At 71.6% G+C, this 45,827-nt stretch carries 26 protein-coding genes and 2 pseudogenes (1 of these 28 only partly in view); 11 read left to right on the forward strand and 17 right to left on the reverse strand.

Features of this window, described 5'->3' with window-relative positions; all coding sequences use genetic code 11:
- Positions 1-168, reverse strand: partial view of an ROK family transcriptional regulator gene (locus tag C503_RS0118915; protein ID WP_018683793.1) — the 5' portion only. 1,056 nt of this gene lie to the left of the window's left edge; the window shows 168 of its 1,224 coding nt (coding positions 1-168); the start codon lies at positions 166-168; the stop codon falls past the left edge of the window.
- A gap of 417 nt (positions 169-585) precedes the next feature.
- Between C503_RS0118915 and C503_RS0118920 the strand changes: the two genes are divergently transcribed.
- Positions 586-1,515 carry a TauD/TfdA dioxygenase family protein gene (locus C503_RS0118920; protein ID WP_018683794.1) on the forward strand — a complete coding sequence of 310 codons (930 nt, stop codon included), beginning with the start codon at positions 586-588 and terminating at the stop codon, positions 1,513-1,515.
- Positions 1,516-1,564: 49 nt separating this feature from the next.
- Here the strand turns inward: C503_RS0118920 and C503_RS0118925 are convergent, their stop codons facing one another.
- Positions 1,565-2,404, reverse strand: coding sequence for a class I SAM-dependent methyltransferase (locus C503_RS0118925; protein WP_211222421.1), 840 nt, complete (start codon positions 2,402-2,404; stop codon positions 1,565-1,567).
- Positions 2,405-2,516: 112 nt separating this feature from the next.
- Here C503_RS0118925 and C503_RS46055 point away from each other — a divergent pair, with 112 nt between their 5' ends.
- Positions 2,517-2,966, forward strand: a complete 450-nt coding sequence (locus tag C503_RS46055) for a hypothetical protein (protein ID WP_156893323.1) — start codon at positions 2,517-2,519, stop codon at positions 2,964-2,966.
- Here C503_RS46055 and C503_RS0118935 read toward each other — a convergent pair.
- The 9 genes from C503_RS0118935 to C503_RS0118975 all read right to left on the reverse strand — a co-directional run bounded on the left by C503_RS0118935 (position 2,882) and on the right by C503_RS0118975 (position 10,858).
- Positions 2,882-3,385 (reverse strand): RICIN domain-containing protein, encoded by a 504-nt coding sequence (locus C503_RS0118935; RefSeq protein WP_018683797.1) that lies wholly within the window; start codon positions 3,383-3,385, stop codon positions 2,882-2,884. The genes C503_RS46055 and C503_RS0118935 overlap by 85 nt on opposite strands.
- 229 nt (positions 3,386-3,614) lie before the next feature.
- Positions 3,615-4,478, reverse strand: coding sequence for a GbsR/MarR family transcriptional regulator (locus C503_RS39940; RefSeq protein WP_018683798.1), 864 nt, complete (start codon positions 4,476-4,478; stop codon positions 3,615-3,617).
- Positions 4,475-4,693 (reverse strand): phosphopantetheine-binding protein, encoded by a 219-nt coding sequence (locus tag C503_RS47330; protein ID WP_018683799.1) that lies wholly within the window; start codon positions 4,691-4,693, stop codon positions 4,475-4,477. Before C503_RS47330 ends, C503_RS39940 begins: the two co-directional genes overlap by 4 nt.
- The gene (locus C503_RS0118950) at positions 4,690-5,337 is read right to left on the reverse strand and encodes an isochorismatase family protein (protein ID WP_033400798.1); all 648 of its coding nucleotides are present in this window, start codon (positions 5,335-5,337) and stop codon (positions 4,690-4,692) included. The genes C503_RS47330 and C503_RS0118950 overlap by 4 nt, the downstream gene beginning before the upstream one ends.
- Before the next feature lie 5 nt (positions 5,338-5,342).
- Positions 5,343-6,965, reverse strand: coding sequence for a (2,3-dihydroxybenzoyl)adenylate synthase (locus tag C503_RS0118955; protein ID WP_018683801.1), 1,623 nt, complete (start codon positions 6,963-6,965; stop codon positions 5,343-5,345).
- Positions 6,962-8,086, reverse strand: coding sequence for an isochorismate synthase (locus C503_RS0118960; protein WP_018683802.1), 1,125 nt, complete (start codon positions 8,084-8,086; stop codon positions 6,962-6,964). Before C503_RS0118960 ends, C503_RS0118955 begins: the two co-directional genes overlap by 4 nt.
- Before the next feature lie 196 nt (positions 8,087-8,282).
- Positions 8,283-9,065, reverse strand: coding sequence for a 2,3-dihydro-2,3-dihydroxybenzoate dehydrogenase (locus C503_RS0118965; protein WP_026316462.1), 783 nt, complete (start codon positions 9,063-9,065; stop codon positions 8,283-8,285).
- A 156-nt stretch (positions 9,066-9,221) separates the two neighbouring features.
- On the reverse strand, positions 9,222-10,064 hold the full coding sequence (locus tag C503_RS0118970; protein ID WP_018683804.1) for an ABC transporter ATP-binding protein: 843 nt from the start codon (positions 10,062-10,064) through the stop codon (positions 9,222-9,224).
- Complete coding sequence (locus C503_RS0118975; RefSeq protein WP_018683805.1) at positions 10,061-10,858, reverse strand: siderophore-interacting protein; 798 nt, start codon at positions 10,856-10,858, stop codon at positions 10,061-10,063. The genes C503_RS0118970 and C503_RS0118975 overlap by 4 nt, the downstream gene beginning before the upstream one ends.
- A 108-nt stretch (positions 10,859-10,966) precedes the next feature.
- On the opposite strand from C503_RS0118975, the gene C503_RS0118980 reads away from it, so the two are divergent.
- From C503_RS0118980 to C503_RS0118990, 3 genes are all read left to right on the forward strand, one after another.
- Positions 10,967-11,923 carry an ABC transporter substrate-binding protein gene (locus tag C503_RS0118980; protein ID WP_018683806.1) on the forward strand — a complete coding sequence of 319 codons (957 nt, stop codon included), beginning with the start codon at positions 10,967-10,969 and terminating at the stop codon, positions 11,921-11,923.
- 101 nt (positions 11,924-12,024) lie between these two features.
- The gene (locus C503_RS0118985) at positions 12,025-12,495 is read left to right on the forward strand and encodes a MarR family winged helix-turn-helix transcriptional regulator (RefSeq protein ID WP_018683807.1); all 471 of its coding nucleotides are present in this window, start codon (positions 12,025-12,027) and stop codon (positions 12,493-12,495) included.
- Positions 12,492-12,890: a DUF5313 family protein gene (locus C503_RS0118990; protein WP_018683808.1), complete on the forward strand. Its 399-nt coding sequence runs from the start codon at positions 12,492-12,494 to the stop codon at positions 12,888-12,890. The genes C503_RS0118985 and C503_RS0118990 overlap by 4 nt, the downstream gene beginning before the upstream one ends.
- 351 nt (positions 12,891-13,241) lie before the next feature.
- On the opposite strand, the gene C503_RS0118995 is transcribed toward C503_RS0118990, so the two are convergent.
- Positions 13,242-14,612: a DEAD/DEAH box helicase gene (locus C503_RS0118995; RefSeq protein ID WP_018683809.1), complete on the reverse strand. Its 1,371-nt coding sequence runs from the start codon at positions 14,610-14,612 to the stop codon at positions 13,242-13,244.
- A gap of 714 nt (positions 14,613-15,326) precedes the next feature.
- On the opposite strand from C503_RS0118995, the gene C503_RS0119000 reads away from it, so the two are divergent.
- The 6 genes from C503_RS0119000 (at position 15,327) to C503_RS47335 (ending at position 18,522) form a co-directional block, all read left to right on the forward strand.
- Positions 15,327-15,530: a cold-shock protein gene (locus tag C503_RS0119000; protein WP_018683810.1), complete on the forward strand. Its 204-nt coding sequence runs from the start codon at positions 15,327-15,329 to the stop codon at positions 15,528-15,530.
- A gap of 87 nt (positions 15,531-15,617) precedes the next feature.
- Complete coding sequence (locus C503_RS39945) at positions 15,618-16,073, forward strand: LapA family protein (protein ID WP_084477206.1); 456 nt, start codon at positions 15,618-15,620, stop codon at positions 16,071-16,073.
- 128 nt (positions 16,074-16,201) lie between these two features.
- Positions 16,202-16,552: a hypothetical protein gene (locus C503_RS0119010; RefSeq protein WP_018683812.1), complete on the forward strand. Its 351-nt coding sequence runs from the start codon at positions 16,202-16,204 to the stop codon at positions 16,550-16,552.
- Between the two features lie 70 nt (positions 16,553-16,622).
- On the forward strand, positions 16,623-16,778 hold the full coding sequence (locus tag C503_RS46825) for a DUF6307 family protein (RefSeq protein ID WP_018683813.1): 156 nt from the start codon (positions 16,623-16,625) through the stop codon (positions 16,776-16,778).
- A 43-nt stretch (positions 16,779-16,821) separates the two neighbouring features.
- Entirely contained in the window at positions 16,822-17,847 is a 1,026-nt protein-coding gene (locus C503_RS0119020) for a fatty acid desaturase family protein (protein ID WP_026316464.1), read from the forward strand.
- Between the two features lie 33 nt (positions 17,848-17,880).
- A complete protein-coding gene (locus C503_RS47335) occupies positions 17,881-18,522 on the forward strand; it encodes a DUF5994 family protein (protein WP_018683815.1) in 642 nt (213 codons plus the stop codon).
- A gap of 637 nt (positions 18,523-19,159) precedes the next feature.
- Here C503_RS47335 and C503_RS48555 read toward each other — a convergent pair.
- The 5 genes and pseudogenes from C503_RS48555 to C503_RS47340 all read right to left on the reverse strand — a co-directional run.
- Positions 19,160-28,657, reverse strand: a complete 9,498-nt coding sequence (locus C503_RS48555) for a non-ribosomal peptide synthetase (protein ID WP_018683817.1) — start codon at positions 28,655-28,657, stop codon at positions 19,160-19,162.
- The gene (locus C503_RS48560; protein ID WP_033400775.1) at positions 28,543-33,834 is read right to left on the reverse strand and encodes a condensation domain-containing protein; all 5,292 of its coding nucleotides are present in this window, start codon (positions 33,832-33,834) and stop codon (positions 28,543-28,545) included. Before C503_RS48560 ends, C503_RS48555 begins: the two co-directional genes overlap by 115 nt.
- The gene (locus tag C503_RS39970) at positions 33,831-42,797 is read right to left on the reverse strand and encodes a non-ribosomal peptide synthetase (RefSeq protein WP_051114871.1); all 8,967 of its coding nucleotides are present in this window, start codon (positions 42,795-42,797) and stop codon (positions 33,831-33,833) included. The genes C503_RS48560 and C503_RS39970 overlap by 4 nt, the downstream gene beginning before the upstream one ends.
- Positions 42,794-45,415: pseudogene (locus C503_RS0119045) on the reverse strand (amino acid adenylation domain-containing protein); the annotation flags it as partial. The gene C503_RS39970 and the pseudogene C503_RS0119045, both read right to left, overlap by 4 nt.
- Before the next feature lie 168 nt (positions 45,416-45,583).
- Positions 45,584-45,827: pseudogene (locus C503_RS47340) on the reverse strand (ISAs1 family transposase); the annotation flags it as partial.

Below are 45,827 nucleotides of genomic sequence, written 5' to 3' on the forward strand. Positions count from 1 at the left end.
CAGCTCGATCAGCCGCGCGACCTGCCTGCTCACCGTGGGCATGCTCAGCCCGGTGTGCTCGCCGATGGCCGCGCGCGAGAGCGGGCCCTCGCGGCGGATCACGGCCAGCACGGCGGCGGCGTTGGCGGCCCGCACGCCGGGGCGGCTGGGACGCGGGATGTCGGGCACGGCGGGCCTTTCCGGGCAGGGGTGCGTGATCGGAGTCGCCGGGACACGGCTGTTCGGGGCATGGCTGTTCGGGGCATGGCTGTTCGGGGCACGGCGGTATCGGGCGGGTGGTGTCCAGGGCATGGCTGTGGAACCCGCTTTTGTTCGGGCGGGCAAGGAAGTGGGTGGCGGAGCCCCGACGGCGGCGGGCTCGGGCGGAGGCGAAGTGGATCAACGACAGCGGCGCACAGGGGAAGAGTCGTTGTGTCCACACGGGATGTCAACGGCGTCCGGGATATGGAATGTCGAGGGTCACTTAATTTCAGTGCTTGACGGAAGCTTGTTGGTCGCGCGGCGGCGTTCGTAGGTTCACGGAGCGGGCCGGTGCCCGCCCTCTCGCCGCGGTCGCGGCACCCGCCCCAGGAAAGGAACGCTTCCGTGAGCTCGTCCGTGCAGAGCCCTTCCCAGACCGAGGTGTCGGTCGTCCAGCTCGGTTCCCACGTCGGCGCCCGGGTCGACGGCGTCCGGCTCGGCGGCGACCTGTCGCCGGAGGCCGTGGCCGCCGTCCGCGCGGCCCTGTTGAAGCACAAGGTGATCTTCTTCCGCGACCAGGGACACCTGGACGACGCGGGGCAGCTGGCGTTCGGCTCGCTGCTGGGCGAGGTGACCCTGGCGCACCCGACTGTGCGCGGGGTGGCGAACGCGAACATCCTGCCGATCGACTCCGAGTACGGCAAGGCCAACAGCTGGCACACCGATGTCACGTTCGTGGACCGGGTCCCGGCGGTGAGCATCCTGCGCGCGGTGCACCTGCCCCCGTACGGCGGGAACACGGTGTGGGCCAACACGGTGGCGGCGTACGAGGCGCTGCCGCTGTCGCTGAGGGCGCTCGTGGACGGGTTGTGGGCGGTGCACACCAACGCCTACGACTACGCGGCGAACATCGACGAGCTGCGTATCGGCGGCGTGGACGTCAAGACCGAGCAGTACCGCAAGGAGTTCCAGTCCGACCTGTACGAGACCGAGCACCCGGTGGTGCGCGTGCACCCGGAGACAGGCGAGCGTTCGCTGCTGCTGGGCCACTTCGTGAAGCGGCTGGTGGGGGTGTCCTCGACCGAGTCGCAGGCGCTGTTCCAGCTGCTGCAGAACCGGGTCACGCGGCTGGAGAACACCGTGCGCTGGCAGTGGCGGGACGGGGACGTGGCGATCTGGGACAACCGGGCGACGCAGCACTACGCGGTCGCCGACTACGACGACCTGCCGCGCAGGCTGCACCGGATCACGCTGGCGGGCGACGTGCCGGTGAGCATCGACGGCACGCGCAGCGTGGTACGCCAGGGTGACGCCTCGCACTTCTCCGCGGTCTGACCGGGCACCGCCCCGAGTCCGATGTGGACTCGGGGCGGGCTCGGCGGGATCAGCGGGGTCGGCGGGCGTGGGCCAGGGCGAGCAGGGCCATGGGTCGGAGGCTGTCGGTCCGCGGCCAGTACCCGGGGGCCGCGTCGGCGAGGCCGAGGTCACGGATGTCGGCGAATCCGTGTCGGCTCAGGGTTTCCCGGAGCTCGCCGGGGGTGTATTGGCTCAGCCATGGTTCGCCCTGCTCCCCGGCGGCCTGCGCGACGGCTCGGGCGTACATCTCGCCCTGGGCGTCACGCAGGTGAGCGGGAAGGATGTAGTCGAGGATCAGCTCCACGCGACCGAGCGCGGCGATCCGGCGCAGTGTCCGGGAAACGGCGTCACGGGTGAGGTACATGGTCACGCCGAGCCAGCTCATGACGGTGGGCAGGTTCGGGTCGTGTCCGGCGTCGCGCAGGTTCGCGGCGAGGTCGTCGGCGGTCAGGTCCATGGGGACGAACCGGGCGCGCGACTCCAGTCCGGCGTCGGCGATGGCCTTGCGCTTCCACAGCTGGGTGTCGGGCAGGTCGACCTCGAACACGGGGATGTCGTCGTGGCGCAGTGCGAAGGTGTCCAGGCCCGCGCCGAGGATCACGTACTGGACCGCGCCCGCGTGCTCCGTGTCGGCCAGGTCCCGCACGCGGTTCTCGGCGTACCGGGCGCGGACGACGGTCTGCGCGCGGGCCGCGGCGAGGATGGGGTGGTCGCCGTGTGCGCGGTGGTAGGCGATCAGTTCGTGGGCCCGGTCGCCGAGCAGCCGCGCAGCGAGATCGTCGTGGAGAATATGGGGTTCGTGGTCGACCTCTAGGTGCGCGGCCCGCGCGGCGGCGGCCAGCAATGCGGTCTGACTGGGATTCGGCACGGTTTCGACGATAACCCGACTTCCGTACATTATATCATAATAGGAAATCTTTCATAAGGGACGCGGAACAACGATTCGCTTTCGTCGGTCCTGGGCGGTGAGCGGTGTGGCGATGTCCTCCAGGTTCGCCTGTTCCGTCGCCGGTCTCCACCAGGCCGCCGGACAGCAGTGGGCCGAGCGCGCCGCCCACGAACGGCCACACCAGGGGCCGGCGCTGTTCGTCGGACAGGCGTTTCTCTACAACGGCGTGACGTTCAACCTGGGCACGTTCTTCAGCACCTTCTACGGCATCTCCTCCACGACCGCGCCCACCACGGTGACCTCCAGCCCGTCCGGCAGCCGGACGGTGCCCGGCCCGGCGATCACCCGCCAGTGGAACCGCGACCACGGCAGCCGGTCCAGCCGGGCGGGCACCTTCGTCTCGATCGTCCCCACGCCCGCCACGGAGGAGGTGGTCCCCGTCCGCGGCCCGGTCGATCAGGCCGGGGCGGCCTCGTCCGGCCACGGCACGCTCCAGCGCTGGCCGTCGATGGTCGGGTCGCAGGGCTGGAGGCCGACGTAGGCGCCCGCGGCCCACACGCACCAGTCGCGGTCGTCGGGTCCCTGGGCGGCGCGGAGCACGTAGACGTTGTCGCCCTGCATGTCGGGCCACCAGACCTGGGTGCGGTCCACCTCGTCGCACCGGGCCACGAGGACGTCGGCGTCGTCGTGGGTCAGGCACCAGTCCCGGTCGGCGGTCGAGATCCAGGCCTGGCCGTTGGTGAGCCTGCCGATGCGCCAGATCTGCCTGGCGTGGTCGGCGCGGCAGGCGTCGTTGGTGACCTGTGCCGGTTGGGCGGGGCGGGTCAGGCAGGTGGCGCCGGAGGTCGAGCGGATGAGGATGTCGTCGCCCGGCGGGAGGGCCTGGGCGGTGGTGGTGAGCAGGGCGGTGCCGAGCAGTGCCGTGCCGAGCAGGGCGGGGGTGGTGTGGCGAGGTCGCATGAGGGGTCCTCTCGCGTGCGTCCCGTCGGTCGGGGCGTCCACGTCGGACATTGCCGCCAGCGGTCGGCATCCCGTACCCACCCCACCCGGCCGGTGGGACATCTCACCCGATCGAGCGACCGCGTCGGCGCGAGTCCCCGTCACCGCATCGGGCTTCCGAAGCGGGCGATCCCGTTCCGGCCGGGACTCGGACCGCAGGCCGATGAAGTGTGCGGACGATCCGGGCGGGCTAGCCGCGCAGGGCGTCGCGCTGGGCCTGGGTGAGGCGGGCGGTGTGGGCGGTGACCGTGCAGGTGTCGCCGTCCTGTTCCAGGACCAGCGGATCCGTGAGTCCGGGGTTGTCGATCGCGACGTCGATGGCCGCGCGGACCCGGGAACCTGGCCACCCCAGTGCCTCGGCGAGCTTGCCCGCGCTCAGCCCCGAGCCCACGTGGAGCAACGCGGCCAGCACCGTCCGGGTATCGCCGCGCACCATCCCGGTGGGTTTCCCGATCATCCCGCGGGTCAGCCGGTCCAGGATCCGGGCGAGATCGTCCAGCCGCGCCCCGGCGGGGGTGTCGAGCCCGAACAGCCGTGCTCCCTGGTGGTCCGCCTCCGCCCAGGCCACATCGGTCCGGGCGGAGGCGGACCAGGCGCGGGTCCACATGTCCGCGCCGACCGCGTAGCGCTCCCGCCGTCCACTCCGATCCCGGTCGACGAGATCCATACTCTCCAAATAGGACATTGCTTTCGACACAGAGGCCGGACTGGTCCGCAGCAGGCCGGTCAGCTCGGCCGCGGTCAGGCCGTTGTCGCTGACGAACAACGCGACCAGGACCCGGGAAGCGGCGCGTGGCAGGCCGATGTCCTCGGTCAGCCGGGTGAACCGATCCGTGAACTCGCGGACGGCCGCGCCCATGTCGGGTTCGGGCGCGGGAGGCGGGTGCGGGCACCGTCGGGCGCGGCACTGGGTCGCGGCGGTGGCGTGGTCGGCGCGGTAGCCGGTCGCGTGGCCATTTCGGGCCACTTCCCGGCTGACCGTGGAGGTCGACCCGGGCGAGGTGCCGATGCGCCGGGAGTCGCTCATCCACGGCGTCACGGCGCTGCCCGTCACCTGGTGACGAGCCTCGACCAGGCGCCGACGGTGGGGTTCTCGGCCAGGTCTGCGAAGCTGACCTGGACGCCGCGTTCCCGCCAGGCCTCGATGAGGGTCATCACCCGGATGGAGTCCAGGCCGTGGTCGAGGAGGTTGTCGTCGTCGGCGATGTCGGCGGGCGGGATCTCCAGGAGCTCGGCGACGCGCGCGCGGACCTCGTCTGCGGTGGTCACGAGATGCCTCCGGTGAGCTGGTCGATCAGTCGGGACGTGGTGAGCGTGGTGGCGCAGCGGGTCGCCGCGTAGCGCAGGGCCATGGCGTGGTCCTCGGCGGAGAAGTCGGCCACCGCGTCGGCCACCAGGAACGGCTCGATGTCGCGCATGAACGCGTCGGCTGCGGTCATCAGGCAGCCGATGTGGGCGTAGATGCCGCACACGATCAGCTGGTCGCGGCCGTGGTCGTGGAGCAGGTCGACCAGCCCGGTGCGGTGGAAGGCGTTGTAGCGCCACTTGGTCAGCGTGATGTCGGTGCCGCCGGGAGCCAGCTCGGCCAGGATGGCGGCGTCGGCCGGGTCCGGGCCGACGCCGTCGCCCCACATGTCCTGCTGCAGGCCGCGCTGGTCGCGGGTCTGGCCGCCGGGCTGGGCGGAGATCACCACCGGCACGCCGAGGCGGCGGCAGGTCTCGCGCAGGGCTCGGATGTTGGCGACCAGGTCGGTGACCGGGGCGGCGGTGCGGTCGAACGCGCGCAGGAAGTGGTTCTGCATGTCGTGCACGAGCAGCACGGCGCGGTCCGGGTGCGGGGTCCACTCGACCCGGTTCTTGGGCAGCTCGGCCGCGGTGGGCATCGGGTAGGGGGCGATCGTGGGCAGGCCCATGGCCGTCATGCCTTCCGCTCGTCGGTGAGCCGCGCGGCGAACGCGGCACGCAGGTCGCGCCGGCTGGTCTTGCCGACGCCGGTGTGCGGGAACCCGGGCACGAACTCGACCCGGTCCGGGATCTTGTACGCGGCGAGGCCGCGGCCGCGCAGGAAGGCGCGCAGCTGCGGCGCGGTCGGCGGTGTCTCGCCCGCGGTCACGACGAACGCGCAGGTGCGCTCGCCCAGGAACGCGTCGGGGACCGCCACCACGGCCGCGTCGTGCACGCCCGGGTGCGCCAGCAGGTGGTTCTCCACCTCCTCGGCGGCCACCTTCTCGCCGCCGCGGTTGATCTGGTCCTTGGCGCGGCCTTCCACGACGACGTGCCCGGTGGGCAGGAGGCGGACGAGGTCGCCGGTGCGGTAGAAACCGTCGGCGGTGAACGCGTCCCGGTTGTGCTCGTCGGCGCGGTAGTAGCCGCGGATGGTGTAGGGGCCGCGAGTGAGCAGGTGCCCGATCCCGCCCTCGGGCACGGGGGCGTCGTCGGCGTCGACCACGCGCAGCTCGTCGTCCGGGGAGATCGGCCTGCCCTGGGAGACGGCGACCGTGTCCTCGTCGTCGGTGTCGCGGGTGTAGTTGACCAGGCCCTCGGCCATGCCGAACACCTGCTGCAACGCGCATCCCAGCTCGGGGGTGACGCGCCGGGCCGCCTCCTCGGCGAACTTGGCACCGCCGACCTGCAGGACCCGCAGGCTGGACAGGTCGTCGGCGCGGTTGGGCGCGGAATTCAGCCACACCAACGCGATCGGCGGCACCACACCGGTGATCGTCACGCGTTCGCGCGCGATCAGCGGGAACGCGATGTCGGGGCTGGGCGCCGACGCCAGCACGATCCGCGAGCCCGCGTGCAGGGCGCCGAGGATGCCGGGCGAGCTCATCGGGAAGTTGTGCGCGACCGGCAGCGCCACCAGGTAGACGGAGTCGGTGTCGAGGCCGCAGATGTCGGCGCTCTCGCGGACGCTGTAGAGGTAATCGTCGTGGGTGCGCGGGATCAGCTTGGGCGCACCCGTGCTACCGCCGGACAGTTGCAGGAACGCCACCACGCCCGGGTCGATCTCGGGCAACTCCCCGACCGGGTCGGTGGGCACGTCCGCAAGTGAGGTGTGTGTACCGGGATCGCCCAGGACGAACACCTCCCGCACGGTCGGCGCCGCCGCGCGCACGTCGTCGGCGAGTGTCCGGTAGTCGAAGCCCGCGACCTTGTCCGCGATGACGTACGCGACGGCCTCCGTGTGCGCGCAGAAGTAGGAGATCTCCGCGAACCGGTGCGGTGGCAACGCGAACACCGGTAGCGCGCCCGCGCGGAACAGTCCGAACACGACGGACACGAACTCGGCCACGTTCGGCAGCTGCACCACGACCCGGTCGCCGGGCCGGATGCCGCGCGCGCGGAACCCGTGGGCCATGCGTGTCGCGCGCTCGTCGAGTTCCCGATAGGTCCACCGGTGTCGGTCGTCGATCACCGCGACCCGGTCCGCGTACCTGGCCGCGCGGTCGGCGAGGAACGCGCCGAAGGTCTCGCCCGTCCAGTACCCGAGTTCGCGGTAGCGGCGGGCGAACTCGGCCGGGTAGGGCACCCAGTCGTTCACGCCGACTCCTCCACGCCCAGCGCGTCGAGGAACGTGCGCAGCTTGGCGCCGGTCTCGGTGAGCTCGTCCTCGGGATCGGAGCCGGGCACCAGTCCCGCGCCCGCGAACAACCGCAGAGTCGCGCCGCGCACCTCGCCGCAGCGGATGGTGACGACCCACTCGCCGTCGCCGCGCGAGTCGGCCCAGCCGACGACGCCGGTGTAGTACTCGCGGTCGAACGGTTCCAGCTCGCCGATCACCTGGCGTGCGACGGCAGTGGGCGTGCCGCATACCGCCGGAGTGGGGTGCAACGCGGCGGTCAGCTGCCACACCGGGGTGTCGGGGTCGGCGAGGACGCCGTGCACGCGTGTGGACAGGTGCCACATCGTGCGGGAGGGCAACAGTTCCGGCTCGGTGGGGACTGTCAGTTCCCGGCAGAACGGGGCCAGCGCGTCGGCCACGGCGGTGACGACGACATCGTGCTCCCGCCGGTCCTTCGGCGAGCCCAACAGTTCCGTGGCGTTGCGGCCGTCGTGGACGGGATCGGCGGACCGCGGCCGGGAACCGGCCAGCGGGTTGGAGAGCACGTGCCGCCCCTTGCGTTCGATGAGCAGCTCGGGGCTGGTGCCCAGCAGCGTGCGGTCGCCCAGGTCGGCCGCGAAGGTGTGCCAGCGCGGGTCGCGCGCGGCCAGCACCTGGACCAGCTCCCGCACGTCGATCGGCTCCGCGGCGACCAGGTCGAGCCTGCGGGCCAGCACGACCTTGCGCAACGCGCCGTCGGCGAACAGCTCCAGCGCCCGCCGTACCCCCGCCCGGTAGGCGTCGGCGTCGGTGTGCTGGGCCAGCCACCGCGCGGCCAACGGCGGGCGCGCCTGGGACGCGGACGGCAGCGGTCCGGCGCGGTGCACCGTCTCGGGCACCACGAGCCTGCTCGGCGCGGTCGGGTCGAACGGGATGACACCGACCGCGATCCCGCCTTCCGCCACCGCGTCGGGCACCTTGTCCGGGGAGTCGAGCACCTCGCGGGCGCCCTCGGCGAGCAGCACGCCGGTGGGCGAGGTGAACAGGAACGCGCCCTCGCGGTAGGCGGCGGTCAGGTCGGCCGGGGACGCCTTGGCGGGGAGTGTTTCCAGGACAGGCACGGGTTGCTCCGTTCGGGGTTCCGGTCGGGTCCGGGGGCAGGCGGGTCGGCGGAGCGGGACCGGATCGGGTCCCGCGGGTCCGTTGGTGGCGGTCGCGGCGAACGGCGTCCTGCGACGCTCCCAGGGGTGTCGGCGGCGGTGTGGTCGTCGGATCGGGGGCGGTGTCGGGGCCGGGCGGACGGCGGGTGGACCCGGCCTAGCCGACCAGGGTGGCCCCGCCGTCGACGTACAGGTTCTGCATGGTGATGTGCCTGGCCTGCTCGGAGGCGAGGAACAGCACCGCGTCGGCGATGTCGGCGGCCTCGGCGATGCGGCCCAGCGGGATGCCGACCCGGTAGGTCTCCGGCGAGCCGTCGATCACCCGGCGGGCGCCCTCGTCGGTCCACAGCCCGCGCTGCATGGCGGTGTCGGTGGAGCCGGGCGACACGACGTTGCAGCGGATGCCGTGCTCGGCCAGCTCCAGGCCGAGACAGCGGGTGAACATGGTGGCGGCGGCCTTGGCGGCGGCGTAGGCGGCCATCTCCATGCGCGGCACGCCGACCGCGTTGGAGCCGACGGTGACGATCACGCCCGCGCCGCGCGGCACCATCCGGCGGGCGACCGCGCGGGAGGTGAAGAACACGCCGTCGGAGTTGACCGCGAAGGTGGCCAGCCAGTCCTCGTCGGTGGACTTGACGATCGGGCCGGGGCGCAGGATCCCGGCCACGTTCACCAGCGCGTCGACCGGCCCCAGGTCGGTCTCGACCCGGTCGACGACGCGGTCCACGGCGGCGGAGTACGAGACGTCGACGGGAAAGGCGGTGACCGCGCGGCCCTGCGCGCGGTGCTCGGCGGCGACCGCCGCGACGCGCACCCGGTCGAGGTCGAGCGCGGCGACGGCGGCCCCAGCGCGGGCGAACGCGTCGACCACGGCGGCGCCGATGCCCTGGCCCGCGCCGGTCACCAGCACGACCTTGCCTGCGAACCCGGTGCCGGGCATCAGATTCCCCATCCCTGCGGTGCGGACGACCACGACGGACTCCCCACGACGGCGATTTCACGAGTGTCGACTTAGGGTAGCCTAACTCACTCATATCGGGCAGCGGTTCCGGCCGGGATGTTGTCCTCGTCCTATTCCCATTCCCGCCCGGATCCGTTATCGGTCCAAGGTGGACACCACTTGATCCGCGGCCGCCGGATTGCCGACCGTGCGGCGCGTTCTGGCCAAGGGGACCACCATGGGTGTCCCGGTTTCCGGATCATCCACGACGCGGCAGCGTAACCCGAACACGTCCTCGACCAGTTCGGCGGTGACGATGTCACTCGGATGGCCCTCGGCGGCAATCACGCCACCCGGTCGCAGCGCAACCATGTGCGTGGCGTAGCGGCAGGCCTGGTTGAGATCGTGCAGTACCGCCACGAGGGTGTAGCCGTCACGCTCGTGCAGTTCCGCGCACAGGTCCAGCACCTCGATCTGGTGCGCGATGTCCAGGAACGTGGTCGGTTCGTCCAACAGCAACAGTTTCGCGCGCTGCGCCAACACCATGGCCAGCCAGACACGTTGCCGCTGACCACCGGAGAGTTCGTCCACGAGCCTGCCCGCGAGGTCGTGCACACCGGTGCGCCGCAACACCTCGGCGACCACGGCCTCGTCCTCGGTGGACCACTGACGCAGCAGCCCTTGGTGCGGATAGCGACCGCGCGCGACCAGATCACCGACGGTGATCCCGCCCGGCGCGATGGAAGTCTGTGGCAACAGACCGAGTCGGCGCGCGACTTCCTTGGCGCGGTAGCCCGCGATGACCTGTCCGTCCAGGTAAACCGCACCGCTCGTGGGCCGCAGCACGCGCGCGAACGCCTTGAGGAGTGTGGATTTCCCACACGCGTTGGGACCGACTATCACAGTGAAAGAACCGTCCGGCACGGATACACCGAGATCCTCGGCCACCACCCGGTTGTCGTACGCGAGCGTGAGCCCCTCGGCGCGCAGGCGGCTCACAGACCCACCTCCGCGTAGATGTCGTCCACGGCGTCGAAGTACTGCTCGTCGTCGGTGATCGCGTCGGCGGCGGCGATCCTGGGGTCGACGACCGCGGCGACCTCGCGGTAGCGGCGTTCCCAGCGCTCGGCGTCCACGCGCCAGTAGCCGACGGTGTCGTAGCGGCTCGCGGGCAGGCCGAGGGTGTGCCGGAGGTGCCTGCGGATGTCACGGGTGGCGGACGCCTCGCCCGCGACCCAGGTGTAGCCGGGCCCGTCCGGGAGGGTCAGGGTGGCCTGGCGCAGGGCGTCGCCCGCCTCGCGCGCGGACGCGTACACCCAGTCGACGGTGACATTCCCTTGAGAGTCGAAGGTCTGCCGCTCGTCGGGATTGTCCACAACGCACACCGCGTGCGCCGACGCGCCCGCGGGCAGTTCCTCGATGGCGCGGCCGATCGCGGGCAGCGCGGTGGCGTCGCCGACCAACAGTCGCCAGGGGACGTCGGGGGCCGGGGCGTATTTGCCCGCCGGGGCCCCGCTGAGGGTGATCCCGTCACCCGTCCGGGCGGCCCGCGCCCAGGCCGCGGCCACGCCGCCGTCGTGCAGTACGAAGTCGATGTCGATCTCCGCGGCGACCGGGTCGCGACGGCGAATCGTGTAGTTTCGGGTGGTATCCGGGCCGAACACGAGCCGACAGGACTCGTCGGGCAGACCGCTGCCCCGGTAGTCGCGCAGCTCCTCGCCGCCGAGGGTCACCCGCAGCATGAGCGGGGTGACCGCGGTGGTGCGCAGCACGGTCGCACGGTAGGCGGTCATGGGTCTCCTTGTGATGGCAGACGCGTTGTCAAAATAGGATAGCCTCACCTAACCTTCGCGTCATGCTCACCCGAGTGGGGGAGCGGAGAATTCACCTGGAGTAGCCACATGACAGCGAGAGCCCGCCTCGCGGCGCTGGGCGCCGCGGCACTGCTGACCCTGGGCGTGGCCGCCTGCGGGACATCGGACACCGGGTCCGGCACGCCGTCCGCCCCGGCCGCCGCCGCGCCCGCGAAGCGCACCGTGCAGACGCCCAAGGGCCCGGTCGAGGTGCCCGGCGAGCCGAAGAAGATCGTGGCGATCGACTTCCAGATCCCCTACATCCTGCTCGACCTGAAGGCGAACCTGGCGGGCGCGATCGACCTGACCGCGGCCAAGGACGGCGAGCCGTTCACCAAGCTGACGATCATCGGCACCGACGCGGGCGAGCTGAACTACGACAAGATCGCCGAGCTTGACCCGGACCTGATCCTGGCCGGGGACTACCAGGAGGCGGAGTACGCCAAGCTCAAGGACCGCTACCCGACCGTGCTGATCCCGGCCACCGGCGACCAGCCGGGCTGGAAGCCCCAGGTCAAGGCGGTCGCGGAGGCCATCGGCAAGGCAGGCGAGGTGGACGCGCTGGAGAAGAAGTACACCGAGCGGGTCGCGGCGCTGAAGGACAGGTACAAGGACAAGATCCCCGCGCGGAAGTGGGCCACGCTGGGCACCTACGACGGGTCCGGCTGGTACCTCTACGACAAGATCGGCGGCCCGTCCACCGCCCTGACCGACCTGGGCATCGGGTTCGACGAGGCCACCACCAAGGTCGCCGACGGCAACGTGGCGCAGTACTCGGTCGAGCAGCTCAACCAGCTCAACGGCGCCGACGTGCTGCTCTTCGACGACCTCGGCCCGCCGGTCACCGCCCCCGACGCGGGCGCCAAGCTGAAGGCCGACCCGCTGTTCACCTCGTTGACCGCGGTGAAGGCGGGCAAGGTGTTCGACGGCGAGTACAACATCATCGACTACGGCGACGCGATGCGCGTCCTGGACGAGATCGACGGGGTGCTCGGCAAGCTCTGAGCCTTCTCCCTGTCCAAGGGGGGCGGTCCGCTCGGCGGGCCGCCCCCTTTGTCGTCGTCCTCACAGCCGCGCCGGGCCGCCGTGAGCTATATTTGACACCAATGATTGGTGCACAAAGTTTTCCGGAGGACGAGGACCCGCTGGCCCTGGAGCGGCAGGTCTGCTTCGCCCTGGCCATCGCCGCCCGCGGTGTCATCGGCGTCTACCGCCCGCTGCTGGAGCCGATGGGCCTGACCCACCCGCAGTACCTGGTGATGCTGGCGCTGTGGGGGCGGACACCGCTGTCGGTGAAGGAGCTGAGCGGCCTGCTCGCGCTCGACCCCGGCACCCTGTCGCCGCTGCTGAAACGGCTTGAGTCGATCGGCTACCTCACCCGCGCCCGCGCCCGCGCGGACGAACGCCAGCTGGCCGTGACCCTGACTCCCGAGGGCGCCGCCCTGCGCGAGCGGGCCCTGGCCATCCCGCCCGCGGTGGTGGCCCGGCTCGGCATCGACCTCGCCGACCTCCGCGCCCTGCACGAGTCGCTGACCCGCGTGATCGCCGCGGTGTCCGCCGGGAAGGACGAGCAATGACCACACCCCCGCTCCCCCACCGCCTCTGGTACCTGCTCGGCGGCCGCCTCCCGCAGAAGTACCGGGACTGGGTGCTGCACGACGCGGCCCGCCCGTCCTGGCTGGCCTGGTTCGCCGTCCGCACGCTGTTCCGCATGGTGCCGTTGACGACCCTGATCACGGTAGGGCTGCTGCTGGGCCTGGACGCGCCCGCCGGGTTGGCGTTGGCGTGCGGCGGGCTGGGGTTGGTGGTGGGCGTGTACTTCATGCTGTCGTACGCCATCGAGAGCACGGAGTACCGCGTCAGCCGCTACGGCCACGCGCACGGCGCGGCCGCGCAGGCCCGGAAAGCCCGCGACGCGGCCAAGGACGCGGCCCGCCAACGACGCTACGACGCCGCGTGGCGCAACGCCTGACGTACCGGTCACCGGGGCTCGGAACGTCCGCCGCCGATCGCGGTCGCACCTTCCCGAGGTCCTCGCCACCGCACCCGGGCTGTCGACGGACTGTCGATCAACTTCCGCTCGTGTCCGACCACCGCCTCGCCCGTACCGCCGCGGGGTTCGGGCGGCGCGGCGGGTCAGTCGGGGATGAGGGTGTGCCGGGTGAGCTCGGAGCCAGCGGAGGCGGGTCGGCGGTGGGGTGCCGGTGTGCGGGGAGGTCGCGATGAGGAGGGTGATGTCGTCGGCCGAGACGTCGGGCCGGACGGTGCCCTGGGTGTGGGCGCCGGCGACGACTCGGCCGCAGCGCGGGCGGCGGGGCCGATCTCAGCGGTAGCGGCGGCCCGCCTTGCTGCTCGCGGAGAACGCGGCCGCCGAACCGGCTGCAGCGAGGGGCGCTTCGGTGTGGCGGCGTCCCGGTTGCGCGGTGCCGTTCCCAGGCGTCCCGCGGCGCGGTGCCCGGCGGCCGCCACCGGACCTCGCCGGGGCCGCGGGCGGGGGGACGAGGGCGCGTTCGCCGGGTGCGAGTTCGGCGAGCAGCGGGTCACCGGGGCTCAGCCGGGTGACGGTGGGTTTGATCCCGGCCTTGCGGGTCAGCTCGCGCACGTCGGCGACCTGCGTGTCGGTCATCAGGGTGATGACGGTGCCGGACGCGCCCGCTCGCGCGGTGCGGCCGGAGCGGTGCAGGTAGCTCTTGTGCTCCAGCGGCGGGTCGGCGTGGATCACCACCCCGACGTCGTCGACGTGGATGCCGCGGGCGGCGATGTCGGTGGCGACCAGGGTGGTGACCGTGCCGTCGGCGAACGCGGCCAGATTGCGCGTCCGGGCGTTCTGCCCGAGGTTGCCGTGCAGTTCCAGCGCGGGCACACCCGCCGCCACCAGCTGGCGGGTCAGCCGGGTCGCGCCGCGCTTGGTGCGGGTGAACACCAGCGACCGGCCCGGCGCCGAGGTCAGGTCGACCAGCACCGGCAGCCTGCTGTCGACGCGCACGTGCAGCATGTGGTGCGCCATGGTGCTCACCGGGGAGCGCGCGGTGTCGACGCTGTGCGTGACCGGGTCGTGCAGGTAGCGGCGCACCAGCACGTCCACGCCCGTGTCCAGGGTGGCCGAGAAGAGCATCCGCTGGCCGTCGGCCGGGGTGCGGTCCAGCAGCCGCCGGACCACCGGCAGGAAACCGAGGTCGGCCATGTGGTCGGCCTCGTCCAACACCGCGATGCGCACCGCGTCCAGGTGTACGTGGCCGCGGCCGAGGTGGTCGGCGAGCCTGCCCGGACAGGCGATCAGCAGGTCCACCCCGGCGTCGAGCGCGGTGATCTGCGGACGCGGCCGGACCCCGCCGAACACGGTCAGGGTGCGCAGGCCCAGCGCCCGGGCGAGCGGGGCGGCGGACGCCTCGATCTGGCAGGCCAGCTCCCGGGTAGGGGCCAGCACCAGCGCCCGGGGCCTGCCGGGCGCGGGTCGGACCGCCTCGGCCGCGAGCCGGGCCAGGGCCGGGATCAGGAAGGCATAGGTCTTGCCCGAACCGGTGCGTCCCCGGCCCAGGACGTCCCGCCCGGCCAGGGAATCCGGCAGGGTGGCGGCCTGGATGGGGAACGGCCGGTGCACCTCCGCGGCGGCGAGCGCCTCGGCGAGGCGGGCGGGTACGCCGAGGGCGCGGAACGAGCCCGCGTCGGCGCTGGAGGGGCGGCGTGCCGCCATGGAGTTCTCCGAACGTGGAAGGGTCGTCCTGCCCGGCGCGGACCGTCGAGGCCGCGGCGCGTGGTGGTCGACGTGTACCGGGCCCGAGGCAGAACGGAGCGGACCCGCGACAACGAGGCTACCACGCGACCGACGAAGCACGTCCCCGTGGTGAACGACTCGCCACTAGGCGACAGGCGCGTCCCATGCCGACGGCGAGCGCTCTCCACTGTCGATAGAGGACGATTGACGACCGGACGGGCGCGCGCGGCACTCCGGCTGCCACGCCGAACGACACCGCGGCCTTACTGTCCATTGTGGATATCAATAAGCGGTGTCCTCTCGCGACTGTCATGCAGGCACAGTACCGTTCGGCCCCGCGCGCCGCGGGCCACCTGCCCGCCGGGTCCGGGACTCCGCCCGGTCGGTCGGCGACGAGGTCGGCGTTCCGGCACCGGCGCGGGCGTCCACGCCACCCGACGGGAACCGGTCGCACCGACCGGACGACGACCTCGCTCGGTCGGTTCGGCGGTCGCGCCGCCGGTTGACGATCCCGGTAGGGCGTGCTCTACTGGGCGAGGTTGAAGATTTTTGTGTTCGTTGCCTCTGACGCTCGCAAGAGTTTTTGGCGAGCGCTTCCAGGTGTCTCCGGCGGCTCCTTCGACAGGCGCTCGCAGCCCGGTCGACTCGGTCGAGTACGACCCGAAACGCGCGACGCGACAAGGAGATTCCCCCATGGCCGAGGGCACTGTGAAGTGGTTCAACGGCGAGAAGGGTTTCGGTTTCATCAGCCCCGACGACGGCGGCACCGACCTTTTCGTGCACTACTCCGAGATCAACGGCGGCGGTTTCCGCAGTCTGGCGGAGAACGCCCGGGTCCGGTTCGACGTCGGGCAGGGCAACCGGGGCCCGCAGGCCACGGCCGTGACGCTCATCTGACCCGCGCGACGACCGTCCCTGCGGCACGGATCCCGACCGCGGAGCGGGCGATCTCCGAAAGGCCCACCATCCGAGAGGGGCCACACCATGTCCGACGGATCGGCCGACAGATCGGCGCCACCGGGTTCCCCACGCACCGACGCGGGCCCGCCGTCCCACCGACAGGCCGCCCGCACACCGCCACCTCCCGCCGCGCGCGACCCCTTGCGCCGTACGCGCATCAGCACCCTGTGGATCGGTGTCATCGTCTTTGCGGTCGTGCTCGTGCCCGTCCTGATCTTCACCCTGCAGAACACCCAGCCGGTGCGGATCTCCTTCTTCGCGGCGGACGGCGAGGTTCCACTGGCCGTGGCCACGCTGCTCGCGAGCGCGGCCGGAATGCTGCTCACCGCCATCGCGGGAGCGCTGCGGATCCGACAACTCCGCAAGCGCCTCCCCCGCGCCGACCGGACCCGCCCACCTCATCCCGCCGGTCCGCGGGCCACCTCTCAGCGAGCGAGACCGATTACCCGGCGCGGGACCGGCGACATCGACCGGGAATGAACGATCCCCGCGCGCGCCGCGGTGCGGGTTCGGGAACCCGAGCGGCGAGCCCCGCCGATCGTCTCGGCGGACTTCGGCAGGAGAACGGCTCGGCAGGAGGACGGACAGTCCAGGAAGGACTCACCCCCATGACCACGCCACCCCGCAAGAAGGACATGCCTCCCGACACCGAGTCGGCGGGCGGACAGGCGAACGGGCCGACCAGGCCCCGGCAGGACGCGGAGCAGGTACGCGAAACCGCTGACGCCGCCGACCGGGTCCGCGGCGACACCCAGCCACCTCCCGAAGCGCTCACCGTCCACGCCGGGGATGCCACCGACAGGCCCGAGGACGGCGCAACCCTCGGGCAATTCCCACCCGCACTGGCGCGTGGGGTCGAGCAACTCACCAGGAGCCTCCGGCAGCGCCCCGGACCGACCCTGGCCATCGCGACCGTGGTGTTCCTGATCCTGCGGCGACGCGCACGCCGGACCCGGTAGGACCGACCCGATGACGAAGGCCCCCGCCGCGCAGGCAGGTCCACGTTCCGCACCACGCCAGGAGGACAGCATGCCCGATGACCGATTCGTCTCCCGACACGAGCGCCGAGTCGTGTTCGTGTGCGACGTCATCAAGAAGAACTCGGCGCTCGGCGACGAGGCCGCGCACGCGCTCGCGGTGCGGGTGATCCACGAACTCGACCACATCCCGGAGCCGACCCGCTGAACGGCCCGGTCCGACACCCCAGGGAACGGGAACGGTGCTCACCATGACATCGACGGAGAACACGGCCACGACCGGCGCCCACGACTACGGCGAGCTCTCCCGTCAGGTCCACCAGGCAGGCCTGCTGCGGCGCAGGTACGGCTACTACGCGGGCAAGGTCTCCCTCAACATCCTCGCCTTCGCGGGCGGCTGGGTGGCCTTCGTCAGCCTCGGCGACTCCTGGTGGCAACTGTTCCTCGCGGTGTTCTTCGCGGTGGTGTTCGCGCAGCTGTCGTTCATCGGGCACGACGCCGGGCACCGGCAGATCTTCCGCGGCCGCAAGGCCAACGACGCGGTGGGCTTCTGGCACGGCGGTCTGGTCGGCCTGAGCTACTCGTCGTGGATGGACCAGCACACGCGGCACCACGCCAACCCCAACCACGAGGACGACGATCCCGACATCCAAATCCCGGCCCTCGTGTTCACCCCGGAACAGGCCGCCGGGAAACGGGGGTTCGCGCTCTGGTCGGCCAAGTACCAGGCGTACTTCTTCTTCCCGCTGCTGCTGCTCGAAGGGTTCAGCCTGCACGTCTCCAGTGTGAAGGCCCTGTGGCAGAAGGATCTGCGCGCGCGCAAGCTGGAAGTGGTCCTGATGGTCGGCCACCTCTCCGCCTACCTGACCGCGGTCTTCCTGGTGCTCTCGCCGCTGACCGGGCTGGTCTTCATCCTGGTGCACCAGTGCCTCTGGGGTGTCTACATGGGATGCTCGTTCGCGCCGGGCCACAAGGGCATGCCGATCGTCCCGACCGGGCAGCGGCTGGACTTCGTCCGCAGGCAGGTTCTCACCACCCGCAACATCCGCGGCGGTGTCTGGGTCGACTTCACCCTCGGCGCGCTGAACTACCAGATCGAGCACCACCTGTTCCCCTCGATGCCCCGACCGAACCTGCGACGCGCCCAACCGATCGTGCGCGCGTTCTGCGCCCGCAAGGGCATCGAGTACGCACAGTGCGGGTGGCCGCAGACCTACGTTCACGTACTGCGCCACCTGCACGCCGTCGGCGCGCCGCTGCGGCGCGCCGACCATTGATCCCGCCGACCACTGACGACGGGAACGCCGAACATGACGCCCGGTCCGTTGCCCGACGACGACCCGCCCGACACCCGCGGACCCAGCCGCCGACGCCCGCCACCGGTCGCCTCGGCCACGTCCGGCGGCGCGCCGCGGACGACCCGCTGGGGCAGCGCACCCGCCGTCGGGCCGGATGCCGGGGCAGGTGACGGCCCGCGCGTGCGCAGCGAGGTGCGGTTGCGGATGAAGCCGGGGCACACCGCGCGGGGAGTGGCCGGGGCCTGGTGGCCGCGGTCTCCCGATCCCTCGGCGGAGTTCCCGGAACTCGTCCTCGCGTTGAGCTCCTGGGTCGGCCCGGTGGGGCGAGTCACCTACCACATCGACGACTGGGGCGTGTCCGGGAGCGAGGTGGTGGTCGACGGCTGGCCGGTCGAGCTCGTCGCATCGAGCACCCTCCGGCCGCACACGGTGACGGTGGTCGGTACCCGCTCGCGCGAGAGGAACCTGTTGGTCATCCCGCCACGGACACCGGGGGCGGCCGCGCGGGCCGTACTGAGATCCATGGCGGGCCCGGACGAGATCCTCGGTGTCGAGGACGTGCTCACGACCCGCGGCGCCCCGCTCGGGCCGCCGGATGCCGGTGGACCTCCCCGACCGGGTGGTGTCGACCGCTCGGGCGGTGCCGCGGGGTGATCGGATCGACCACCTCCGGCTCGAACACCCCAGGTCGGGCTTGATCGCGATGGTGGGGTTCTTACCACCCACCTCGGTAGTTCCACCAGTCCGCCCGAGGGACCCGCGCAAAGCCTTCTCCGGAACCGCGCTCCATCGAGCACCGCCACACAGGCACGCGCTCGGGGCGGATCCAGGCACCCACCCTCGGACTTGCGTGTCTAGAGGAACCTGACCCCGCGGGCCTGCGGTCCACCGTGCCCGACGCCGATCTCGAACTCGGCCAGCTGGTCGTCCTGGACGCCGCGCCGGGCGCAGCCACGAATCTCGGAATGGCGCACGAACAGGTCGGGTCCACCCGCCGACGGGTGATGAACCCGAAACCCTTGCTGCCGCTGAACCACCTGATGGTTCCCCGCACCACCGGTGCGCTCCCGCGGCGAGACCGAGCGCCACCTGGCGGCGGCCTCATCCCCGTTCGACGCCACGTGGACGCAACGGCTCGCCGATCTGTCGGCCACCGAACGGTCGTGGCAGGACCAGTACACCGAATGGTCGCGCTCGGCAGCGGGGACGGCCGGTTCCCGCCGTCCAACCGCTGAGCCGCCCGGTCCGCCACGCGATGCCGGTCGCCGACGCGGAGCGGCGCGACCCGCGGTCACAGGTACTCGGTCAGCAACGACCCCAGCGTCGGCAGCACGCCGGGGGACAGGATCCGGGCGTGCCTGCATTCGATCTCGACCGCTGTCACGGCACCGGAGACGAGACCGCGCCAGTCGTCGGAGGCGGGTCGGTGGGTGGCCTCCTGGCCGGGTTCGGGAACGGTCGCGTCGACCACCAGGACATCGCCCGGGTAGGCCGGGTGCTCCGCCGTGGACAGCAGGCGTTGGCTGGTGAGGTAGCTCTCGACGACGGCGGCTATGGTCGCCTCCGGGAACTCCGCCATGATGTCGCCGCGGGCGCGAATGGTCTCGACGGCGGTGCGCGTGGTCAGGTTCGCGGGCAGCGGGTGGTCGAGGTCAGCGAGCAGGCCCGCGAGCGCTTCCTCGTGGTCTGCCGGGACCTCGTCGAGGTCGGCGTCGAACCGGCGGGAGTCCAGCAGGGCGACCAGGGCGACCTCGTGACCGCGGGCGCGCAGCTCGGTGGCCATCAGGTGGGCGACGTTGCCGCCGAAGGACCAGCCGACGAGGCGGTAGGGACCCGGGTGGATCCGGACGATCTCGTCGACGTAGCGACCCGCCAGGTCGGACAGCGTGGCGAAGTGGGCGTCGGGTTCGGTGAGCAGGGGGGATTGCAGGGCATAGAGCGGCACCTCGGTCGGGAGATGCGCCTTGAGCGGGGCGAACTGCCAGGCCAGGCCACTGGCCGGGTGGATGAAGAAGACCGGGGTGCCCGTGCCGGGGCGTAGTCGGATGACCGGGTCCAGCACGGTGTCCGCGGCCGCGCCGGACAGCAGTCCGGCGACACCCGCCGGGGTGGGGGCCGAGAACAGCGCCGTGATCGGGAGCGCGACGCCGTGGCCGGACTCGATCGCGGCGGCAAGGCGGACCAGGAGCAGTGAATGTCCGCCCAGGGCGAAGAAGTCGTCATCGACGCCGACGGTCGAGATGTCCAGGACCTCGGCGAACACCGCGCACAGTTCCCGTTCCGGGTCGGTGCGCGGTGGACGGCCGACGCCCGGCGCGGTGGCATCCGGGGCGGGCAGCGCGCGCCGGTCGACCTTTCCGTTGTCGGTCAACGGAAGCGCGTCCAGCACCACGAACGTGGCGGGCACCATGTAGTCGGGCAGGCGGGACGACGCGGACGCGCGCAGTGCCGCCCGGTCGATGACATGGCCGGGGGCGGGGACGACGTAGCCGACCAGGCGGGCCGCTCGGGCGACCACGACCGCGCGGCCGACACCCTCCACATCGGACAGTACGGCCTCGACCTCGCCGAGTTCGATGCGGAAGCCGCGGACCTTGACCTGATCGTCGGCACGTCCGAGGTAGGCCAGGTCGCCGGACGGCGTGCGGCGGACGAGGTCGCCGGTGCGGTACAGACGCCCCGGGCCGAACGGGTTGGCGACGAAGCGGGTCGCGGTCAGGCCGGGGCGGTGGTGGTAGCCGCGGACGACGCCCTCGCCCGCGAGGTGGAGCTCGCCGACGACGCCGGGCGGCACCAGGCCGAGATCGGCGTCGAGGACATAGGCCTGGGTGGCACGGATCGGGCGGCCGATCACCACGGTGTGGTCGGTGATCTCGGCGGCGGTCGACCACACCGTGGTCTCGGTGGGACCGTAGAGGTTCACGACGCGCCGCGCCCTCGCCGCCAGGGCGGCCGCCAACGCGGGTGGGAGGGCTTCGCCGCCGACCAGGACCGTGGTGTCGGACAGGGACGCGCCGGTGTCGAGCACGGCCTGCCAGAGTGACGGGGTGGCCTGGACGTAGTCGGTGAGCAGGCCCGCGAGCAGCCGCGGATCGAGCACCTCCGCCCGACTGGCGACGCGCACGGTGACGCCCCTGGTCAGCGGGACCAGCAGTTCCAGGACGGCGATGTCGAAGGACAGGGTGGTGACTGCGAGCAGCCGGTCCCCGGGGCCGAATCCGACGAGCCCGGACATCGCCTCGGCGAAGTTGGCCACCGCCGCGTGCGGGACGACGGCGCCCTTGGGGCGGCCGGTGGAACCGGAGGTGTAGATCACATAGGCGGGCGCGTCCGGATCGGCCGCCGACGGGGATGCCACCGGTGCCGGTCGTGGCTCGTCGAGCAGGATCGTGGGAGTGGTCCGGGGCAGGGCGGGCCGCAGGGCGGTGGTGGTGATCAGGAGGGTCGGCTCGGCGTCGGCGAGCATGTACGCCAATCGGTCCTCGGGGTATGCCGGGTCCAGCGGCAGGTATGCGGCGCCGGACCGGAGCGTCGCCAGAAGGGCCACGATCATGTCCGTCGACCTGGGCAGGGCCAGCGCGACGAGGTGTTCCGGGCCCGCGCCGTGCCGGGTGATCACGGCCGACAGGGTCGTCGCCCGGTCGAGCAGCTCGCGATAGGTGAGCGCGGTCTCGGCGGTCTCGACCGCGATCGCGTCCGGGGTGCGGAGGGCCTGGTCGGCGATCAGTTCCGGGACGGTGCGGGACATCCGGGACGCGCTCGGGAAGTCGAGCAGGGTTCGACGTTCCTCGGGGGACAGCAGATCGACGGTCGAGATGCGGGCGTCCGGGGCCGCCGCCACGGACCGCACGAGGCGGACGAGGCGGGTGGCGAGGCCCCGGGCCGTGGCGCGGTCGAAGAGGTCGTCGGCGTACTCGATCGTGCCGGTGACGCCGTCGGCGAGCTCGGTGAAGGTGAAGGTCAGGTCGAAGCGGGCGGTCGTGGTCTCGGGCTCGGCCTGGCCGATCGCGTCGAGGCCGGGCAGGCCGAGGTCGCGGTCGTCGGCGTCGTGGAAGACGACCATGGTCTGGAACAGGGGGTGGCGGCCGGTCGAGCGGGCCGGGTTGAGGATCTCCACGAGACGTTCGAACGGCATGTCCTGGTGCGCGTAGGCGGCGAGGTCCGTGTCCCGGACGCGGCGCACCAGGTCGGCGAAAGTGGGATTCCCGGAAACATCCGTGCGCAGGACGAGGGTGTTGAGGAAGAAGCCGACGAGGTCGTCCAACGCCTCGTCGGTGCGGCCCGCGATCGGCGAGCCGAGCGGGATGTCGGTGCCCGCGCCGAGCCGGGACAGCAACGCGGCCACGGCGGCCTGCGCGGTCATGAACAGCGTGGCACCGGCGGATCGCGCGATCGTGCGCAGGGCGCGCAACGTGTCGCCGTCCAGGTCGAAGCGGACTTCGCCGCCCCGGTAGGTCGCGACGGGCGGGCGAGGCCGGTCGGCGGGAAGGGGCAGTTCCTCGGGCATCCCGGCCAGTTGCGAACGCCAGTAGGCGACCTGGCGCGCGGTGGGGCTGTCCGGGTCCTCCTCGACACCGAGGGTTTCCCGTTGCCACAACGTATAGTCCGCGTACTGCACCGGCAACGGCGCCCAGTCCGGGCGCACGCCGTCCCGCCGGGCGGTGTAGGCACGACCGAGGTCACCCAGGAGTGGGGCGGTCGACCACTCGTCCGCGGCGATGTGGTGCACCAGCAGCACGATCACCGATTCCCCGGCCGGGTTCCGGAACAACCAGGCACGGACCGGGATCTCGGTCGACAGGTCGAAGGCGTGGTTCTCGGCCGCGTGGACCATCTCGTCGTCGGCCTCGTCCACGACCGTGAACGGGACGTCCGCAGCGCTCAGGACCCGCTGGAACGGGACGCCGTCGTGGTCCGGGAAGACCGTGCGCAGGCTCTCGTGCCGGGCCACGACGTCGTTCAGCGCGAGCCGGAGCGCGGTGGCGTCGACAGGTCCGGAAACCCTGGTGGTCAACGGGATGTTGTAGGTGGCGCTCGGGCCTTCCATCCGGAACAGGAACCACAACCGCTGTTGCGCGAACGACAACGGCAGCCGTTCCGGCCGTTGCACCGGGACGAGCGCGGGACGCGGGACACGGTCACCCGTCAGGCGCGCCGCGATCCCGGCCGCGGTGGGTGCCTCGAACACGTCCCGGATCGTCGGCTCGACGCCCAGGATCGTGCGGACGCGGCTGACCAGCTTGGTGGCCAGCAGCGAATGGCCGCCCAGCGCGAAGAAGTCGTTGTCCGGGCCGACGGAGTCCAGGCCGAGCAGGTCCGCGATGATGCCCGCGACCAGCTCCTCGCGCGGGTTCCGCGGCGCCCGCCGCTCCCCCGACTCCAGCACGGGTTCCGGCAGCGCCTTCCGGTCCACCTTCCCGTTCGGGGTGATCGGCAGCGCGTCGAGTTCCACAAACGCGGACGGGACCATGTAGTCCGGCAGCGTGTTCCGGGACCAGGACTCCAGGTCCGACATGGCGGCGCCGACTACATGGGCGGCGAGGTAGGCGCTGCCCGCCGGGGTGTGCCGGACGGTGACGACCGCGGCCCGCACGCCCGGGTGGGCCAGCAGCGCGGCCTCGACCTCCTCCAGCTCCAGCCGCATGCCACGGATCTTGACCTGGTTGTCGGCGCGGCCGACGAAGTCCAGCGTGCCGTCGCCTGCCCAGCGCACGAGGTCACCCGTGCGATAGAGCCTGCCGTTCCCGAACGGGTTCGCGACGAACCGCGCGGCCGTCAGATCCGGCCGGTTCACGTAACCGCGGCCGAGCAGGTGACCGGCCACGTACAGCTCGCCCGCCACGCCCGGCGGGACCGGGTTGAGGGCGTCGTCGAGCACGTAGAGCCGCGTGTTGGGGTTGGGACGGCCGATGGACGTCGCGATCCGTTCCGCCCTGTCCCGGTAGACGATGTGGGACACGCCGATGGTGGTCTCGGCGGGCCCGTACCCGTGGTACATCGTGGTGTCGAGCGTGTCCCGGAACCGGTCGAACAGCTCCGGCGTGAGCACCTCGCCGCCGCACCACACGTGCCGCAGGCCGCGCAGGGACTCCGTGCCGTGGGCCAGTTCCAGCAGGGCGTCGAGCATGGACGAGGGCAGGTAGACGAAGGTGACGTGCTCACGGTCGATGAGGTCGAGCAGGTAGCGCGGGTCGCGTTCGCCGCCCGGTTCCGCGATCACCACCCGACCGCCGGTGACCAGCGGCAGCAGGATCTCGTTGACCGAGATGTCGAACGACAGCGGCGCCTTGAACAGCGACGCGTCGCCCCGGCCGAAGCCGAGCAGGCCGCGCTGCCACACCAGCCGGGCCGCGATGGCCTCGTGGCGGATCATCGCGCCCTTCGGGGTGCCGGTGGACCCGGACGTGAACATGACGTAGGCGAGCTGCGCGCCCTCGGCCGGGCTGAGCGGCACCGACCGGGTGCGGGTCCACCGGTCGAGGTCGATCGCCACGGTCGCGTCCGATTCCGGGACGCCGCCGGGACCGGTGACGGTCAGGATCGCGCCGGAGTCCCGCAGGACCGTGCCCCGGCGGGCGAGCGGCCAGGTGGGATCGAGCGGGACGAACGCGCCGCCCGCGCGCAGGATCGCCAGCAACGCGATGACCATCTCGGCGCCGCGCGGCAGGCCGATGGCGACCACGCGTTCCGCGCGCACCCCGCGTTCGCGGAGTGCGTACGCGAGTTGGCCGACCCGGGCGTCGAGTTCGCGGTAGGTCAGCCGGGTCTCCCCCGCGACCAGCGCGATCTCGTCCGGGTGGGCCGCGAACGACTCCGCCAGCAGGCCGGGCAGCGTGTGGGTGGCGATCGGTTCGTCCGTGTCGTTCCACTCGCGCAGCACGCGGTCCCGTTCGGCGTCGTCGAGCAGGTCGATCCGGCGGACCGGCTGCTCGGGCGTGGCCGCCACGGTCGTGAGCAGGCGGACGAGCCGGTCGGCGAGGTCGCGGACGGTCGAGCGGTCGAACAGGTCGGTGGCGTACTCGATCGAGCCGACCATGCCCGCCGGGGTGTCGGCGAACCCGAACGACAGGTCGAACTTGGCCGTGGTCGCCGCGACGTCCTGGGCGGCGGTCTCGGTGCCGGGCAGGCCGAGGTCGTCGGTGTCCGCGGGCGTGTGCGTGACCATGACGTGGAACAGCGGGTGCCGGGACAGGGACCGGGCCGGGTTGAGGATCTCCACCAGCCGCTCGAACGGCACGTCCTGGTGCGCGTACGCGGCCAGGTCCGCCTCGCGCACGCGGCGCAGCAGGTCGGTGAAGGACGGGTCGCCGGAGAGGTCCGTGCGCAGCACGAGGGTGTTGACGAAGAAGCCGACCAGCCGGTCCAGGGCCTCGTCGGTGCGGCCCGCGACCGGGGTGCCCAGGGGGATGTCGGTACCCGCGCCCAGCCGGGACAACAACGCTGCGACGGCGGCCTGGACGAGCATGAACATGGTCACGCCGGTGTCCCGGGCGAGATCACGCAGGGCGGCCACGACCGTCGGGTCCACCTGGAACCGGACGTCGCCGCCCCGGTAGGAGGCCGCGGCGGGGCGGGGGCGGTCGAGCGGGAGGGTGATCTCCTCGGGGGCATCGGCGAGGGTGTCCCGCCAGAACGCGACCTGCCGGGAGATGACGCTGTCCGGGTCGTTCTCGGAGCCGAGAAGGTCACGCTGCCAGAGCGTGTAGTCGCCGTAGTGGACGGGAAGCGGGTTCCAGCCGGGGCTCGTTCCCGCGCGTCGGGCGGCATAGGCGGTGGCGAGGTCGCCGAGGAGCGGGGCGGTGGACCATTCGTCGGCGGCGATGTGGTGGACCAACAGGACGATCACCGACTCGTCGGGACCGGAGTGGAACAGCCAGGAACGGACCGGGATCTCCGTGGCGAGGTCGAAGGCGTACTCGGTGGCCGCCTCGACATCCGACCCGACCCGGTTGGTCGTCGCCTCCACCAGTGGGACTTCCGCGTCGGGGTGGACGTGCTGGAACGGGACACCGTCGTGGTCCGGGAAGACCGTGCGCAGACTCTCGTGCCGGGCGACGACGTCGTTCAACGCCAGTTGCAGGGCCGGGACATCGACGGCGCCGGTGAGACGGGCGACGAACGGGATGTTGTTGGTGGCGCTCGGGCCTTCCATCCGGAACAGGAACCACAACCGCTGTTGCGCGAACGACAACGGCAGCCGTTCCGGTCGTTCCGCCGGGAGCAACGCGGGACGGGTCGCGCCCGCGGTGAGCCGGGCGGCGATGGCCGTGACCGTGCGCGCGGCGAACACGTCCCGGATCGCCAGCTCGACGCCCAGCGTGGCGCGCACGCGGGAGGCGAGGCGGGTGGCGAGCAGCGAGTGGCCGCCGATGCCGAAGAAGTCGTCGTCCGGGCCGACCTCGGGCAGGTCCAGGACCTCGGCGAACAGCGCGGCGACGATCTCCTCGGCCGGGGTGCTGGCCCGGCCACGGCCCGCCGCGAAGTCCGGTTCGGGCAGTGCCGCGCGGTCGATCTTGCCGCTGGTCCGGGTCGGGAACTCGGCGAGCACGACGACGGCGGCGGGCACGAGGTGCTCGGGCAGCCGCAGCCGGGCGCGGATCTCCCGCGGGTCGGGGTCGTGGCCCGCGGCCGGGATGACGTAGGCGAGCAGGCGTTCGGCGCGGGCGATCACGGTCGCCTGGGCGATCGCGGGATCGGCGGTGAGCGCGGCCTCGATCTCGCCGGGTTCGACGCGGAAGCCGCGGACCTTGATCTGGTCGTCGCCGCGCCCGAGGAACTCCAGGGCGCCGCCCGGGGTCCGGCGCACGAGATCGCCGGTCCGGTAGAGGCGGCCCGCGCCGAACGGGTCGGCGACGAACCGTTCCGCGGTGCGGGCAGGTTGGCCGAGGTAGCCGCGGGCGAGGCCGGGACCGGCCAGGTAAAGCTCGCCGGGCGTGCCGACGGGGACCGGGCCGAGCGTGCGGTTGAGCACGTGCGCGGTGGTGTTGGCAATCGGGGCGCCGATGACCGGCTCCGTGCCCTCGATCCGCGCGACCACCGCGTCCACCGTGGACTCTGTGGGACCGTAGAAGTTGTACGCGGTCTGGCGGGCGGCGGCCAGGCGCGTCCACAGTGCGGTGCCGACGGCCTCGCCGCCGGTGCCGATGACGGCGACGCCGGTGTCCAGCAGGCCTTCCTCGACCAGCCTGGTCAGCAGCGCGGGGGCGGCGTCGAGGTGGTCGATGCGGTGCGCGCGGACGTGGTCGACGAGGGCACGCGGGTCGGTGGTGAGGTCCGGGGTGGCGATGTGCAGCTCGTGCCCGGCGCACAGCCAGAGCAGACCGTCCACGGAGGCGTCGAAGGAGAACGAGGCGGCGTTGAGCACGCGGCTCCGGCGCGTGGACATGTGCTGGGCGCGGTGCGCGGCGAACAGGTTCAGGACGCCGGCGTGCTCGACGACCACGCCCTTGGGGCGTCCGGTGGAACCGGAGGTGTACAGGACATAGGCGGCCCCGAGCGTGCGGGCATCCACCGCCTCGGCCGAGGGCACCGCTCGGTCGTGGAGATCGTCGGACGCCATGGCCTCATCGACCCGCTCGTCCACGATCAGGTCCACCGGGTCGGCCGCGTCGGCCAGGCTCCCCGGCATCGCCTCCGGCTCGACGAGCAGGTCCCGGCCGTGGACGCCACTCGATCCGGTGACGCGCGCCGCGCCGTGTGCCGACTCCTTCCTTTCCCCATCCCCCGCCCAGTCCCAGGGGGGCGTCCCCGGAGCCATTCTACCGGGGGTGGGGTGCGGATCGGGGGTTGTGGATCTTGCCTGTGGATAACTCGTGTCGCTGAGCCGGGTGAGGATTTGTGGGGTGGGGGCGAAGAGGTGGGCGTGGTCGGGGGTGGTGAGGACGAGCGTGGGGTCGGCGTCGGCGAGGGTGTGGGCCAGGCGGTCGGCGGGGTGCGTGGGGTCGAGGACCAGGTAGGCGGTGCCCGCCCGCCAGGTGGCGAGGATGGCGGTCACGACGGCGGCGGCGGCCGGGAGGGCGATGCCGACGATGTCGCCGGGGCGGACGCCGTGGTCGCGCAGGAGGGCGGCGAGGGCGGCCGAGTGGGTGTCGAGGTCGGCGAACGTGAGCGTGGCGTCCGGGCCGACGACGGCGGTCGCGGTCGGGGTGGCGGCGGCCTGGCGGGTGAAGACCTCGACGATCGACGACTCGGCGATCGCGAGGGCGGGACCGTTCGGGTCGACGTCGTCGGCCAGGTCGACAGCGCGGACGGGGGTCGTCGGGGCGTCGGCGAGGGTGTCGAGGACGTGCACGAGGCTGTCGGCGAGGGTGGCGACGGTGCGGCGGTCGAGGACGTCGGGGCGGAACTCCAGCGACAGTTCGAGCCGATCGCCCTGTTCGGCGGTGAGGGTCAGCGGGTAGTCGGTGGCATCGGTACCGGACACGCCGGTGACGCGCAGGCCGGAGGCGGTCTCGGCGGCGCCGAGCGCGGCGGTGTCGACAGGGTAGCTCTCGAAGACCGTCAACGTGTCGAACAGGTCTGACAGGCCGGTCGCGCGCTGGATGTCGGCGAGGCCGACGTGCTGGTGGTCCAGCAGCGCGGACTGCTCGGTCTGGAGCCGCCGTAGCGCGGCGGCCAGGGTCTCAGCCGGGTCGAGGCGCACGCGGACCGGCAGCGTGTTGATGAACAGGCCGATCATCGACTCGACACCGGGCAGGTCGGCCGGGCGGCCGGAGACGGTGGCGCCGAAGACGACGTCCTCGCGACCGAGGTGGCGGGCGAGGGTGAGGCCCCAGGCGAACTGGACCACGGTGTTGACGGTGACGCCCAGTCCCGCGCGGTGTCACCGAGCCGGGCCGACAGGGCGCGGGTGAGGTCGACGTCCACCTGCTCGGGCCGCACGGCGGTCGTCCTGGTGCCCGGCTCGGCCACGAGCGTCGGCTCCTCGAAACCGTGCAGAGCGGTCGCCCAAGCCTTGCGGGCGACTTCCGTGTCCTGTGTGGACAGCCAGGCGAGGTAGCTGGAGTACGGGCGGGGTCGGGGCAGGTCGGTGCCCGCGTAGAGCTGGAAGAGTTCCTGGCCGAGCAGCGGGGTGGACCAGCCGTCGAGCAGCAGGTGGTGGTTGGTGATCACCAGGTGACGGTCGACGAGGGCGAACCGGATGAGGGGCGCGGCTGTCGGGTCGAACCTCGTGCCGCGGTCGCGGGCGAGGAAGGTGTCCAGGTCCGCGTTTTCCTGCCAGGGCGCGCGGACCTTGTCGACGACGTACTGCGCGGGGCTGCCGGACGGGCGCTCATGAAAACAGACCCGCAGCGCGGGATGCCGTTCGAGGAGCGCGTCGGCGGCCGCGCGGAGGCGGGCGGGGTCGATGTCGCCGTCGAGACGCAGGACGGTCTGGACGGTGTAGACGTCCTCGTCTGCGGTGTCCAGATTGGACAGGAAGAGGAGACCCTCCTGGAGCGGCGAGAGCGGCCAGACGTCGGCGATGTCCGGGGTGAGGGCGTCGACCTCGGGCTGGTCGAGGGTGACCAGGGGGAAGTCGGAGGGGGTGCGGCCGCCGGTGGCGATGGTGAGCTCGGTGAGTGCGGCGAACCAGTGTTGTTCGGCGGCGCGGATCTCGTCGTGGGTGAAGACGCCGTCGGGCCAGGTCCAGTCGAGGACAAGGGTGCCGCCGACGGCGGTGATGTCGATCTGCAGGGCGTGGTCGAGCGGCATCGCGGGGTCGGCGCCGCCGCTGATGCCCGCCTCGGCCGGTGCCCAGGGGCCTGCTTCGGCCTCGCTGAAGCGACCGAGGTAGTTGACCAGGATCTGCGGGCGTCGGGTGAGGCGGGGGGCGGTGTCGGGGTTGAGGTGGCGTAGGAGACCGAAACCGACGCCGGTGCCCGGGGTGGCGCGAAGAGTTTCCTTGACGCGCTTGAGGGTCACGCCCGGGTTCCGTGGGTCGATGCCGGTGAGACGGACCGGGTAGAGGCTGGTGAACCACCCGATGGTGCGGTGCAGGTCGGCGCCGGGGACGACGGTTTCGTCGCGGCCGTGACCCTCACGGTCGATGAGCAGTTCGGTGCGATCCTTCCACCGGGCGACGGCCACGGCCAAGCCTGCGAGAAGCACGTCGTCGATCTCGGCGTGGAACCTGGCGGGGGTGGTGGTGAGGAGTGCTTCGGCGTGCGGGAGTTCGCCTCGGTGGGTGTTGGCGGTGGCGAGGGTGTCGGTGCCGGGGTCGAGGTCGCGGATGCCGAGGGTGGGGTCGGGGGCTTCGAGCACGTTGAGCCAGTGGTCCAGCTCGGTGGTGTCGGTGGCGGCGGTGACCAGGCCCTGGGCCCAGCGGCGGAACGAGGTGCCGACCGGGGCCAGGTCGTGCCCCTGGCAGGCGGCGATGAGGTCGGGAAGGAGGACACGCCAGGAGACACCGTCGATGGCCAGATGGTGCACGACGATCGCGAGCCGCCCCGAATCCGTTCGGGTCTCCGAGGCACCAAACGCTTCCGCCCCAAGCGAAATCGCCGAACCCGCGTCTGCCCATCCCCCGCCGCTCCCTGGGGGGCGTCCCCGAGCCATTCTATCGGCACTGGGGGTCTGGGAAGAGGGGGTCAAGGGGGCTGTGGATGAAATCGGGGGTTGTGGATGAGTGGGGGTGCCGGTCAGGGCGTCGGTGGCGGAAGCGAGAGCCGAGATTCCCTCGTGTGGGGGACGCCAGAGGAGGCGGATCAGGGGGCCGGTGGTCGGGGTGAGGGCGTCCAGGGTGGCGTCGATGTCGAGGGTGGGGACGGTGGTGAGGACGTCCGAAGCGGACAGGGCGGTGGCGACGTCCAGACCGTCGGGGGTGAGGTGGGCGCGGAGGATGTCGTGGTGGTCCAGGAGTTTCTGGACGGCCGCGCGGAGGATGGCCTCGGTGAGGTCGGGGGGAGTCGTGAGGACCTGGATCTGGGTGTAGCGGCTGATGGGGGCGCCGCTGTCCAGCAGGTCGCGCATGATCGGGGTGAACGGGACGAGGCCGGTGCCCGTGTCCGCCACGGCCGGGGCGGTTTCGGGGACGGCGATCGCGGCCAGGGCGGCGACGGTGCGTTGTTCGAAGACGTCGCGCGGGGACAGGTGGAGGCCTGCGGCGCGGGCGCGGCTGACCAGTTGGATCGAGACGATGCTGTCACCGCCGAGGGCGAAGAAGTCATCGTCGACGCCGACGGTCGACAGCGCCAGGACCTGGGCCACGAGGTCGCGGAGCAGGGTCTCGATGGGGGTTCGGGGAGCACGACCGGATGACGTCGTGAAGTCCGGGGCGGGGAGCGCGGCGCGGTCGATCTTGCCGTTGGGCAGGGTCGGGAACACGTCCAGGACGACCACGGCGGCCGGGACCATGTGCTCCGGCAACAACGATGCCGCGTGGGCGCGAACGGTGTCGGAGTCCGAACCCGTGACGTAGGCGATCAATCTGGAGTCGCGGACGATCACCACGGCGGGGGCGATCTCCGACAACACGGCCTCGATCTCGCCGAGTTCCACCCGGAACCCACGAACCTTCACCTGGTCATCGGAACGACCCAGGAACACCATGGAACCGGCCGCGTTCCACCGCACCAGGTCACCCGTGCGATATAGGCGACCGGCGCCGAACGGGTTGGCGATGAATCGTTCGGCGGTCGGAGACGGGCGGTTGAGATATCCGCGCGCAACACCGGGACCGCCTACGTACAACTCTCCCACCACACCCGTCGGAACCACGGAAAGCGCGGAATCCAGGACGTAGGCGAGGGAATTCGCGATCGGCCTGCCGATGACCACGTCGTCGCCGGTGATCGGTGCGACGATGGCGTCCACTGTGAACTCGGTGGGGCCGTAGAAGTTGAACGCCTCCACGTTCGCGGCGGCCAAGCGTTTCCACAGGTTGGCGCCGACAGCCTCGCCACCGGTGCCGATCACGGTGACGCCGGAGTCGAGCAGGCCGTCGTCGACGAGCTGGGTGAGCAGTGACGGGGCCGCGTCGACATAGGCGATGTCGTTGTCACGCACGTATTCCACGAAGGCGTGCGAGTCGCGCATGAGGTCGGCGGGAGCGATGTGGGTGGGGTGGCCGGAAAGCAGCCACAGCAAAGGATCCACCGAGGCGTCGAAAGAGAATGATGCCGCGTGCAGGACCGATCCCGGGCGCATCACCGAAGAACGGTGCGAGGCGAGCAGGTTCACCAGACCGGTATGTTCCACGACGACACCCTTGGGGCGGCCAGTGGATCCGGACGTGAAAATCACGTACGCCGCGTCGCCCAAGGGAACCGGCGTGAACGGGGCGGACATGTCATCGGAGATCGAGGACAGCACCACGACCGGTCGGGCGTCGTCCAGCATGAGTCGGATTCGGTCGGCGGGGTAGGCCGGGTCGACGGGGAGATATACGCCGCCCGCTTTCCAGATCGCGAGAATGGCGACGATCGCGTCATTCGTGCGGGGAAGTCGGGACGCCACAAGCGATTCGCGCGTGACGCCTTGCGTGGTCAGCCAACCGGCGAGGCGGTCCGAGCGGAGGTCGAGTTCGGCGAAGGTCAACGCGGACGTCTCGTCCACCAGGGCGACCGCGTTCGGCGTGGCGGCGACGGACGCGGCGAACACGTCCAGTACCGACGGCTCGGCCACGTCCACGATCGGGCCGCGTGTGGCTGCGAGCACCGCTCCACGCTCCACATCGGACATCAGGTCCAGGACCCGCACGGGTGCCTGGGGCGTGTCGACGAAGGCCGTCAACGCGCGGACCAGCCTGTCCGCCAACCGGGTGGTCGCCGCCGTGTCGATGACGTCCGGCCGGTGGTCGATCCACACGGTGAGCCCGTCGGCCGCCTCGGCGGTGAGGGTCAGCGGGTAGTTGGTGTCGTCGGTGCCCTGGGCGCCGAGCACGCGCAGGCCCGCGTCGCGTTCGGCCTTGCCCAGGGCCTCGGTGTCGACGGGGTAGCTCTCGAAGACGGCGATGGTGTCGAACAGCTCGGCCAGGCCGGTGTGCCGCTGGACGCGGGACAGGCCGACGTACTGGTGGTCCATCACCCTGGCCTGCTCGCCCTGCACGCGAACCAGCAGGTCCGCGACGGTGTCGCGCGGGTCGAGGCGGATCCGCACCGGCGTGGTGTTGATGAACAGGCCGATCATCGACTCGACGCCCGGCAGGTCGGCGGGACGGCCGGACACCGTCGCGCCGAAGACCACGTCGTCGCGGCCCAGATGGCGGGCGAGCACGAGTCCCCAGGCGGTCTGCAACAGCGTGTTCACGGTGACGCGCAGTTCACGCGCCAGATCCGCGAGGCGCATGGAGAGATCACCCGTGATGGCGACGTGCACACGTTCGGTGAGCGAGCCGGAGTTGGACGCCCCGGGCGGTCCGACCAGTGTCGGTTCGGTCACGCCGGACAGCGCATCCGCCCAGACCCGCTCCCCCAGCTCGTGGTCCTGTTTGGACAGCCAGACCAGGTAGTCCCGGAACGGCCGGACACGACGCAGACCGGACGTGTCGCCGCGCGCGCCGTAGATCTCGAACAGCTCGCCGAGCAGGAGGGGCGTGGACCAGCCGTCGAGGAGGATGTGGTGGTTGGTGACCAGCAGCCGGTAGCGGTCGTCGGCGACGCGCCCGATCAGGAACCGGACCAGCGGCGGGGTGGCGAGGTCGAACCGGGTGGCACGGTCCCGTTCCACGATCGCGTCCCACTCCGTCCCGGCATCGGCCGAGGCGCGCAGGTCGACCTCCGTCCACGGAAGCGCGACCCGGGCCGGGACGAGCTGCACCGGCCGATCGGCGTCCTCGGTCGAGAAGCACGCGCGCAGGTTGGCGTGCCTGCGCAGCAGCGCGGTCGCCGACTCGCGCATCAGCTCGGTGTCCAGCTCGCCCTCGACGTCCAGCACCGTCTGCACGGTATAGATGTCCACTTCGGACTCGTCGTAGCCCGCGAGGAACAGCAGTCCCTCCTGCAGCGGCGAGAGCGGCCAGATGTCCTGTAGACCCGCGCGGCTCACGGGATCCTCCATTTCGCCTCGAAGCGGTCGATCTGCGCCTGGGCGAGACCGGGAACGAGCAGGTCGGACGGGGTCAGCCCACCGGCACCGGACTCGGCGCCGTGTTCGGCGACCGCGCGCAACGCGCCCGCCACGCACACCGCGAGGTCGCGCACGTCCCGTTCGGTGAACAGCGCGTCCGGGAAAGTCCAGTCGATCCGGAACCCGGGCCCGGCGACCGTGGTGACATCGACCTGCAACGCGTGGTCGACAGGCATGTCCGCCTCCGCGCCGCCACCGATCGTCACGCCACCCTCGAACCGTCCCAGGTAGTTGAACAACACCTGCCGACGTCCGGCGAGTGCGGGAGCGGTATCGGGATTGAGGTACCGCAACAGACCGAAACCGGTGCCCTCTCCCGGAACAGCCCGCAACTGCTCCTTTACCCGCTTCACGGCCGTGCCCGCCTCGGGCCCACCGGCGAGCGCGTCACCGAGATCGATACCCGCGATGTCCAGGCGCACGGGGTGGATACCGGTGAACCAACCGACGGTCCGGTGCAGGTCGGCACCGGGCACGGCGTCCTCGTCGCGACCGTGCGACTCCAGGTCGACGGTGATCGAGGTGCGGTCGACACCCCGGTAGCGCTTCGACCAGCGGGCCAGGCCGAGGACGAGGCCGGTGAGGAGGATGTCGTCGACCTCGGCGTGGAACAGGTCGGGAACGTCACCGAGAAGGGGTTCGGCGACGTCGGCGGGGACCGTCGTGGTGACGCGCTTGAGGCTCGCGAGCGTGTCGACGGGAGTGAGGGGGCGGTCGCCGAGCGGCGGCTCATCGGGGTCGACGGTGGCCGTCCAGTGCGGAAGCTCGGCGAGGCGCTCGGGTGAGCGAGCGGCCTCGGCGAGTCCTCGGGCCCAGCGACGGAACGAGGTGCCGACCGGGGCCAGGTCGTGCCCCTGGCAGGCGGCGAGGAGGTCTGGAACGAGGATCCGCCAGGAGACCCCGTCGACGACGAGGTGGTGGGCGACGATGACGAGATACCCCGCGCCATCGGGACGCACCGCTCCCGCGGAACCCGAATCCTCTTCGAATTCCGCCGAACCTGCCTCAGTCCATCCCCCGCCGCTCCCCGGGGGGCGTTCCCGAGCCAGTCTATCAGTACCAGGGGTCGGGGAAGAGGGGGTCAGTGGGGCTGTGGATGGATTCGGGGGTTGTGGATAAGTGGGGGTGCTGGTCAGGGCGGCGGCGGGAGAAGCGGCGGCGGAAGTTCCGTCTTGTGGGGGATGTGTGATGTGGGCGATGCGGAGCATCGGGCCGGTGTACGGGTCGAGGGTGTCCAGGAGTGCGTCGACGGTGGTGAAGGTCGGGGCCAGGATCGACTCGGCGCGGATCGTGTTGGGGGGTGGGACTTCCAGGCCGGTGGGGGTCAGGTGGGCGCGGAGGAGGTCATGGGTGTCGAGGAGGGTTTGGATGGCCGCCAGGAGGCGGGTGCCGGTCAGGCCGTCGGGAGCCGGGATGACCTGGGTTTGGGCGTAGCGGTTGATGGGGGCGCCGCTGTCCAGCAGGTCGCGCATGATCGGGGTGAAGGGGACGACGCCGATGGCGGCGGTCGCGTCTTCCACGGTCGGCTTGTCGGACTGGGCGATCAGGGACAGGGCGGCGACGGTGCGTTGTTCGAAGACGTCGCGCGGGGAGAAGCGCAGGCCCTCGGTGCGGGCGCGGCTGACCAGTTGGATGGAGACGATGCTGTCGCCGCCGAGGGCGAAGAAGTCATCGTCGACGCCGACGGTCGGGAGGCCCAGGACGGCCGCGAAGAGAGGTAGCAATACCTGCTCAGTGGGGGTTGTCGCGGCGCGGTTTGAGACCAGGGTGGAGAAGTCGGGGGCGGGGAGTCCGGCGCGGTCGATCTTGCCGTTGGGCAGGGTCGGGAACTCGTCCAGGACGATCACGGCGGCCGGGACCATGTGGTCCGGCAGCATGGCCGCCGCGTGGGTCCGGATGGTGTCCGGGTCGGAACCCACGACGTAGGCGATCAGGCGGGAGTCGCGGACGACCACCACGGCGGGGGCGATCTCCGACAACACGGCCTCGATCTCGCCGGGTTCCACCCGGAACCCACGGACCTTCACCTGGTCGTCGGAACGGCCCAGGAACTCCATGGAACCGGCCGTGTTCCACCGCACCAGGTCGCCCGTCCGGTACAGGCGGCCGGGACCGAAGGGGTTCGCGATGAAACGGGCGGCGGTGAGGGCGGGCTCGTGCAGGTAGCCGCGGGCGACGCCGGGGCCGCCGACGTGGAGTTCGCCGACCACGCCGGTGGGCACCGGCGTCAACGCGGTGTCCAGGACGTGCACGGTCGAGTTGGCGATCGGGCGACCGATGACGACGTCGTCGCCGGTCACGGGGGCCACCAGGGCATCCACTGTGGACTCGGTGGGGCCGTAGAAGTTGAACGCCGCGACGTCGGCCGCGGCGAGGCGTTGCCACAGGGCCCTGCCGACGGCCTCGCCGCCGGTGCCGATCACGGTGACGCCGGTGTCGAGGAGGCCGTCGTCGAGGAGCTGGGTCAGCAGGGACGGGGCCGCGTCGACGTAGGCGATGTGGTGGGTGCGCGCGTAGTCGACGAGCGCCGACGGGTCGCCCGCGCCGATGACGTGGGTCTCGTGGCCCGCGAAGAGCCACAGCAGCGGGTCGAGCGAGGCGTCGAAGGAGAACGACGCGGCGTGTAGGACCGGGCCGGGGCGCATCACCGACGAGCGGTGCGCGGCGAGGAGGTTGACCAGGCCGGAGTGTTCGACGACGACGCCCTTGGGGCGGCCGGTCGAGCCGGACGTGAAGATCACATACGCCGCGCCGCCGACCGGACCGGGCACGAAGGGGTGGTCCGGTAGGTCGTCCAGCCGCACCGCGTCGGGGTGGCCGATCGCCTCGATGGTCAGGGTCACGGTGGGACGGGCCTGGGACAGCATGAAACTCAGGCGGTCCGCGGGATAGTCGGGATCGAGGACCAGGTACGCCGCGCCCGCCTTCCACACGCCGACGATCGCGGCGATGAGACCGGCGGACGGGGGCAGGGCGAGGGCCACCACGTCGCCGGGACGGACGTTCCGGGACACCAGCAGTCCCGCGATCCGGTCGGACTTCGCGGCCAGCTCGCCGTAGGTGAGCGTCTCGTCGGGGCCGACGACCGCACGGGCCAAGGGATCCTGGGCGGCCAGGACGTCGAGCACCGTGTCGGCACCGACCTCGATGACGGGACCTGTCCCGGCCGCGCGCAGGAAGTCCCGTTCCGTTCCGGACATCAGGTCGAGATCCCGCACACGGGTGTCCGGTGCCGCGAAGGCGGACAAGGCCCGAACGAAACGGTCCGCCCAGACCTGGGCCTGGTCGAGCGGGACGAGGTCCGCGCGGATGTCGAGCCAGGCGGCCAGGCCGTTGCCGACGGTCAGGGTGATCGGGTAGTTGGTCGCGTCGGTGCCGGTGACCGCGTCGACCCGGAACCCGGCGGCGGTCTCGGCGCGGTCGAGGGCACCGGTGTCGATCGGGAAGCTCTCGAAGACGGTCAGGGTGTCGAACAGCTCTCCGACGCCGAGGGCGCGCTGGATGTCGGCGAGGCCGTGGTGCTGGTGGTCGAGCACGGCGGCCTGTTCCGCCTGGACCCGGGACAGCAGGTCGCCGACCGGTTCCGCGGGGTCCAACCGGACGCGGACGGGCAGGGTGTTGATGAACAGGCCGATCATCGACTCGACGCCAGGGACCTCGGGCGGCCTGCCGGACACGGTGGCGCCGAACACGACGTCGTCGCGGCCCAGGCCGCGGGCCAGCGCGAGGCCCCACGCGGTCTGCACGAGGGTGTTCAGCGTGACGCCGCGTTCGCGAGCGACGGCAGCGAGCCCGTCGGGGAGGGTGATGTCGACGCGGGTGGGCAGGGTGCTGCCCCGGGAGGCGCCCGCCGGGGCGACCAGGGTCGGCCCGGTTACGCCCGCAAGCGCTTGCGACCACGCCTCGGCCGAGCTGTCCCGTGTGGACAGCCAGGCGAGGAAGTCCCGGTAGGGGCGGGCGGGTGGCAACGGAGTGCCGGTGTAGAGCTCGAAGAGTTCGCGGACGAGCAGCGGGGTCGACCAGCCGTCCAGCAGCACGTGGTGGAAGGTGATCAGCAGCCGGTGCCGCTCCGTCTCCAGCCTGCCGACCAGGAACCGGATCAGTGGCGCGGCGGTCACGTCGAACCGGGACTCCCGGTCCTCGGTGACGAACCGGTCCCAGACATCCTCGGTGACGTCGACTTCCAGCCAGGACAGCGGAACGTCGTCGGCGACGACCAGGACCGGGTCGCCGGAGGCCAGGCTGTCGAGCGTGACGCGCAGCGTGTCGTGGCGGCGCAGCAACGCGGCGGCGGCGTTCCGCAACCGGGCGGTGTCGACCGGGCCGTTCAGCTCGCAGGCGAACTGGACGGTGTAGACGTCGGTGCCGGTGTCGTCGAAACGGGACAGGAACGCGATGCCCTGTTGCAACGCGGTCGGTGTCCACACATCCGCCAGCCGGGGGTGCACCTCGACCAGGGAATCCACATCGGACTGACCCAGCGCGGCCAGCGGGAAGTCGGACGGGGTGAAGCCGCCCGCGCCGGTGGCGACGTGCCGGTCGAGGGCGTGCAGGGCGGCGACCCAGTGGGTGGCGAGGTCGCGCACCTCGGTGTCGGTGAACAACGCGGCGGGCCAGGCGAAGGTCGCCGAGAGCACGCCGTCGGCGGTGACCGCGTTGACGTCGAGCGCGTGCCCGACCGGCAGGTCTGCGTCGGCGTCGCCTGCCAGCGCGCCCGCCTCCGGGGCGCCCGACCAGGGCTCGCCGGTCGTGCCGGAGGTTCCGAAACGTCCCAGGTAGTTGAACAGGATCTCGGGCGTGCCTGCGGGCAACCTGTCCCGCAACCAACCGAAACCGATCCCGTCTCCCGGGACCGCGCGCAATGTCTCCTTGACCCGCTTGAGCGCCTCCCCCGCCGCCGGGCCACCCGCGAGGGCCTCGGCGATGTCGATGCCTGCCAGGTCGAGGTGCACCGGGTAGAGCGTGGTGAACCAGCCGACCGTGCGGGCGAGGTCGGATCCCGGGACGGCGTCCTCTTCGCGGCCGTGTCCTTCCAGGTCGAAGATCTGCGCGTTCGTTCCGCGAACCCGCGCGACCGCCAGGGCGAGCGCGGTGAGCAGGACGTCGTCGATACCGGCGTGGTAGGCGGCCGGGACGGCACCCAGCAGGCGGGTCGTGGTCTCCTCCTCGACCGAGACCCGGACAGTACGGACAGTCGCGACGGTGTCCCGGGACGGAACAACAACCCGTTCCGGGACACCGTCGCGTTCCGGAACACCACCCTGTTCCGGAAGAATGTTGTGTTGCGGGATTCCTGCCAGCGTTGCGCGCCAGTGGTCCAGCTCGGCACTGCGGTCCTGACCGGACAATGCGAGCGCCCAGTCCCGGAAGGATGTTCCGACCGGGGTGAGCGGGGTTCCGGACACGGCGGCGGCGAGGTCCGGCACGATCACGCGCCAGGACACGCCGTCCACGATTAGGTGGTGCGCCACGATCAGCAGTCGGTCGGGCGCGAACAAGACGACCCGCAGCATCTCGCCCGCCGTCGGGTCGAGTTCCGCATAGGCGCGGTCGGCGTCGGCGGTGATGTCGGTGCCGACGCGGACCAGCGCGTCGGCACGGACGGAGCCGACCGGCCGCACGTCCAGCACGTCCCCGGCCAAGCGGGCCCGTAGCACGTGATGGATGTCCACAAGGGACTGGACGGCCGCGACCAGTCGGTCTCGGGTCAATCCGGTCGGGACGACGAGCAATCGGGCCTGCGACACCCGATTGAACGGACCGCCGCGGCCGAGAAGCTCGCGCATGATCGGGGTCAACGGCACCGGTCCGGAGCCCTGGGACGGCGCGAGGGCGACCGGTTCGGCGGCGACCTCGGCGATCCGGGCGACCGTGCGCCGCTCGAAGACGTCACGCGGGGAGAACCGGAGACCTTCGGCGCGGGCGCGGCCGACCAGCTGGATGGAGACGATGCTGTCGCCGCCCAGGGTGAAGAAGTCGTCATCGAGACCGACCGACGGCACGCCCAGGACCTCGGCGAACACCGTCGCCAGGGTGCGTTCGGCTGCGGTCTCGGGTTCGCGGGTCGTGGCCAGTACGGCGAAGTCCGGCGCGGGCAGGGCGGCCCGGTCGACCTTTCCGTTGACGGTCAACGGGATCCGGTCCAGCACCACGATCGCGGCGGGGACCATGTGCTCGGGCAGATCCCGTCCGGCCCAGTCCCGCAACGCGGCGCTGTCGACGGTCGCGCCTGCGGCCGGGACGACATAGCCGACCAATCGGGTGGCTCCGTCGGTGCGAATCAGCGCGACCGCGTGCGCGACGGACGGATGTGCGCCAAGCGTTGCCTCGATCTCGCCGAGTTCCATGCGGAAGCCGCGCAGCTTGACCTGACCGTCGGCGCGCCCGAAGTACTCCAGGGTGCCGTCCGCGCGCCACCGGGCGAGGTCACCGGTCCGGTAGAGGCGACCGCGCCCGAACGGGTCGGCCACGAACCGGGTCGAGGTGAGCGCGGCCCGGTGCAGGTACCCGTCGGCCAGGCCGGCCCCCGCCACGTAAAGCTCGCCGACGACGCCCGGCGCGGCCAGGCCGAGACCGGTGTCCAGCACGTAGGCGCGCAGGTCCGGGATGGGAACGCCGATGTCGGGCGTGCCCTCGGCGGCGGCCGCGCGGGTCAGCGGCAGGTAGGTGACGTGGACCGTCGTCTCGGTGATCCCGTACATGTTGACCAGGCGAGGCGCGTCCTCGGCGTGCCGGGTGTACCAGCCCGCGAGCTTGCGGGGTTCCAGCGCCTCGCCGCCGAAGATCACGTACCGGAGTGCCAGGTCGGCGCCGCCCCGGGCCTCGTCGGCGGCGTCGAGCTGGTGGAACGCGGACGGGGTCTGGTTGAGGACGGTCACGCGCTCGCGGACCAGCAGGTCGAGGAACGCCTCCGGGCTGCGGCTGGTCGCGTGGTCGACCACGACGAGCGTGCCGCCGCGCAGCAGGGCGCCCCACAGCTCCCAGACGGAGAAGTCGAACGCGTAGGAGTGGAACAGCGTCCACACGTCGTCGGAACCGAAACGGAACCAGTGGTCGGTCGCGGTCAGCAGCCGGTCGACGTTGCGGTGCGGGACCAGGACGCCCTTGGGGGTTCCAGTGGACCCGGACGTATAGATCACGTATGCCGGGTGGTCCGGGGTGATCTCCGGGGCCATGCCGTTGCCTGTGTCGGTGGGCCGCACCTGGGGGACATGCTCACTCAGCTCCCGATCGGTGATCAGCAGCGTGGGTGCGGCATCGGCCAGCATGAGATCGAGGCGGGCGCGCGGGTAGTCGGGATCGAGCGGGAGATAGGCGGAACCCGCGCGCAACAGGGCGAGAACGGCGATGACCAGGTCCGCGCTCCGGGGCAGGGCGATCGCGACGATGCCGCCGGGCGTCGCGCCGCGTTCGATCAACGCTCCGGCCAGGGCTGCGGCGCGCGCGTCGAGTTCCGCGTAGGTGAGGCGGGTGTCGCCTGCCACGAGCGCGAGGGCGTCCGGGGTGCGGGCGACCTGGTCGGCGAAGCGCGCGGGAATGGTGGCGGGTGGGTTGTCCCGGTGTTCCGTCTGGTTCCAGGTGTGGACCAGGTTGTCCCGCTCGTCCCGGGACAGGCCGTCGATGCGACCGACCGTCGGGTTGTCCACCATTGCACCGAGGATGCGCACCAGACGGTCGGCCAACGCGGTCGGATCAACCAGGCCCGGACGGTACTTCACCGCCAGATCCGGTCCGGTCGCCACGAGCGTGGCCGGGTAGTGCGTGGCGTCCCGGGTCTGTCCGGCGCGCACCCGCAGGCCGGAGGCGGACTCGGCGCGGTCGAGGGCCTCGGTGTCGACGAAGTAGCTCTCGAAGACGGTCAGGGTGTCGAACAGCTCGCCGATGCCCGCCGCGCGCTGGATGTCGGCGAGACCGAGGTACTGGTGGTCCATCACCCTGGCCTGCTCGGCCTGCACCCTGGTCAGCAGGGCGGCGACCGTCTCCGCCGGGTCGAGTCGGACCCGCACGGGGACGGTGTTGATGAACAGCCCGATCATCGACTCCACGCCGGTCAGTTCCGGCGGGCGCCCGGACACCGTCGCCCCGAAGGTGACATCGGTGCGGCCCAGGGTGCGGGCGAGGAGCAACGCCCAGGCGGTCTGCACGACGGTGTTCGCGGTGACGCCGTGCGCGCGGGCCAGGTCGGCCAGGCGCGCGGCGAGGCCGTCCGGCAGCGGGATGGGCTGCTGCGCGGCGGAGCCGGACGGGTCGGCGCCGGGGGCGAGCAATGTCGGTTCTTCGACTCCGAGCAATGCTTCGGCCCAGGCAGCACGAGCGGCGTCGGTGTCGCGGGTGCGGAGCCAGCCCAGGTAGTCCCTGTAGGGGCGGACGACAGGCAGCGCGGAGGCGTCACCGTCGGCGGTGTAGAGCTGGAACAGTTCACGGGCCAGCAGCGGGTTGGACCAGCCGTCGAGCAGGATGTGGTGATAGGTGATCAGCAGCCGGTGCCGCTCCGGGCCGAGCCTGGCCAGCAGCACTCGGAGCAAGGGCGCCTGTGACAGGTCGAACCTGTCCGAGCGGTCTGCCGCGATTGCAGTGTCCCAAGTGGACTCATCGGCATCCAGCTCATGCCAGGGCAGTTCGACCTGGCGCGGCACCGGTGCGACGACCTCGCCGTTCTTGCGCCGACGGAAGCAGGCACGCAGGTTCGCGTGCCGGTCGAGCAACGCCTGGGCCGCCCGTCGCAACCGTCCGGCGTCGAGCGGGCCGTCCAGGTCGAGGACGAACTGCACGAGGTACGGGTCGTCCGGCCCCACGTCGTCGTACTCGCTGTGGAACAGCAGGCCCCGCTGAAGGGGTGAGAGGGGCAGGACGTCTTCCAGTCCGGTCTTGCGCGCGTTCACTTGTTCCACTCCGACTCGAACTCGTCCAACTCGTCCTGCGACAGGTCACTGAAGGTCAGATCCGACGGCGTGTACCCACCGACGCCGCCGTCCGCGTGCCGGGCCAGACCGCGCAGCGCGGCGAACCACGCCTCGGCCAGCGCCCGCACGTCCGCCTCGTCCGCCGTCTCGCCGCCCCATGCCCAGGTCGCGGTCAGCGCGCCGTCGAGGGTGATGGCGTTGACCTGGATGGCGTGCGAGATCGGCATACCCGGGTCGACGTGGCCGCCCAGGCCCGCCGCCTCGGGAGCGGCGGACCACGGGCCGGTCTCGGTGGCGCCGCCGAACCGGCCCAGGTAGTTGACCAGGATCTCGCGGCGTGGCAGGTCCGGGGCGAGGATGCCGTGGCCGATGCCGTTGTCCGGGATCGCGCGCAGGTGTTCCTTGACCCGTTTCACCGCCACGCCCGCGTCCGGGCCGCCGCGCAGGGCGTCGTCGATGTCGATGCCGGTGACGTCGAGGCGGACCGGGTAGACGGTGGTGAACCAGCCGACCGTGCGGGACAGGTCCGCTCCCGGGACGGCCGACTCCTCCCGGCCGTGTCCCTCGATGTCGACCACTCGGGCCCGGTTGCCGCGCGTGGCGAGGGCCAAGGCGAAACCGGTGAGGAGAATGTCGTTGACGGTGGCATGGAACAGGTCCGGGACGGTCGTCAACAGTGGGACGGTTTCCTCGGGAGTGAGGGACAGGCGCAACTCCCTGCCCGTGGCCACGATGTCCCGGCCGGTGAGGGGCCTGCGGGTAAGGGCCGTGGGGTCGCAGTCGGCGAGCGCGGTCCAGTAGTCCCGTTCGGCCGCGCGGTCGGCTTCGGCGAGGGAATGGGACCAGCGGCGGAACGAGGTGCCGACGGGATCGGGAGTTCCACCCGCGTAGGCCTTGGCGAGGTCGGGTTCCAGCACGCGCCAGGAGACGCCGTCGACCACGAGGTGGTGGGCGACGAGCAGGATCCGGTCCAGCCGCGCGAACCAGACGACGTGCAGCATCCGTCCCGCGCGCGGGTCCAGTTCCGCCGCGTACCGGCCGAGTTCCACTTCCGTTGCGTCGTCCCGGACGACCGAGGCGTGGGCGGTCGGCTGGATGTCGAGCCCGTCGTCGGTGAGGCGGGCACGAAGGACGTGGTGCGTGGCGAGGAGGGTGTCGACGGCCCGGGTGAGGCGGTCGAGGTCCAGGTCGGCGGGGGCGCGCAGGAGGCGGGCCTGGGAGAAGCTGTCCAGCGGGCCGCCCCGGGTGATCAGGTCGCGCATGATCGGGGTGAACGGGGTCGGGCCGATGCCCTCGCCCTCGGCCTCCGTGGTCGCCTGGTCGGTCTCGGCGACCAGCGCGAGTCCCGTGACGGTCCGGCGTTCGAACACGTCCCGGGGCGAGAAGCGGATCCCGTGCGCGCGGGCCCGGCCGACGAGCTGGATGGAGACGATGCTGTCGCCGCCGAGCGCGAAGAAGTCGTCGTCCACGCCCACGGTCGGCAGGCCGAGCACGGCGGCGGTGAGGTCGACGAGGGTCTGTTCCAGTTCCGTCCCGGCTTCCCGGTCGCCGACGAGCGCATGGAAGTCGGGAGCGGGGAGGGCCTTGCGGTCGGTCTTGCCGCTCGGGGTGAGCGGGATGCGGTCGAGGGTGACGAAGGTGGCCGGGACCATGTGCTCGGGCAGGGTCTCGGCGAGGTCGTCGCGGAGGTTGTCGTGAAGATCGTCGTGGTGGCCGACGAGGTAGCCGACCAGCCGGTCATCGACGATCGCGGCGACGGCGTGGGTGACGCCGTCGAGGGCGGACATCGCGGCCTCGATCTCACCCAGCTCGATCCGGAAGCCACGCAGCTTGACCTGGTGGTCGACGCGGCCGACGTAGTCGAGGGCACCGTCGTGGGTCCAGCGGGCGAGGTCGCCGGTGCGATAGAGGCGGCCGTTGCCGAACGGGTTGGCCACGAAACGCTCGGCGGTCATGGCTGGGCGGTTGAGGTAGCCGTGGGCGAGCTGGGGGCCTGCCAGGTAGAGCTCGCCGGGGATGCCGGGCGGGGTGGGGCGGAGGTAGGCGTCGAGGACGTAGGTCTGGGTGTTCCAGACGGGACGGCCGATGGTGACTTCGTCGTGGACCTGGGTCGCGGTGACGTCGACAGACGCTTCGGTGGGACCGTAGAGGTTGTGCAGCTCGGCGGACGAGATGGAACGGAACTCGGCGGCCAGGTCGGCCGGGAGGGCTTCACCGGAGCAGAGCACGCGGCGGAGTGCGGTGATCTGTCGTGCGGCGGGCTCGGCGACGAAGGCGCGGAGCATGGAAGGTACGAAGTGGACAGTGGTGACCCGGTGCCGGTCGATGACGTCGGCCAGGTAGGCGGCGTCGCGGTGGCCGCCGGGGCGGGCGAGGACGAGGGTGGCGCCCGTGATGAGCGGCCAGAAGAACTCCCAGACGGAGACGTCGAAACTGGCGGGGGTCTTCTGGAGGACGCGTTCGCCCGGGGTGAGGCGGTATTCGTCCTGCATCCAGAGGAGCCGGTTCACGATCCCGGACTGCGGGACGACGACTCCCTTGGGGCGCCCGGTCGAACCGGATGTGTAGATCACATACGCGGGAAGGTCGACGTTGGCGCCGACACCCGCATTATCCAGGAAACCGCTACCTGCATTGCCAATGACCGCGAAACTTTCGTCGTTATTGGCATTCCGCAAGACATTCTCGGCACCATCGGCGCCTGCGCCGATCGGCCCCCGCGCAGCCCCCACCACTCCCGGCAGGGGGTCGGCAAAGTCGTTTTGTTAGTGGGTGGGGATTCCGAGCAGTGTGAGTGGTCGGTGTGGGTTGCGGCTCATGTGGCGTAGGCCTTGGGCGATGTTGTTCCATCCGTGGTGGCGCAGGGTGTTGATGGCGAGGTTGCGGAGGCTGGCCATGACGCGGGGTGCGTTGCCGGTGCGGACGTGGGATGCGTCTTCGGTGTAGGTGACGTCGCGGACCCAGTGGAGTCGGTTTTCGATGTGCCAGTGGTTGCGGATGTAGGTGGCG

It is taken from the genome of Actinokineospora enzanensis DSM 44649, assembly GCF_000374445.1.
In the GTDB taxonomy this organism is placed as follows: Bacteria; Actinomycetota; Actinomycetes; order Mycobacteriales; family Pseudonocardiaceae; genus Actinokineospora; species Actinokineospora enzanensis.

What these genes read in the sequence shown, in the direction of transcription:
- C503_RS46055 (WP_156893323.1), top strand. Translation starts at nt 2,517, where the DNA reads ATGTCCTCCAGGTTCGCCTGTTCCGTCGCCGGTCTCCACCAGGCCGCC.
- C503_RS0118935 (WP_018683797.1), bottom strand. Translation starts at nt 3,385, where the DNA reads ATGCGACCTCGCCACACCACCCCCGCCCTGCTCGGCACGGCACTGCTC.
- C503_RS0118950 (WP_033400798.1), bottom strand. Translation starts at nt 5,337, where the DNA reads ATGGGCCTGCCCACGATCGCCCCCTACCCGATGCCCACCGCGGCCGAG.
- C503_RS0118965 (WP_026316462.1), bottom strand. Translation starts at nt 9,065, where the DNA reads ATGCCCGGCACCGGGTTCGCAGGCAAGGTCGTGCTGGTGACCGGCGCG.
- C503_RS0118975 (WP_018683805.1), bottom strand. Translation starts at nt 10,858, where the DNA reads ATGACCGCCTACCGTGCGACCGTGCTGCGCACCACCGCGGTCACCCCG.
- C503_RS0118980 (WP_018683806.1), top strand. Translation starts at nt 10,967, where the DNA reads ATGACAGCGAGAGCCCGCCTCGCGGCGCTGGGCGCCGCGGCACTGCTG.
- C503_RS0118985 (WP_018683807.1), top strand. Translation starts at nt 12,025, where the DNA reads ATGATTGGTGCACAAAGTTTTCCGGAGGACGAGGACCCGCTGGCCCTG.
- C503_RS0118990 (WP_018683808.1), top strand. Translation starts at nt 12,492, where the DNA reads ATGACCACACCCCCGCTCCCCCACCGCCTCTGGTACCTGCTCGGCGGC.
- C503_RS0118995 (WP_018683809.1), bottom strand. Translation starts at nt 14,612, where the DNA reads ATGGCGGCACGCCGCCCCTCCAGCGCCGACGCGGGCTCGTTCCGCGCC.
- C503_RS0119000 (WP_018683810.1), top strand. Translation starts at nt 15,327, where the DNA reads ATGGCCGAGGGCACTGTGAAGTGGTTCAACGGCGAGAAGGGTTTCGGT.
- C503_RS39945 (WP_084477206.1), top strand. Translation starts at nt 15,618, where the DNA reads ATGTCCGACGGATCGGCCGACAGATCGGCGCCACCGGGTTCCCCACGC.
- C503_RS0119010 (WP_018683812.1), top strand. Translation starts at nt 16,202, where the DNA reads ATGACCACGCCACCCCGCAAGAAGGACATGCCTCCCGACACCGAGTCG.
- C503_RS46825 (WP_018683813.1), top strand. Translation starts at nt 16,623, where the DNA reads ATGCCCGATGACCGATTCGTCTCCCGACACGAGCGCCGAGTCGTGTTC.
- C503_RS0119020 (WP_026316464.1), top strand. Translation starts at nt 16,822, where the DNA reads ATGACATCGACGGAGAACACGGCCACGACCGGCGCCCACGACTACGGC.
- C503_RS47335 (WP_018683815.1), top strand. Translation starts at nt 17,881, where the DNA reads ATGACGCCCGGTCCGTTGCCCGACGACGACCCGCCCGACACCCGCGGA.